The 57,671-nt window shown below is 34.2% G+C and carries 50 protein-coding genes (2 of these 50 only partly in view); 35 read left to right on the top strand and 15 right to left on the bottom strand.

Annotation, left to right across the window (positions count from 1 at the left end):
* Positions 1 to 1,349, top strand: partial view of a peptide chain release factor 3 gene (gene prfC / locus H3U96_RS02735; protein ID WP_086357175.1) — the 3' portion only. 244 nt of this gene lie to the left of the window's left edge; 1,349 of the gene's 1,593 nt are visible here — the last part of the coding sequence; its start codon lies beyond the left edge, outside the window; it ends in the stop codon at positions 1,347 to 1,349.
* Positions 1,350 to 1,427: 78 nt separating this feature from the next.
* On the opposite strand, the gene H3U96_RS02730 is transcribed toward prfC, so the two are convergent.
* From H3U96_RS02730 to H3U96_RS02715, 4 genes are all read right to left on the bottom strand, one after another.
* Positions 1,428 to 2,612 (bottom strand): hypothetical protein, encoded by a 1,185-nt coding sequence (locus tag H3U96_RS02730; RefSeq protein ID WP_198195485.1) that lies wholly within the window; start codon positions 2,610 to 2,612, stop codon positions 1,428 to 1,430.
* A gap of 106 nt (positions 2,613 to 2,718) precedes the next feature.
* Complete coding sequence (locus tag H3U96_RS02725) at positions 2,719 to 4,146, bottom strand: glycosyltransferase (RefSeq protein WP_198195483.1); 1,428 nt, start codon at positions 4,144 to 4,146, stop codon at positions 2,719 to 2,721.
* Complete coding sequence (locus H3U96_RS02720; RefSeq protein WP_086360433.1) at positions 4,143 to 5,084, bottom strand: hypothetical protein; 942 nt, start codon at positions 5,082 to 5,084, stop codon at positions 4,143 to 4,145. The genes H3U96_RS02725 and H3U96_RS02720 overlap by 4 nt, the downstream gene beginning before the upstream one ends.
* Positions 5,072 to 6,262 (bottom strand): YaiO family outer membrane beta-barrel protein, encoded by a 1,191-nt coding sequence (locus H3U96_RS02715; protein ID WP_086360434.1) that lies wholly within the window; start codon positions 6,260 to 6,262, stop codon positions 5,072 to 5,074. The genes H3U96_RS02720 and H3U96_RS02715 overlap by 13 nt, the downstream gene beginning before the upstream one ends.
* Positions 6,263 to 6,746: 484 nt before the next feature.
* Here H3U96_RS02715 and ptrA point away from each other — a divergent pair, with 484 nt between their 5' ends.
* From ptrA to H3U96_RS02660, 11 genes are all read left to right on the top strand, one after another.
* On the top strand, positions 6,747 to 9,620 hold the full coding sequence (gene ptrA / locus H3U96_RS02710) for a pitrilysin (protein WP_165755063.1): 2,874 nt from the start codon (positions 6,747 to 6,749) through the stop codon (positions 9,618 to 9,620).
* 100 nt (positions 9,621 to 9,720) lie between these two features.
* A complete protein-coding gene (locus H3U96_RS02705; protein WP_086360436.1) occupies positions 9,721 to 10,593 on the top strand; it encodes a helix-turn-helix domain-containing protein in 873 nt (290 codons plus the stop codon).
* A gap of 27 nt (positions 10,594 to 10,620) precedes the next feature.
* Positions 10,621 to 11,904 (top strand): 3-phosphoshikimate 1-carboxyvinyltransferase, encoded by a 1,284-nt coding sequence (aroA, locus tag H3U96_RS02700; RefSeq protein WP_086360437.1) that lies wholly within the window; start codon positions 10,621 to 10,623, stop codon positions 11,902 to 11,904.
* Between the two features lies 1 nt (position 11,905).
* The gene (cmk, locus tag H3U96_RS02695; RefSeq protein ID WP_034901979.1) at positions 11,906 to 12,586 is read left to right on the top strand and encodes a (d)CMP kinase; all 681 of its coding nucleotides are present in this window, start codon (positions 11,906 to 11,908) and stop codon (positions 12,584 to 12,586) included.
* 127 nt (positions 12,587 to 12,713) lie between these two features.
* Positions 12,714 to 14,396, top strand: a complete 1,683-nt coding sequence (rpsA, locus tag H3U96_RS02690; RefSeq protein WP_034901981.1) for a 30S ribosomal protein S1 — start codon at positions 12,714 to 12,716, stop codon at positions 14,394 to 14,396.
* 99 nt (positions 14,397 to 14,495) lie between these two features.
* Positions 14,496 to 14,786, top strand: coding sequence for an integration host factor subunit beta (gene ihfB / locus H3U96_RS02685; protein ID WP_034901983.1), 291 nt, complete (start codon positions 14,496 to 14,498; stop codon positions 14,784 to 14,786).
* 226 nt (positions 14,787 to 15,012) lie between these two features.
* The gene (locus H3U96_RS02680; protein ID WP_165755064.1) at positions 15,013 to 17,298 is read left to right on the top strand and encodes a DNA internalization-related competence protein ComEC/Rec2; all 2,286 of its coding nucleotides are present in this window, start codon (positions 15,013 to 15,015) and stop codon (positions 17,296 to 17,298) included.
* A gap of 90 nt (positions 17,299 to 17,388) precedes the next feature.
* On the top strand, positions 17,389 to 18,402 hold the full coding sequence (gene lpxK, locus H3U96_RS02675; protein WP_086360444.1) for a tetraacyldisaccharide 4'-kinase: 1,014 nt from the start codon (positions 17,389 to 17,391) through the stop codon (positions 18,400 to 18,402).
* Complete coding sequence (locus H3U96_RS02670) at positions 18,399 to 18,584, top strand: Trm112 family protein (protein WP_086360439.1); 186 nt, start codon at positions 18,399 to 18,401, stop codon at positions 18,582 to 18,584. The genes lpxK and H3U96_RS02670 overlap by 4 nt, the downstream gene beginning before the upstream one ends.
* Before the next feature lie 21 nt (positions 18,585 to 18,605).
* Positions 18,606 to 19,364 (top strand): 3-deoxy-manno-octulosonate cytidylyltransferase, encoded by a 759-nt coding sequence (kdsB, locus tag H3U96_RS02665; RefSeq protein ID WP_086360440.1) that lies wholly within the window; start codon positions 18,606 to 18,608, stop codon positions 19,362 to 19,364.
* 9 nt (positions 19,365 to 19,373) lie between these two features.
* Positions 19,374 to 20,066, top strand: a complete 693-nt coding sequence (locus H3U96_RS02660) for a DUF2461 domain-containing protein (RefSeq protein WP_065613315.1) — start codon at positions 19,374 to 19,376, stop codon at positions 20,064 to 20,066.
* Positions 20,067 to 20,109: 43 nt separating this feature from the next.
* On the opposite strand, the gene H3U96_RS02655 is transcribed toward H3U96_RS02660, so the two are convergent.
* Together H3U96_RS02655 and H3U96_RS02650 are read right to left on the bottom strand one after the other, a co-directional pair.
* Positions 20,110 to 20,772 carry a MarC family NAAT transporter gene (locus H3U96_RS02655; RefSeq protein WP_065579264.1) on the bottom strand — a complete coding sequence of 221 codons (663 nt, stop codon included), beginning with the start codon at positions 20,770 to 20,772 and terminating at the stop codon, positions 20,110 to 20,112.
* Between the two features lie 111 nt (positions 20,773 to 20,883).
* A complete protein-coding gene (locus H3U96_RS02650) occupies positions 20,884 to 21,780 on the bottom strand; it encodes a DMT family transporter (protein ID WP_086360441.1) in 897 nt (298 codons plus the stop codon).
* A gap of 175 nt (positions 21,781 to 21,955) precedes the next feature.
* On the opposite strand from H3U96_RS02650, the gene H3U96_RS02640 reads away from it, so the two are divergent.
* Complete coding sequence (locus H3U96_RS02640; protein WP_086360442.1) at positions 21,956 to 22,690, top strand: AraC family transcriptional regulator; 735 nt, start codon at positions 21,956 to 21,958, stop codon at positions 22,688 to 22,690.
* Between the two features lie 101 nt (positions 22,691 to 22,791).
* Here H3U96_RS02640 and H3U96_RS02635 read toward each other — a convergent pair whose 3' ends face one another.
* The gene (locus tag H3U96_RS02635; RefSeq protein WP_065579262.1) at positions 22,792 to 23,307 is read right to left on the bottom strand and encodes a single-stranded DNA-binding protein; all 516 of its coding nucleotides are present in this window, start codon (positions 23,305 to 23,307) and stop codon (positions 22,792 to 22,794) included.
* A gap of 216 nt (positions 23,308 to 23,523) precedes the next feature.
* On the opposite strand from H3U96_RS02635, the gene corA reads away from it, so the two are divergent.
* The 4 genes from corA to H3U96_RS02615 all read left to right on the top strand — a co-directional run bounded on the left by corA (position 23,524) and on the right by H3U96_RS02615 (position 26,313).
* Entirely contained in the window at positions 23,524 to 24,465 is a 942-nt protein-coding gene (gene corA, locus H3U96_RS02630; RefSeq protein WP_065613307.1) for a magnesium/cobalt transporter CorA, read from the top strand.
* Positions 24,466 to 24,664: 199 nt separating this feature from the next.
* Complete coding sequence (locus H3U96_RS02625) at positions 24,665 to 25,624, top strand: glucokinase (RefSeq protein WP_198195479.1); 960 nt, start codon at positions 24,665 to 24,667, stop codon at positions 25,622 to 25,624.
* A gap of 21 nt (positions 25,625 to 25,645) precedes the next feature.
* Entirely contained in the window at positions 25,646 to 25,894 is a 249-nt protein-coding gene (locus tag H3U96_RS02620; RefSeq protein ID WP_081298923.1) for a YcgL domain-containing protein, read from the top strand.
* Positions 25,891 to 26,313, top strand: coding sequence for a YcgN family cysteine cluster protein (locus H3U96_RS02615; RefSeq protein ID WP_086354248.1), 423 nt, complete (start codon positions 25,891 to 25,893; stop codon positions 26,311 to 26,313). The genes H3U96_RS02620 and H3U96_RS02615 overlap by 4 nt, the downstream gene beginning before the upstream one ends.
* Positions 26,314 to 26,340: 27 nt before the next feature.
* Here H3U96_RS02615 and H3U96_RS02610 read toward each other — a convergent pair whose 3' ends face one another.
* A complete protein-coding gene (locus tag H3U96_RS02610; RefSeq protein ID WP_065613304.1) occupies positions 26,341 to 26,898 on the bottom strand; it encodes a YggT family protein in 558 nt (185 codons plus the stop codon).
* 36 nt (positions 26,899 to 26,934) lie between these two features.
* Positions 26,935 to 27,636: a YggS family pyridoxal phosphate-dependent enzyme gene (locus H3U96_RS02605; RefSeq protein ID WP_065613303.1), complete on the bottom strand. Its 702-nt coding sequence runs from the start codon at positions 27,634 to 27,636 to the stop codon at positions 26,935 to 26,937.
* 36 nt (positions 27,637 to 27,672) lie between these two features.
* Between H3U96_RS02605 and H3U96_RS02600 the strand changes: the two genes are divergently transcribed.
* The 3 genes from H3U96_RS02600 to H3U96_RS02590 all read left to right on the top strand — a co-directional run bounded on the left by H3U96_RS02600 (position 27,673) and on the right by H3U96_RS02590 (position 30,040).
* Complete coding sequence (locus H3U96_RS02600; RefSeq protein WP_198191729.1) at positions 27,673 to 28,620, top strand: type IV pilus twitching motility protein PilT; 948 nt, start codon at positions 27,673 to 27,675, stop codon at positions 28,618 to 28,620.
* A gap of 109 nt (positions 28,621 to 28,729) precedes the next feature.
* Positions 28,730 to 29,539 carry a pyrroline-5-carboxylate reductase gene (gene proC / locus H3U96_RS02595; protein ID WP_086357161.1) on the top strand — a complete coding sequence of 270 codons (810 nt, stop codon included), beginning with the start codon at positions 28,730 to 28,732 and terminating at the stop codon, positions 29,537 to 29,539.
* Positions 29,540 to 29,830: 291 nt separating this feature from the next.
* Positions 29,831 to 30,040 (top strand): cold shock domain-containing protein, encoded by a 210-nt coding sequence (locus H3U96_RS02590; protein ID WP_065579252.1) that lies wholly within the window; start codon positions 29,831 to 29,833, stop codon positions 30,038 to 30,040.
* 427 nt (positions 30,041 to 30,467) lie between these two features.
* Here the strand turns inward: H3U96_RS02590 and H3U96_RS02585 are convergent, their stop codons facing one another.
* The 3 genes from H3U96_RS02585 to H3U96_RS02575 all read right to left on the bottom strand — a co-directional run bounded on the left by H3U96_RS02585 (position 30,468) and on the right by H3U96_RS02575 (position 33,478).
* On the bottom strand, positions 30,468 to 30,950 hold the full coding sequence (locus H3U96_RS02585; protein WP_086361106.1) for a thermonuclease family protein: 483 nt from the start codon (positions 30,948 to 30,950) through the stop codon (positions 30,468 to 30,470).
* Positions 30,951 to 31,043: 93 nt separating this feature from the next.
* Positions 31,044 to 31,565: a bifunctional 3-hydroxydecanoyl-ACP dehydratase/trans-2-decenoyl-ACP isomerase gene (gene fabA / locus H3U96_RS02580; protein WP_065579250.1), complete on the bottom strand. Its 522-nt coding sequence runs from the start codon at positions 31,563 to 31,565 to the stop codon at positions 31,044 to 31,046.
* 137 nt (positions 31,566 to 31,702) lie between these two features.
* Positions 31,703 to 33,478, bottom strand: coding sequence for a Lon protease family protein (locus H3U96_RS02575; protein WP_198195477.1), 1,776 nt, complete (start codon positions 33,476 to 33,478; stop codon positions 31,703 to 31,705).
* 190 nt (positions 33,479 to 33,668) lie between these two features.
* Between H3U96_RS02575 and H3U96_RS02570 the strand changes: the two genes are divergently transcribed.
* The gene (locus H3U96_RS02570) at positions 33,669 to 35,441 is read left to right on the top strand and encodes a DUF3413 domain-containing protein (protein ID WP_198195475.1); all 1,773 of its coding nucleotides are present in this window, start codon (positions 33,669 to 33,671) and stop codon (positions 35,439 to 35,441) included.
* A gap of 25 nt (positions 35,442 to 35,466) precedes the next feature.
* On the opposite strand, the gene lipA is transcribed toward H3U96_RS02570, so the two are convergent.
* Complete coding sequence (lipA, locus tag H3U96_RS02565; protein ID WP_065579248.1) at positions 35,467 to 36,426, bottom strand: lipoyl synthase; 960 nt, start codon at positions 36,424 to 36,426, stop codon at positions 35,467 to 35,469.
* Between the two features lie 10 nt (positions 36,427 to 36,436).
* A complete protein-coding gene (gene lipB, locus H3U96_RS02560) occupies positions 36,437 to 37,057 on the bottom strand; it encodes a lipoyl(octanoyl) transferase LipB (RefSeq protein WP_198195473.1) in 621 nt (206 codons plus the stop codon).
* 377 nt (positions 37,058 to 37,434) lie between these two features.
* Between lipB and aceE the strand changes: the two genes are divergently transcribed.
* The 8 genes from aceE (at position 37,435) to H3U96_RS02520 (ending at position 50,905) form a co-directional block, all read left to right on the top strand.
* Complete coding sequence (aceE, locus tag H3U96_RS02555) at positions 37,435 to 40,101, top strand: pyruvate dehydrogenase (acetyl-transferring), homodimeric type (RefSeq protein ID WP_198195471.1); 2,667 nt, start codon at positions 37,435 to 37,437, stop codon at positions 40,099 to 40,101.
* A gap of 13 nt (positions 40,102 to 40,114) precedes the next feature.
* Complete coding sequence (aceF, locus tag H3U96_RS02550; protein ID WP_086361111.1) at positions 40,115 to 41,707, top strand: pyruvate dehydrogenase complex dihydrolipoyllysine-residue acetyltransferase; 1,593 nt, start codon at positions 40,115 to 40,117, stop codon at positions 41,705 to 41,707.
* Between the two features lie 15 nt (positions 41,708 to 41,722).
* A complete protein-coding gene (gene lpdA / locus H3U96_RS02545) occupies positions 41,723 to 43,147 on the top strand; it encodes a dihydrolipoyl dehydrogenase (protein WP_086361112.1) in 1,425 nt (474 codons plus the stop codon).
* A 431-nt stretch (positions 43,148 to 43,578) separates the two neighbouring features.
* Complete coding sequence (prfA, locus tag H3U96_RS02540) at positions 43,579 to 44,664, top strand: peptide chain release factor 1 (RefSeq protein WP_065579244.1); 1,086 nt, start codon at positions 43,579 to 43,581, stop codon at positions 44,662 to 44,664.
* Entirely contained in the window at positions 44,661 to 45,497 is an 837-nt protein-coding gene (gene prmC / locus H3U96_RS02535) for a peptide chain release factor N(5)-glutamine methyltransferase (RefSeq protein WP_065579243.1), read from the top strand. The genes prfA and prmC overlap by 4 nt, the downstream gene beginning before the upstream one ends.
* A gap of 17 nt (positions 45,498 to 45,514) precedes the next feature.
* Positions 45,515 to 46,369 carry a 3-deoxy-8-phosphooctulonate synthase gene (gene kdsA / locus H3U96_RS02530; RefSeq protein ID WP_086320205.1) on the top strand — a complete coding sequence of 285 codons (855 nt, stop codon included), beginning with the start codon at positions 45,515 to 45,517 and terminating at the stop codon, positions 46,367 to 46,369.
* A 432-nt stretch (positions 46,370 to 46,801) separates the two neighbouring features.
* Positions 46,802 to 48,217 carry an OprD family outer membrane porin gene (locus H3U96_RS02525; protein WP_086360863.1) on the top strand — a complete coding sequence of 472 codons (1,416 nt, stop codon included), beginning with the start codon at positions 46,802 to 46,804 and terminating at the stop codon, positions 48,215 to 48,217.
* Between the two features lie 9 nt (positions 48,218 to 48,226).
* The gene (locus H3U96_RS02520) at positions 48,227 to 50,905 is read left to right on the top strand and encodes a beta-N-acetylhexosaminidase (RefSeq protein ID WP_086360862.1); all 2,679 of its coding nucleotides are present in this window, start codon (positions 48,227 to 48,229) and stop codon (positions 50,903 to 50,905) included.
* A 67-nt stretch (positions 50,906 to 50,972) separates the two neighbouring features.
* Here H3U96_RS02520 and rraB read toward each other — a convergent pair whose 3' ends face one another.
* Positions 50,973 to 51,368, bottom strand: a complete 396-nt coding sequence (gene rraB / locus H3U96_RS02515; RefSeq protein ID WP_086360861.1) for a ribonuclease E inhibitor RraB — start codon at positions 51,366 to 51,368, stop codon at positions 50,973 to 50,975.
* 70 nt (positions 51,369 to 51,438) lie between these two features.
* Here rraB and H3U96_RS02510 point away from each other — a divergent pair, with 70 nt between their 5' ends.
* The 6 genes from H3U96_RS02510 to H3U96_RS02485 form a co-directional block, all read left to right on the top strand.
* Positions 51,439 to 52,269: a PHP domain-containing protein gene (locus H3U96_RS02510; protein WP_198195469.1), complete on the top strand. Its 831-nt coding sequence runs from the start codon at positions 51,439 to 51,441 to the stop codon at positions 52,267 to 52,269.
* 102 nt (positions 52,270 to 52,371) lie between these two features.
* A complete protein-coding gene (locus tag H3U96_RS02505) occupies positions 52,372 to 52,992 on the top strand; it encodes an L-threonylcarbamoyladenylate synthase (RefSeq protein WP_086320192.1) in 621 nt (206 codons plus the stop codon).
* Positions 52,993 to 53,063: 71 nt separating this feature from the next.
* Entirely contained in the window at positions 53,064 to 54,068 is a 1,005-nt protein-coding gene (gene rluB, locus H3U96_RS02500; RefSeq protein WP_086360860.1) for a 23S rRNA pseudouridine(2605) synthase RluB, read from the top strand.
* 284 nt (positions 54,069 to 54,352) lie between these two features.
* Positions 54,353 to 55,738: a hypothetical protein gene (locus H3U96_RS02495; protein WP_198195467.1), complete on the top strand. Its 1,386-nt coding sequence runs from the start codon at positions 54,353 to 54,355 to the stop codon at positions 55,736 to 55,738.
* A 28-nt stretch (positions 55,739 to 55,766) separates the two neighbouring features.
* The gene (locus H3U96_RS02490; RefSeq protein ID WP_198195465.1) at positions 55,767 to 56,930 is read left to right on the top strand and encodes a hypothetical protein; all 1,164 of its coding nucleotides are present in this window, start codon (positions 55,767 to 55,769) and stop codon (positions 56,928 to 56,930) included.
* 25 nt (positions 56,931 to 56,955) lie between these two features.
* Positions 56,956 to 57,671, top strand: the 5' portion of a protein-coding gene (locus H3U96_RS02485) for a hypothetical protein (protein WP_198195463.1). The gene runs 679 nt beyond the window's last position; 716 of the gene's 1,395 nt are visible here — the first part of the coding sequence; the start codon lies at positions 56,956 to 56,958; its stop codon lies off the right edge, out of view.

Here is a 57,671-nt window from a genome sequence, read left to right as displayed (position 1 = left end):
ATTGTTTAGTTAACTTACTTGATACTCCTGGGCATGAGGACTTTTCGGAAGATACTTATCGAACATTAACGGCTGTTGATAGCTGTTTAATGGTTATTGATGCGGCAAAAGGTGTCGAAGATAGAACACGTAAATTGATGGAAGTAACACGTTTACGCAATACGCCAATTTTGACTTTTATGAATAAACTTGATCGTGATATACGTGATCCAATGGAGTTGCTTGATGAAGTTGAAAACGAACTTAACATCATGTGCGCACCAATTACCTGGCCAATTGGTTGTGGTAAATTATTTAAAGGCGTCTATCATTTAGCGAAAGATGAGACTTATCTTTATCAAACAGGTAAAGGTCATACTATTCAGGAAGTTCGTATTATCAAAGGTTTAGATAATCCAGATCTCGATAACACAATTGGTGACGATTTAGCACAGCAACTTCGTGATGAGCTTGAATTAGTACAAGGTGCATCAAATGAGTTCGATCTGGAAGCATTTTTATCTGGTGATTTAACCCCAGTATTTTTTGGTACAGCGCTTGGGAATTTTGGTGTTGATCATATGCTTGATGGTTTGACAGCTTGGGCTCCGACGCCTCAACCTCGCCAGACCGATAAACGTGAAGTTGCCGCTACTGAAGAAAAATTTACTGGTTTTGTATTTAAGATCCAAGCCAACATGGATCCTAAACATCGAGACCGAGTTGCTTTTATGCGTATTGTATCGGGTAAATACGAGAAAGGCATGAAGTTGCGTCATGTTCGTATCGCAAAAGATGTGAACATTTCTGATGCGTTAACCTTTATGGCTGGTGATCGAGATCATGTTGAACAAGCTTATGCTGGTGATATTATTGGTTTACATAATCATGGCACTATACAGATTGGTGATACTTTCACTCAGGGTGAAGATCTTAAATTTACCGGTATACCTAATTTTGCCCCTGAGCTGTTTCGTCGTATTCGTTTAAAAGATCCTCTTAAACAGAAACAATTATTAAAAGGTTTAGTTCAGCTTTCAGAAGAAGGTGCTGTACAAGTATTCCGTCCAATTGCCAACAATGATTTAATTGTTGGAGCGGTAGGGGTGTTGCAATTTGACGTAGTTGTTGCGCGTTTAAAATCTGAATACAACGTAGAAGCGATTTATGAGCCAGTAAATGTAACAACGGCTCGTTGGGTTGAATGTAGTGATGGTAAGAAACTTGAAGATTTTAAACGAAAATGTGAGCAAAATTTAGCACTAGATGGTGGTGATAATCTATCTTATATTGCGCCGAGTATGGTTAATCTAAATCTAACACAAGAACGTTATCCAGATGTGGAATTTAGAAAAACACGTGAGCATTAATCATTTTTTGAGCATGTATACTGATAATTAAAGAGCTGGTTTGCCAGCTCTTTTGCTTTATTTAAAAGGCGTTTATCGTTATAAAGCAAGACCATGTAGAGCAATGCCGTCAAAAGATCGCCATTGAGCTAAGTCATTTTCCAGTAACCTTACCGTTTCAAATAACTTTTCTTCATCCCCCATAAAACTAATTTCATTATTTCCTATTCTTGCTGATAAGTGCGAGGAGTCAGTATAAACATCATTATCACCACAAGGGTTATCTTTTTGGCGTAAAATAACATTGCTATCATTGGATGCGAGTTTTTCAATCTCGTTATTAGTTATAATCGGAATGTAAATACTCTGAACTTCTTCATAAAGTAGATTATTTTCGAGCGCAATAATAATTTTTTTTTCGTTTTGAACACCCCAAGTTAACCAATCCTTACTAATATTATAAATATCTGTGTAATTAGTACGGTAAGCCATAATAATATATTTTGAGATATAGGAGGATTGAATGTTTTTTACAATTCGTTCGTCAATATCTTTATTGAGTAACCAGAAAGGGATGACAACATCGATTTTATCACCCCATGACTGACTGAGCATTTCTATGGCATTATTCCAAAGTTGCCAAAAATGGTTGGCATCTTGATTGTATTCTTTTAACACATAAGGTTCGATATCATACTGAATACCAGCAAGACAAGGCTTATTTTCACGCATAGAACAAAACTGTTTAATTATTTTATTACGCCTGATGGCATTTTTTAAGCCAGAGTCTATGACCATATAGGGTGAACCTTCTACCGCAATGATTTTTATTTGATTTTCATAGGCAATATCAAGGAGTTGATTTAACTGTTCTTTAAATTTTATTGTTTCATTTTCAATTGCTAATTGTAGATATATCTGATTGATCCCTTTCGACTTAATTTTTGTTATAAATTGTTCTGGAGAAGTATCCCAAGTACGAGTTTCCCAGTTCCACATTCCAAGATTAATTGATTTCTTTGTAACTTGTTGATTATTAGTGACAGGAGGTTGGGTAGTAATTGTTTGATTCTCAGAGAGAGTATTATTATTTTGTATCGAATCAAACATTTCAGTCGCAGTGGTGGATTTAACTTTATCGTTGTCAACGTAGCTAGATGAAATTAAATTGTTATTTTGTTCTTTTTGCGAGGAAATTGAGGTAAAGATCAGGTTTTGGGTTTTACTTGAAAATGCTATTTTTTTATACTGATATGAATCTTCATTTGATTGCTCCTCTAACACATTATAAGTACCGTTTGGAGTTTTACATAAAAAAAGATCGACAGCAAAAGAAGGAGTTATATTAAAAGCTACTATAAGTAATAGGATAGATCTTATTGTAATTACATTATTTGTCAAATTTGACTCTCTCCATTTTTCCCCAAGATATTTTACCTTTTTTTAATCGAAGAAAACCTTTAAGTTTCCAGTACAAACAAATTTGCCGATAACCAAAATTTTCCAACAAAGATATTAAAAAAAGTGATAATAAATATTTTACTTTATCAAGTCCCTTTAGCAATAATCCATCTATGGCAATGGCTACTGAAGTAATTAATATATTGTAACAAATGACTAGCAAAAAGTAGGATAAGACTAGATTACCATTTACAACCTCAAGATACCAAAAGAGCGGTAGTAATATGTAACCTAAAAATTCAGATAATGGCCCTATAATATCGGTTAATATTGAAAAGGGTAAAATTAAAAAACTAATTCTGCGGTATTTTATATCAAAAGTTAAATTTTGGAAATGAAAAAATGTTTGTAATGCGCCAATATGCCAACGAATACGTTGATTCCGTAAAACACTCCATTTTTCAGGAACTTGTGTCCAGCAAATGGCTGTTGGGACATATTTAATTTTATAATCAACCTTTGAATCATAAATATATTTATGTAATTTAACTGTAAAGTCATAATCTTCACCTACCGAACCAACGGAAAATCCACCAATGCGAATAGCAAAATCACGACGAAACAAGCCAAAAGCCCCTGATATAATTGGTAACGCGCTAATATGATTCCAAGCAACTTTTGCCATTAAAAAAGACCGCATATATTCGACTATTTGTAATTGAACAATGTATTTTTTAGATAACTTGATTTTTTTCACTACCCCATTTTTGATCAAACAACTATTGGCAACACGTACTGTTCCGCCAACTGCAATCGTTTTTGGATCGTCAATGAAGGGAACCATAGCATTTGTAAGAGCATCGGGCGCTAAAATTGAATCAGCATCTAAAAGACAAATAATCGGTGAACGACTTAAATTAATCGCAGCGTTATGTGCATCTGCTTTGCCACCATTCACTTTATCGATAACACGTAATCGGCTATCTTTACGCGAAACATAAACCCCTTTTATTTGAGCGTGTGAAAGATGATTTGGATTATTAGTATTGAGATTGTGTAAAGTTTTTTCTAAATTAAAAAATTGATTAATTAACTCAAAAGTATCATCAGTTGAGCCATCATTGACAACTATCACATCTGCATTAGGATATTCAGTAGCAAGTATAGACTTGATACTTTCAATTATGGTTACACTTTCATTATAAGCAGGTATAATAATTGTAATTGGGTGTAACATACCGTCATTTTTTTGTATACTTTGTATTTTTCTTTCCTTATGTGGATTATCAAAAAACACATATAACGCTATGATAAGTTGTATAAAGTAAATGAAAAGTTGTAACAGTCCAATAAACATAATAATAAAAACTGTTGCTTGCATTGAAACAACTAAAGAGTTGTATATATAACTATTCATAATGTTGCCCATACTTTATTTTTATAAAAACCGTTATTAATATCATCCCAATAAACAAATAATTTAGTATCAAAATTAAAATTTTTTGTTATAAGTTCTTGAATATTACATATCCTATCTTGATAACAAAGTTCATTAATGAAATTTAAAATATAACAACTGTGAATGATTCCTGAGGCTTTACATTGCAAACCAAGTAAAGTTTCAAATAATTGTTGCATGTAATCTCGTTGATCTTCTCTGGCAAACATAACATAAGGCGTTATGTAGTTATTGGAAATTTCTCTTAACATGGTAAGTAACGTACTATTGAAATTACTTGATTCTTCGTCAATTACTTGTGATTCAAATTGTAATAAGTTATACGATGGAATAAGACGTAAAAAACAAAATAACCCTTTTTGTGGTATTGAATTGAACAGCTTAGTAATGAGTTCGACTAAGGATACATCGGGATTACTGATTACCAAACTTAATGCAGCAGCGATAGCAACTTCTTGCCTAGGGTCTGAACAAGCTTTTTCTAAAGCAATAAATGATTTTTGGCATGGGTAATAAGACAACATATTAGCAGCGTCAACTCGTTGTTGAACAGTTCCTTTATGTAAGAGTGCACGTAATTTTGTTTGGAATGTTTCTTCTGCAAAAAAAGGTAGAAATTCTTGCACTTCATAGCGTTGCTTTTTAGCAAAAAAAGCGACAATCAGTATTAGTGATCCCGATGATAATGTTTTATCAATGGCATTTTTAAAAATAATTTTATTGTTTTGTTTAATGCTTTGGTTGTAGGCCGTAATTAAGGTTACTTTTAATTTATTGAAGTGTCGCCGTTGGTTTCTTCTTTTAAAGTAAATTATCGAAGTTATGATTATTACAATGAAACCAAACAGCACAAAACTACCATTATAGATATTGATATAACGTATTAGAATTTCCATTTTATTCCGCACCCTATAGTATTTTTGTTATACAACTTACGGTTATGGGTTGTTTCTTTACGATCTTCGTTCGTATAGTTGATATTTATGGTAACGATTTCAGATATGTCATAAGAAAAGCCAACAAAAAGAGCAGACACTTTAATTAATGAACGGGTAAAATTACTTGACCGATCCGATGTTTCTTGAGAATTAGAATAACCAGCAAATAAGTGTAGTTTTTCGGTAGGCGAACCGGTTATTTTAACTAAAAAACCGCTCATATGTTTATTATCTTGATCAAAGGTATTATTCCATTTTCCTGATAAAGACAGTCGTTCACCAAAAAAATATTGGATTATACCTGGATCGATACTTTTAATGTTCCCATCATCGTAATGATCTAACTTCATATCCAAAGTAACATGAAAAGAGTTAACATTCTGATTTATTGAGTTAAATAGGGCGTAATCGATTCCATTAATTAGCGTATATTTGGCAAATAATTTATTTGAGGAAGAGATAAATCCTGTTAAATAACCATACGCTCTGTCGTTAAAAGTGTGCCAAAGTGTTCCCCCATATTTTTGATCGTTCATATGAAAACGGTGTGATTGTGCAAAATATCCCGTAATCGTATCTGTTTTAGATAATTTATAAGATAGAGCCATTTCCATTTCGTTCCAATCGGCATAAGACTTTGATAAATGGCTATGGGTACCTCCTAAATTAAAATCCCAATTATGAATAGAATTTTTTATGGCTTCGATGGTTTTGCTAATTGTTAACAATTGAACATCATTAGGTGATTGTTCTATATATTGATTTAGCAATTTTTCCGCTTCATCTGGATTATCAGGATTTTGCGCTAAAATAACGCTCACTAGACCATATTGTGCATCAACATAGTTAGGTGAAATGGATAAAGCCTTTTGAAATGATTGTTTGGCTTGGTCTAATTTGCCTAATGCATAATAATTGAAACCCAATTGAACTAAGACATCAGAATTAGTTGGTGATAGTTGATTTGCAATTTGCAGTTTTGACAATGCGAGTTCAAAATTCTGAAACTTTTTAGCCTCTATACTCTCTTTAAGCAGTTGATCGGCTTTAATAGCGTTATCAAAATCGTTGTTGTCGGCTATAGCGGTGGAGCTATAAGTTAAGATACTAATAATTAAGACGATTCTATAGAACATATAAATCCTTAATCCATTATATTTTTGTTTGGTATTTTTTATGTACTTAATTTACCAATCACAAAGCTGCTATTCCGACCATAATATTGGCGGAATCAATATAGGGAGTGCTAGAAATATAGTCGAACGAAGTACTCCCTTCCTTTTTAAATCAATGCATTTTCGATAAAAATCTAAACTACTTTAAATCAATTGGAGCTACTGCATAATTGTGTTAATTTGTATTGATTTTGATGCTGATAAGATAGCATCATTTTTGTGACATAAAATTGTAAACAATTTATAAAGTTACTAAACAGACCGTATAATTGTAAGACAGCTTCTTTAACGGTAGTGATTGAATTATAGTGCAATTTTTATGCAAAAGATATTTATGATCAGTTATTTTTTGTAAAGAAATTTTAGCATTCAAACAATGTTTGTTTTTCTCCCTAATTTATCAAAAAAAGACTATAATATTATCTTTTTACTAGGCGAAGAATATATGGATAAGATAAAAATTATTTTTTTTATAGTATCAGTGTTTTTTATTTTTAATTCATCTTTTGCAATTGAAAACAAAATTTCCTTCCCTGTGCTTTTGAAAAAGATACAACAAAGTGATCGCGATAATCGCCAATATGAGGTAATTGAATTGGCAAATCAAATGCGCGTACTATTGGTTTCTGATCCTAAAGCGGCAAAATCGTTAGGATCATTAGCATTACCTGTAGGTTCACTTCAAGATCCCAAAGATCAGCAAGGATTAGCTCACTACACAGAACATATGGTACTGATGGGATCGAAAAAGTATCCTCAACCGTCAAGTTTTACAGAATTTTTGGCGCGACATGCTGGTAACTATAACGCGTCTACTAGCGGTAATCGCACCGCATTTTTCTTTGAAGTTGAAAATGGTGTAATTAATACTGCGTTAGATTATTTAGCTGATGCGATTGCTGAGCCAATTTTTGATCCTAAATTTGCAGATAAAGAACGAAATGCCGTCAATGCAGAAATGACGATGTATCGCTCAAGTGATGGTTTTCGTATTCAGCAAGTTGATTCTGAAACAATTAACCCTGATCACCCAGCAGCACAATTTTCGGGAGGAAATTTAGAAACTTTAAGTGATAAAGATAATAGTAAATTACAAGATGAACTAGTTAACTTTCATGATAAATACTATTCAGCTAATATTATGGTGGGGGTTATTTACAGTAATCAATCCATTGAAAAATTGGAAACTTTAGCTGAATCTACTTACGGTCAAATTCCTAATAAAAATATAGTCGTTCCGCCAATTACCAAACCAGCGATTACTCAGGAGTTTACTGGTAAAGAAATTACCATGTTACCGGCTCAACCTAGAAAAATGTTGTCTTTAAAATTTCCGATTGAAAATGATATCGATAAATTTACTGATAAAACCAATGAGTACCTTATCTATTTAATTAGTAATAATAGTAAAAATACCTTAGCTGATCAGCTACAAAAACAAGGTTTGATTGAAGCTATTCAAGCAACTTGTGATAGTAAATATTATGGTAATAGTGGAACATTTAATATTAATGTCATTTTAACTGATGAAGGCTTGGCGCAAAAAGACAAGGTGATTGCAGCTATATTCAATTATTTACAATTAATTGAAAAACAGGGCGTTTCAGAAGCTTATTATGATGAGATAAAAAAAGTTTTTGCTTTATCCTTTAAGTATAAAGATGTTAACCGTGATATGTCTTATGTCGAATGGTTATCAGATCAGATGCTACTTTATCCGGTTAAAAATGTATTAGATGCGGATTATGTTGCGGAACATTTGAATAAAGAAGCTATCATCAATCGAATCAAAAATTTTACTCCTGACAATGCTAGAGTGTGGTTGATTGCCCCAAATCAAACTACCGATAAAACTGCATATTTTCTCAATGCGCCTTATAAAGTAGATAATATCAGTGATGAATTAAAAACAACGTGGACTAATTTAGCTAAAGATTTTTCGTTTACTTTGCCGGAATTAAATCCTTATATCCCAGATAATTTTAATATAATTCGTCAAAATAGCGATCAAATTCAACCAGCTACATTTAGTAAACGTGGTAATCATATTCATTTTGTTAGTCGTCATTTTAATAATGATCCTAAGGCTGTGATTGCAGTTTCTTTACGTAATAATCAGGCTTTTAAAGACGCAAAAACGTCGATTGCTTTTGAGTTACTTGATTACATCGTTAGTCGTGATTTAACGCAATTACAATTTCAAGCAGGTAATGCCGGAATGTCATTATCCACTGGTTCTGATAATGGTTTAATGATAACTGCTGCTGGTTTTAATCAACATTTACCAGAAATGGTATTGGCTATTCTTAATAGCTATCGTCAAGTGGCTATTGATGAACAAAGTTTAGCATTAGCTAAATCATGGTATCTGCAACGACTTGATGGGGCAGATCATTTTGAAAGTATTCGATTAGCGTCAGAGCCAGTTCTTGCATTATCTAAGTTGCCACACTATTTTGAACGAGATGAAAGACGACAAATTACAAATACTATCACTATTAGTGATGTTGAAGCTTATCGTGATAACTTGATGACTCAATCGATACCTTATATGATTAGTTTAGGTAATATTTCAAATGAAGATTCTTTGGATCTTTATCATGCAGTGCAAAAGACATTAAAACGCGATGTTGAATTTACTCCTTTGGATGATATAGCAATTAAAACTTCGTTTACAGCGAGAATCACCCAACAAGCGAAAAGTACCGATAGCGCGTTGTTAATGACTTATTTCCCAACTAATTATGATCCGACTAAAAGTCAAATGGTTGGCTATACATTAACTAGTATTATGTCACCATGGTTTTTTGATCAATTGCGGAGTCATGAACAATTGGGTTATCTTGTAGGTATTTTTCCATTTTTCATCGGTGAATCAGTCGGGCTGGGTTTTGCTGTGCAAACTAATCAGTGGGATCCTGCTTATCTATTACAACGTTATCAAGCTTTTTACCCAACAATGTTAAATAAATTAGATGCGTTAACTGATAAGGATATTGAAGAGTATAAAAGAAGCATCATTGATGAACAGACAATGCCGCCTCAATCATTAGATGAAGAGTTTGAACGTTTAATTTCAGATTATCGTTTATCACGTTTCCAATTTGATTCGCGTGATAAAAAAATAGAACTTCTTAAGAAAATCACTAAACAAGATTTAATTGATTTTTATAAAAGTACTGTTATTGACCAAAAAGGTTTAGTAATAGCATCACAAGTGATAGGAAAAACGGAAAAAGGAGAAAAAGAACCTGAAGCTATCACTGACTATACTGAATTTAAAAATGCATCATCATTACAAAATGAATTATTAAAATAAAAGACTCAAACACGCATTTAGTCTGAAATATCATTACATTAAATTGGCATTGTACCTACCATATGGTACACTGCCAAAATCCCAATAGTTTGAGTGTATTATGATTACTGGATCGATTGATTATTGTGCTATCGGACAGCGATTGCGGGCTTACCGTATCGCTGCTTCTCTCAGAGCTGAAGATGTTGCAGAAAGTCTTAAAATCTCTAGAGCTGCGGTTTACCGTTTAGAAAAAGGCGAAATTGTTAAAATAGAAACACTTGAACGGTTAGCCTCATTATTAGATACTTCATTTGCTAGTTTGCTAGGTATTGATACCGAATACTATTCTAGTGGTGATGGTTTTTTTGAACGTATGCGTCAATTAGAAGAACAATCTACGCACATCTATTCTCATTTTGATCCTTTTTCTTTTCTATTAACTTCACCCGATTACCTTTCCCATTTAGGTATGATGTTAAATGAGTCGAGTGAATCCATTGCCGCGCAACGATATGCAACATCATTATCGATTTTAAATGAGCGTAAGACACAATTTTATCAATCTCTACCAAAAGTGATTAATCTAATCAGTTTGCGTAATGTTGAGCGATTTTTGCATATTGGTTTGGTTGGTAATTTAACCATTTCCCCAGGTAAAAAGTCTGAAAGAATGTTGTTGGCTCGTAAAGAAATTTATCATTTGATCAAATTGATAGAAGACCAAGCTTATGCACCAACAATTGCGATTACAGAACAAGCTATCCCATCCATCGCTTTTCAAATATTTTATCAAAATGAAGAGGCCTTAGCATTGGCAATGAGTCCTTTTCGATTGGGTGAACTACCTAATATAACCACAGGGATTGCCTCAATAACATCTTCAGAAGATGCAATTAAGCGTTATCGCCACTTATTTGATAAGTTATGGCAAAATAGTGCGAAAGATTATAAAGCAATCGATCTATTAAAAACCACCTTAGAAAATTTTTAAAGAATATTAAAATTACTAAAGAGAGTCATTATGTTATCTTTGACATTACAACCGATAAAAAAATTTAGTGGTACCATTAATTTACCAGGTTCTAAAAGTGTATCAAATCGTGCATTATTATTATCTGCACTTAGTCAAGGCAAAACAAGATTAACTAATTTACTTGATAGTGATGATGTTCGCTATATGCTTGACGCTTTAAAAGCGTTGAATATCAAATATCATCTGTCAGATGACCGAACAATTTGTGATATAGAAGGGGTTGGCGGTAAATTACATTCTGCTCATCCATTAGAATTATTTTTAGGAAATGCAGGGACAGCTATGCGTCCTTTAGCAGCAGCACTTTGTTTAGCCGATAATAATATTGTATTAACAGGTGAACCTCGTATGAAAGAGCGTCCAATTGGTCATTTGGTCGATGCATTACGTCAAGGTGGCGCTAAAATTGATTATCTTGAAAATGAAGGTTATCCGCCACTTCATATCCATGGTGGTTTTACTGGAGGTAAGATTGCTGTAAATGGCTCAGTATCAAGTCAATTCTTAACTGCACTATTGATGGCAGCCCCTTTAGCTAGCAATGATACTGAAATTACTATTATTGGCGATCTAGTTTCTAAACCATATATTGATATTACAATAAAAATGATGGCAATATTTGGTGTATCGGTTATCAATAATCAATATCAGACATTTGTCATTAAAGCTAATCAAACTTATCAATCTCCTGGTAGCTATTTGGTAGAAGGTGATGCCTCTTCAGCATCTTATTTCTTAGCGGCAGCAGCAATTAAAGGCGGCACTGTTCGTGTTACTGGAGTTGGTAAAAAAAGTTTACAAGGTGATACTCAATTTGCTCATGTGCTGGAAAAAATGGGTGCCAAAATAACTTGGGCTGATGATTATATTGAGTGTTCTCGCGGTGAATTAAATGGTGTGGATATGGATATGAACCATATCCCTGATGCAGCGATGACAATTGCAACAACTGCACTCTTTGCTGATGGAACAACGACAATTCGAAATATTTACAATTGGCGAGTAAAAGAGACCGATCGCTTATCGGCTATGGCTAACGAATTGCGTAAAGTTGGTGCTACTGTTGAAGAAGGAGAGGATTATATTTCTATAACTCCTACTGCAAAACTCAACCATGCAGAAATCAAAACTTATAATGATCATCGTATGGCTATGTGTTTCTCATTAGTTGCACTTTCTGATACGCCGGTAACTATTTTAGATCCGAAGTGTACAATGAAAACATTCCCTGATTATTTTGAACAATTTAAACGATTAAGTGAAATATAACATGACAAAAAATATTCCTGTTATTGCTGTTGATGGGCCAAGTGGTGTAGGTAAGGGTACATTATGTCAAGCGTTAGCAAATCACTTCAACTGGCATCTTTTGGATTCAGGTGCTATCTATCGAGTGTTAGCGCTAGCAGCTTTAAAGAAAAATATTGCTTTAGATGATATTAATCAGCTAACTGAGCTCGCATTGAATTTGCCGTTAACATTTGATAGCAGTCATGATGAAGTCAAAGCATTGTTGGCAGGGGTTGATGTTTCAAAAGAGATTCGTACCGAACAAACTGGTGGAGCAGCTTCAAAAGTAGCTGCAATAAATGAAGTAAGAACAGCTTTATTACAGCGTCAACGTGATTTTCGACAATTGCCTGGATTAATTGCCGATGGCCGTGATATGGGTACAGTCGTGTTTAGCGATGCTCCCGTTAAAATATTTCTTGATGCTAGCGCTCAATCAAGAGCAGAAAGAAGAATGAAACAGTTGCAAGATAAACAAATTCATGCTAAATTCCCCGAAATTTTGCAGGAGATAACTGCGCGTGATGAGCGAGATCGAAATCGAGCGGTTGCGCCCTTAAAGCCTGCAGTTGACGCATTAATAATTGATACCACATCTCTCTCTATCGAAGATGTTTTTAATCAAGCTATTATGTATATAAAAGAAAAACTTGCGCTATAAGTTTATATTGTAAGTAAACTTATTGTGTGAACGAAGCTCCATTATAAGGATATAAGTGGAGTAACATAAACAACCCCACAAGACAGGATGTAATGTGGACGTTAATATTAATTTAAGTATATAAAATATGACTGAATCTTTTGCTCAACTCTTTGAAGAGTCTTTAAATCAACTAGACACTCGTTCTGGTAATATGATCCGTGGTACTGTCGTTGCAATCGACAAAGATGTTGTTTTAGTTGATGCTGGTTTAAAATCTGAATCAGCAATTCCAGTAGAGCAGTTTAAAAATGCCCAAGGTGAATTAGAAGTTCAAGTTGGCGACGTTGTTGACGTTGTTCTTGATTCTATTGAAGATGGCTTTGGCGAAACAATCTTATCTCGTGAAAAAGCTAAACGTCATGAAGCGTGGCTAACATTAGAAAAAGCAGTTGAAGATGCTGCAACAGTTTTAGGTGTTATCAATGGTAAAGTTAAAGGTGGCTTTACGGTTGATCTTAATGGCGTTCGTGCGTTCCTACCAGGTTCGCTTGTTGATGTTCGTCCATTACGCGATACTTCTCATATTGAAAATAGAGAGATCGAATTAAAAGTTATTAAATTAGATCAAAAACGCAACAACGTAGTTGTTTCACGTCGTGCAGTAATTGAATCTGAAAATAGCGCAGAAAGAGAACAACTTCTTGAAAATCTACAAGAAGGTTCTGAAGTTAAAGGTATTATCAAAAATCTTACTGATTACGGTGCATTCGTTGATCTTGGTGGGGTTGATGGTTTACTACATATCACTGATATGGCTTGGAAACGTGTTAAACACCCAAGTGAAGTGGTTGAAGTTGGTCAAGAACTACTTGTTAAAGTTCTTAAATTCGATAAAGACCGTTCACGCGTTTCTCTTGGCTTAAAACAATTAGGCGAAGATCCTTGGGTTTCAATTGCTAAACGTTACCCAGAAGGTACTAAAGTAACTGGTAAAGTAACTAACTTAACTGATTACGGTTGTTTCGTTGAAATCGAAACTGGTGTTGAAGGTTTAGTACACGTTTCTGAAATGGATTGGACTAACAAAAACATTCATCCATCTAAAGTAGTTAGCTTAGGTGATGAAGTTGAAGTTGTAGTTCTTGAAATTGATGAAGAACGTCGTCGTATTTCTCTTGGTCTTAAACAATGTAAACCAAATCCATGGTTACAATTTGCTGAATCACACAATAAAGGTGATAAAGTTAGCGGTAAGATCAAATCAATTACTGATTTCGGTATCTTCATCGGCTTAGATGGTGGTATTGATGGTCTAGTACATCTTTCTGATATTTCTTGGAATATGCCAGGTGAAGAAGCTGTTAAAGCTTATAAGAAAGGTGACGATATTGAAGCTGTTGTTCTACAAGTTGATGCTGACCGTGAACGTATCTCATTAGGTATCAAACAACTTGAAGACGATCCATTCAGCAGCTTTGCATCTAACTTCAAAAAAGGCGCAATTGTTAAAGGTAAAGTTACTGCAGTTGATGCTAAGGGTGCAACAGTTGAAATCGCTGACGGTATCGAAGGTTACTTAAAAGCACAAGATATTGCTCGTGAACGTGTTGAAGATGCAACTACTGCATTAAATGTTGGTGATGAAGTAGAAGCGAAAATCGTAAATATCGATCGTAAAACTCGTGCAATTTCACTATCTGTACGTGCTAAAGATGAAGCTGATGAAAAAGAAGCATTAGCAGCTGTAAATAATACTGCAACTCAAGAAGATGCATCATTTACTAACGCAATGGCTGAAGCATTTAAAGCAGCATCAAAAACTGAGTAAAAAATATTTATTCAAAGAGTAAAGAGGGCTTGCCCTCTTTTTCTTTTGTGGTATAAAATGAATAAAATATATACCACATAAAATAAATTAGGAGTGACCATGAACAGATCCGATTTAGCAGAAAGAATAGTCAACTGGCGGGCACACCTTCCTGTGCAACTTGTTGATGATGCTGTTAGAGACATTATTGAACAAATTGCTTTAGCGATGGAAAGTAATGATCGCGTTGAAATACGCGGTTTTGGTAGTTTTAGTCTTAACTACCGTGCACCACGTAAAGCTAGAAACCCTAGAACAGGAGGAAATGTTGAGGTTAAACACAAATATATTCCTCACTTTAAACCTGGGAAAGAGTTACGTGAACGTGTAAATAATGCAGCTAAAGCATAATTCCAATATAATTAATAAAATAGCCTTTGAGTAGAATCAAAGGCTTTTTTATTTGTTAATTAGATGAATGATTCTCAATAGAAACAGAAATAGTAATCTTTAAACTGGGATGTAGCTCTAAAATTAAAGATAAAATAATTCGTAGAAAGTTCGAACATATTAGATTGATTATTTAAACAATATTAATATGTAGAAATTGATGCGGCACTACGGTTCAATAGATTTAATGGCAATTGTGTTTACCTTAGGATGTGTGCCATTAATGTTTTTGTCATCATTGCCATCTGAAACGAGTTGGTTTGTTCTGGTTGGAGTATTGATTGTTATTATTTTAGTATGGTCAATACGACGTCATTACTATTTTTGTTTGATTGTTGTGTTTATATTAAGCTTTCTCTGGTCTACAGCAAATGCAAAACAATATTTAAGTCTAATTGAACCATATATTGACCAGACATTAGTCGTTACTGCAAAAGTTGAAACTATTAATACTCAAATTCACTCCCAAAAACAAACCAATCCATATTATGCAAAATTTTCCATTTTAAAAATTTCAGATCAGATTTTATCATCACCAGTACCTGTTATTATTTATTGGCAACAATCAGATTTAATTAAAGCAGGGCAAATTTGGCAATTAACCATAAAAACCAAAGTGACGCATAGTAATTTAAATGAAGGATCATTTGATAAACAACGTTTTGCGATTGCTAATCATACTTTGTTAAAAGCTAAAGTTATTAAATCAGTTCTACTCGAAAAAAAGTTTAATATTCGACAAAGTATTGCTGATAAATGTCTAGCTTATATTAATTTGTTTAGTTATCGAGGAATTTTATTAGCATTAGGATTTGGTGACCGTTCACAGATTTCTGATCATAATCGTTTAACTATGATGCAAACCGGTGTTGCTCATTTAATGGCAATTTCAGGAATGCATATTCTGTTAGTATTCTATATTAGTTATTTTTTGCTAAAAGGATTAGTGTTTTTTTTACCTCAACGCTATAGCCCTTTATTGTTACCCATATTAATTGGTTGGTTAATGACGTTATGTTATACATGGTTGATTGGTTTTAATCCTCCAGCATTACGTGCTATTTTAGCTTTATCAATTTGGATATATTTGCGCTATAAAAATAATCACATTAGCGCATGGCAGAAAATTAACCGTATTATAGCGTTATTATTAATTTTTGACCCACTAATGATACTATCTGAAAGTTTTTGGATGTCCTGTTATGCTGTGGTTAGCTTGATTTTTTTATTTGAATGGTTGCCACTAGCCAGCACGTTAAAAAATAAAAAACGATGGTATTTTATTAGATTATTACATTTACAATTTGGTTTAACATTATTATTGCTTCCTATCCAATTATTTATTTTTCATGGTATAAGTGTTGTTGCGTTGTTAACTAACTTAATTGCAATTCCCATTGTTTCGTTAATCACCTTTCCTGCGATTTTATTGGCATTATTATTTAGTTTAATGGACTGTTTCTACCTTGCTTTATGGTTATGGTTTGTTGCGCAAACTTCACTAGAATGGCTTTTTTATTGCTTAGAATATTTAAATATTTTATGGCTAAATATACCGGTCGATTTTTATTTGTTTAGTGGTATTGGTTGGATAACTATAATCATTATTCGGATAGAATTTTGGCGTCGTTTTAGCTTTACTATTGTGATTGTTATAACAATATTAGTTTCACCAATTTATAAACAACCCGATTATCTATGGAGAGTTGATATGTTGGATGTTGGGCATGGATTGGCGATTGTAATTCACAATGCTAAATCAGCTATTTTGTATGATACTGGCGCAAAATGGGAAGATAGTTCAGCTGCAGAGCAAGTAATTATCCCTTTTTTACAATGGAATAATCTGAACGTTGAAGGAATTATTATTAGCCACATTCATAATGATCATATCGGAGGCTTAAGCTATTTACAACAACGTTATCCTAATGCATGGTTAATGAGTTCATCTACTAGTTTGAGTAATGATTATAACTGTTTAGCTGATCATAATTTTTATTGGAAACATTTACGCTTTAATGTATTATGGCCGACCCAATTAGTGAGCGATCCGAATAACGGCGATTCATGTGTAATACAAATTACTGATGGTCAATTTTCAGTATTATTGACTGGCGATTTAGAACGTAAACAAGAATATGATTTAGTGGTTAAATATAAACGCAATCTACACTCAACCATTCTACAAACTCCGCATCATGGTAGTACTACTTCATCAAGTTATCCATTTTTAAATTATGTTAATCCCTCTAATGCACTAACTTCAGCATCACGTTATAACCCATGGCGATTGCCTTCCAATAAGATAACTAATCGTTATAAAGCGCTAAATATTAATTATTATATTACAGGCAAGGAAGGGCAGATTAGTCTATTTTTTTATCCAACATCATGGCAACAGAAAACTATGCGACAAGATATCAATCCAAGATGGTATCATGATTGGTTTGGTAGTTTATCATTTTATGAGTAAAATAGAATTATTGTTAATATGGTGTACAAATTATATATTCATTCACTATATAAAAATAAAATTATTGGAACTAGCGAGCATAATAAAGTTATGATTGAGAAATTATGGTATGGTAAAAATAAATCATTTTGGTTGTTGTTGCCATTTTCATTATTGTATGGATGTATTAGCTTTATTCGTCGTCAATTATACAAGTTTGGTATATTCAAAGCATGGCAATCTCCAATTCCCATTATTGTCATTGGTAATTTATCAGCAGGAGGTAATGGTAAAACACCTCTGGCAATTAGTTTAATTGAAGCTTTAAAGGCTAAAGGTCTGAAGGTTGGATTAGTCTCTCGTGGTTATGGTGGAAAATCCGACCATTATCCATTAATTTTAGATGAAAATACTACCACTGCGCAGGCTGGTGACGAACCAATTTTAATTTATCAACGAACTCAAGTACCAATTGCGGTCGCACCTAAGCGAGTCGAGGCAGTTAAAGAATTATTAAAATCATATCAATTAGATGTTGTTTTAACTGATGATGGTTTACAGCATTATGCATTAGCTCGTGATATTGAGATCGTAGTCGTTGATGGTAAGAGACTATTCGGAAACGGTTGGTGGATCCCAGCTGGCCCGATGAGAGAGCGAACAAATCGGTTGAAATCAGTAGACTTAATTATGATAAATGGTGACAGTTTAGGCGATATATCAAATCAGTATCCAGATAAAACTTATACTATGCAACTAACCCCTAGTTACGCGGTAAATCTACTGACTAATGAAAAAAGCCAGTTATCGGCATTACACCATATTTGTGCTATTGCTGGTATTAGTAATCCAAAGCGATTCTTCGATATGTTAATTAAAATGAATGCAGATTTGTTACATACTGAATCTTTTGCCGATCATCAAAATTTTAGCTTGCCATTATTAGAGAAAGTTGCTGCAAGTAATCAAACACTTTTAATGACCGAAAAAGATGCAGTGAAATGTCGACAATTTGCATTACCTAATTGGTGGTATTTACCAATTGATGCTACGATACCCAATCAGGCTATTGAAAAGATTTACTCACTATTTGTAGAAAGAAAATTACAAAGAGAAAAAAAATGAAACAACTGTTATTAAGTGCTATTGCTTGTCCTAAATGCCATGGACAATTGGAATATGATAAGCAACACCAACAATTAAATTGTCAAAAGGATCAGTTGGCTTACCCGATTAAAGATGGTATTCCGGTGTTATTAGCCAGTGAGGCAAAACCATTAAATCAATCTAATTGTGATAAAGAATAATTAAAGTTTTGAGGTAATTTTATGAGTTTTACAGTAATTATTCCTGCTAGATATGCTTCCAGCCGTTTACCAGGAAAACCACTTGCTGATATTCATGGCAAACCGATGATAATTCGAGTGATGGAACAAGCACAAAAATCATCGGCTAGTCGAGTCATCATTGCGACTGATAACCAACAAGTTTTTGATGTAGTGCAAAGTTATGGTGGTGAGGTCGTTTTAACGAGTGATAAGCATAACTCAGGAACTGAACGTTTAGCTGAAGTCATTAATACATTTCAACTGGCTGACGATGAAGTTATTGTAAACGTTCAAGGTGATGAACCATTAATTCCACCGATTATTATTGATCAAGTTGCTGATAATTTAGTGAAATACAAGACAGGAATGGCAACTTTAGCTGTGCCGATTGATTCTGTTGAAGAAGCATTTAATCCAGGTGCTGTAAAAGTGGTTATGGATAAAGATGGTTATGCACTCTATTTTTCACGGGCGACTATTCCGTGGGAGCGTGATCGTTTTGCTAAATTGAATGAACAAAATAAACTTGATTCGATTGGTGATTTTTACCTACGTCACATTGGTATTTATGCATATCGTGCGGGTTTTATTCGTCAATATATTCAATGGGCACCTTCTGCTTTAGAACAGATAGAAATGTTAGAACAATTAAGAGTTCTTTGGTATGGTGAGAAAATACATGTAGCGGTGGCCAAACAAGCTCCGGCTATAGGGGTTGATACCCAAGAGGATTTAGATAAAGTTAGAGCATTATTTTAGGAGTAAAATATGGCAAATTTTACTGGCTTTACTCAAGAAGGGTTAAATTTTTTACAAGATGCTTGGATTAACAATAGTAGAGTTTGGTTTGAAGAGAATAGATCAATTTATGACAATGATTTGATCAAACCTTTTCGATTATTGGTTGAGCAACTAACACCAACCATGCTTAAAATTGATGAATGGTTTGAAACACGTCCAGCTATAGGTAAAACAATTTCACGAATTCATCGTGATACGCGATTTTCTAAAGATAAGTCATTATACCGTAGTCGTTTATGGTTGACGTTTAAACGCCCTAATCGTGATTGGAAAGAAGCTCCAGCCTATTTTTTTGAAATTGGTCCAGATAGCTATAGATATGGTTTAGGTTATTATTGTGCTTCAAAACCTACTATGGATATCTTTAGAGAAGAAATATTAAATGACCCCTCTAAATTTTTGGCGGTAGTTAATTGTGTAAAGAAACCATTTGAATTAGTAGGGGAAATGTATAAAAGACCATTAATTAAAGATCAAGATGAAAAATTATCGACATGGTACAATCGAAAGAATATTGCTGTAATGGTAACCAATAATCATATAGAAGATGTCCTAAATGGTGATTTACCGAATAAACTTGCTAAAGGTTTTAAACAGCTTTTACCTCTATATGATTATTTGATGCGAGTAGAAATGATAAAAAATATCCCAAATCTATAGTTAATCAATACGCTAAAAATTTGTAATAAAAAAATAGCCTTCCTCAAATATTTGGGAAGTTTAATATTAATTCTTTAACACCATTTATAATAAATTGTGTACCAACACAGACCAGTAAAAAGCCCATTATTCTTGATGTGGCTTCTATACCACTTTTACCCATAAAGCGCATTATATTACCAGCACTACGCATACATAACCATAAAATAATACATAATAATAAAGGTACAAGTATTGACGAAGTATAAACAACCCAAGTCGATACATTATATCCACCACTTTTTACAGTGGAAGCCATACTGATTATCATAGCAATGGTTCCCGGCCCAGCAGTACTTGGCATTGCAAGTGGTACAAAAGCGATATTATTGGAAACTTCTTTCTTTTTTGCATCTGCTTCTAATGTTTTATGCGAGGGTTGTTGAGGAAAAAGCATTCTAAAACCGATAATGCCAACAATCATGCCTCCAGCGATACGTAAACCAGGGATAGATATACCGAATGTGCTCATGACCAATTGTCCACAATAAAATGAAACAATCATGATGATGAAAACATAAATACAAGTCATTTTTGACTGGTAATTACGTTCCTCATTGGTCATATCGCCAGATAGACCTAATAGCAGTACAACGGTAGTTAACGGATTAGTTAATGGAATAAACAGAATTAAACCAAAACCGACTGTTTGTATAAGTTCCAACATAACTTCAATCCAAATTGTAATAAAAGTTCTAATTAAGTATAGATGAAATATATAAAAAAGATACATTAAGTTAGGTGAAAACTAAATAAATATTAGCGCAGTACTGGTTAGTTATGAATCTTTATCTGAAGCCTTTATTTTAAACAATGGCGCTTTTAAGTTTTGTGCTAATAGAATGCCGATAAATGACATACCGCCACCAATTAAATGGTAACTACACAGTGTTTCATGCAAAAATAGTATTGAGATTATTGCAGTGATAACCGGTGTTAAATTTAAGAAAAGGGCGGTTTTATTTGCACCTAATTTTTTTATAGCTATAATCCAAACAAATGGTGCAATAATTGAAGCCGGTACACCTGCATAAATAACAAGCCAAACATTGTCAGAATTTACAGTTAAATTGTTACTCATTAAAAAGCCAGGTAATAACATTAATGTACCAAACAAAATTTGAACATAGACTGAGTGCCAATTTGTGATTTTCATTGTCCATTTTTTGGTTAATACCCCATAAAGCGCATAAGACAGGGCAGCCATTAACATTAAAATTTCACCTTGACCAATCCCAAGTTCGAGAAGCCTAGTTGGATCACCACCACTAATCAGCCAGATTAATCCAATAAAAGATAAAATACTGCCAATTAGCACCCCTTGAGTTGGTGGTGTTTTTAAAATGAATATGCTTAATAGGATAGTTAACAAAGGAATAATAGACATAATGATCCCCATCGTTAACACACTAATTGTTGCCGCGGCATAATAAGCAAGGCATTGATATAAAGCCATACCTAATAAACTAAGCACCATTAATTTAAGAGCTTGAGGATAGATTTGCGGTAAATTCTTAATAATTCCTCTTATAAAAAATAGGGTTAATAGAATAAGTGCTAAAAGCCAACGGTAGAAAGAGATAACCTCAGGTTCAATTGTGCCGACAGATAATTTATTGACAACTTGATTGCCAGCCCAAATAAATACTGCCATCAATGGATATAAATAAGCCATATATTTCTTATGTAAACAATAGTAAAAGTTATTCGATGTAGTTTAACTTGTCTTAATTTATAAATATCACTAAAATCAGACAAAAAGAGCTATTATAAGACAATATTTATATTATTTAATTACCATGAATTTAATTTTTTAAACTAATTTAAATGATAAGGAATCTAAAAGATTTATGTTTTTTCATGATGAAGCATTTAATGCAGAGACTGAATATTCTTCTCATCAGCATAATTGGGGGCAAATTATATGTGTTAAGTCAGGTATTTTTGTCTTGAAAGTTCAAGGGCAAAGATATTTGGCTCCGTCAGGATTTGCATTATGGATTCCGCCATATACCGAACACGCATGTCACAACAAAGAATTAACATGGTTTCGTACAATTAATATAACTAATTGCCAAATTATGCCTGATTACACTTGTTTGTTTGGTTTAAATAAAATCAGCCATGCTATTATTGATTCATTCTTTGAGCGAAATATTCTGGAGCCAGAAAATGAACAGGATCTTCGTTTAGGACAAGTGTTAATCGATCAGCTCTTAATGGAATCTAACCTCACATTCTATTTGCCAAGTTCGAACGATAAATATTTAGCTCCTATTTTAAAAGAGTTAGAATTAGATCCAGCTAATAATAAGACTCTTGAACAGTGGGCTCAAACAGTATTTACAACTGAACGAACCCTTGCAAGACGTTGCCAACAAAAATTAGGTATGTCATTTAGAATGTGGCGGCAACGGTTAAGATTTTTGTATAGTATCTCGCTTTTAAAACAAGATAAATCGATTCAAGATATCGCATTTTCTGTTGGTTATAGTTCAGTATCCGCTTTTATTACTATGTTTAAAAATATCGCAGGAGTTACACCTGATCTTTACCGTTCTAACACAGGTTTTAAGAAAAGTTAAACATAATAAGTTGTCATTATTTGCGAAAAGTATGAATGAATATGGATTGAAAAAAGGCGTAATTTATACGCCTATATAATATAGAATTGAATAAATAACCATTAAAATGGAATATCGTCATCGAAATCCATTGGTGGTTCAGGCATAGTTGGTTGACTTGCTGCTGGTTCATTTGTTGTTGAAGGACGTGATGTACTAGGAGCAGACGAAGTATTATTAGCACTTTGTCCCCAGTTTTGTGAGCCATCATTAAAACTATCTCCTGAACGAGAGCCTAAAATTTGTAATGTTCCACCTACAGCATTGATCACTACTTCAGTAGAATAACGATCATTACCCGCTTGGTCTTGCCATTTACGAGTTTGTAATTGTCCTTCTAAATAAACTTGAGTACCTTTTTTAACATATTCGCCAGCAATTTCAGCTAATTTACCAAATACAACAACGCGATGCCATTCGGTACGATCTCGGTTTTCACCAGTTTGTTTATCTTTCCAAGTTTCTGATGTAGCAACACTAAAATTTGCGACAGCGTTACCGTTTGGCATGTACCGAACTTCTGGATCTTGACCTAAATTCCCTACTAAAATGACTTTATTAATACCTCTATTTGCCATTATACACTCCTAACAATTACATAAATATTTGATATGTATTATTGTATCATGAGACTTAATTAACATCACCGAATTTAATTTAAATTTGGAATTAAGTATCCAAAATTTTAAAATACAGAAAGATTCGCTTTATCATAGGAATTTTTTACTATAACGAGTATAATGCCTGCCATTTGTAGATATTATATCTTAAACATTTTTTCTCCTGGAGGCCTTATGATTAATGCGTTTGGATTAAAAAACAAACAATTAGTAAAAATTAATGAAGGCGATATTAAAAATGCGATCTGGATTGACTTAATTGAACCAGAAGAAGCCGATCGTGAAGTCATTTTGACCAATTTAGGTCAAAATCTAGCAACAAGTATTGAACTTGATGATATTGAGGCATCAGCCCGTTTTTTCGAAGATAATGAAGGACTACATGTTCACTCATTCTTCTTTTATGAAGATGCGGAAGACCGAGCCGGTAACTCAACAGTAGCATTTACGATACACAATGGTCGCTTATTTACATTGCGTGAGCGTGATTTACCTGCTTTCCGTCTATACCGAATGCGTTCACGTTATCAAGGCATGAATGATGGCAATCCATACGAAGTATTATTGGATTTATTTGAAGTTAAAGTTGAGCAATTAGCTGATCAGATCGAAAATATTTATAGCGAGCTTGAAGAGTTAAGCTTAATTATTATGGATCGTTCATCTCAGGAACACTATGATGAGGCAATTACATCTTTAGCTGAATTAGAAGATACTGCTTGGAAAGTACGTCTTTGTTTGATGGATAGTCAACGTGCGGTTAATTATTTAGTGCGCCGAGCAAAAATGCCTACAGATCAGTTAGAACAAGCACGAGAAGTAATACGAGATATTGAATCATTAGTACCACATAATGAATCTTTGTTCCAAAAAGTAAACTTTTTGATGCAAGCGGCTACCAGTTTTATCAATATTGAACAAAGCCGAATAATTAAAATTTTCTCAGTTGTTTCGGTCGTATTCTTACCACCAACAGTGGTTGCATCGGCTTATGGAATGAACTTTGAAAACATGCCTGAATTGAAGTGGGAGTATGGCTATCCTTTATCCTTACTATTGATGTTACTAGCAGGCATTGCCCCTTACATTTACTTTAAAGTTAAAAAGTGGTTATAGTAGGTTATTTCCTTCAAATTACAAATATTAGCCGCTAATGTTTTGTTAGCGGCAATAATTCCATTAGTGAATTCAGTTAAAGCAACCTAGTTAAATTAATCTAAATAGTCCATAATATTACTCATTATGTTATAGCATTAATTGAATTGATTAAATTAGTGTTTATCTAGAAAGATTTTATTTTTTAAAAGGGAATAACATGAGTAAATATGCACTAGTTACTGATATTGGTGGAACCAATGCCCGATTTGCAATTTATAATTTAGATAGTAATGAATTATCAGCGATAACTAAAATCCTCATTTCAAAAGATGATGTATTGCTTAATTTGATTAAGACTTATTTAACATCACAATCTGTAACTATTGAGATGGCTTGTATTGCTATAGCATGTCCAATTAATGAAGGTGATTTAATTGAAATGACGAATAATAATTTGTCATTTTCTCGTTCTGAATTGATTAGAGAATTGAATTTAACTAAGCTTGAAGTTATCAATGATTTCACTGCAGTATCGTATTCCATCCCTCGATTATCATCAGATGATGTGGTAAAAGTTGGTGGTGGGGAAGCTAATCTTAATTATCCAATAGCAATTTATGGTGCAGGAACGGGCTTAGGCGTTTCACATTTAATTAAATTAAACGAACATTGGCTTAGTTTATCTGGTGAAGGTGGACATACTGAATTACCAATGATTAATGAAGAAGAAGATCGAATTTTACAACAGTTACGTAACAAATTTGGTCGGGTATCTTCAGAAAGATTTCTATCTGGTAATGGTATTGTTAATATCTATCAAGCATTATTACAAATCAATAATCAACCGATTGAAGATATCACGCCAGATATAATCGTTAATAAAGCATTGTCGAATAGTTGTCCGATTTGCTTAGCTACTTTAAATTATTTCTGTACTTTTATGGGACGATTTGGGGGCAATTTGGCTTTAACACTTAATACCCAAGGCGGTGTGTATATTGCGGGCGGTATTGTTCCTCGATTCATCGAATTTTTTAAGTCATCACCATTTAGAGAAGCATTTGAGCACAAAGGTCGTATGTCTTTTTTAGTTAAAAAAATTCCTGTTTATGTCATAACGCATAAAGATCCAGGATTATTTGGTGCTGGAGTTTATTTACAAAATAGCCTGAAATAATTGAGAGGTAAGATGTAATTTATGATGTGGTGTTATATCTATAGAAGTAGCAAAAAAGAAAACTGTTATTTATATATGGAATGTGAAAATGATTTTTCACATATACCGGAAAAGATAATGTCAATTTTTGGTGCGCCAGTCTTTGTTATGAAAGTATTGCTTGATGGTAAAAGGCGATTTGTTGTTGGAACAGCAAATGAAATTGAAGAAAAGATCAAAGAGGATGGATTTTTTTTACAAATGTTAAATGAAGATGATTTTAAAGTATGATTGAACCTTTTTGGGAACATAAAACCTTAGATCAGATGAGTGATGATGAATGGGAACAACTTTGTGATGGTTGTGGTCAGTGCTGTCTAAATAAATTAATGGACGAAGAAACTGACGAAATCCTATATACGAATGTTGCCTGTAATTTGCTTGATTCAAATACTTGTCAATGTAAGCATTATCATACCCGTTTTGATTATGAACCTGATTGCATAAAATTAACACGGGAAAATTTACTGACTATCGAATGGTTACCAAAAACTTGTGCTTATCGTTATTTTTCCGAAACAGGAGTATTACCAGAATGGCATCCGCTGATTGTCGGTAATAAAAAATTAATGCATAAGTTAAAAATATCGGTTAAAAATAGAATTGTTTATGAAAAGGATGTTATTTTCTGGGAAGATCATATTATTTAAAAGAGAGCATAGGCTCTCTTTTAATTTTTAGAATGCCAGCCACAAATTACCGAGAAGATCGATTGCCAATAAATTCAAAAACATCAATATAAAAACAACTACCATAAATGAAAGATCAATCATGCCAATTGGTGGGATAATTCGGCGAATTGGTGCAATTAAAGGTTCGGTTAGCTGAGCAAGCAATTCATCTGCGACTGATTGGCCTCGACTAACCCAACTTAAGATAGCCCTAAAGAATAATAACCAAAATAATAAATGTCCAAAAGCATGTACCATGGCAGCTAAAGCAAATAAAAGATAATAAGGGCTCCAAATAGGTGCATCAATGCCTTCAAACCGGTAGATAAACATAACTTTAAGTAATGCAATCAGATAAAAAACGAGCCAAGTTGCTGTATCAATACGCCCGATAGATGGAATTAATCTTCGTAACGGACCAATTACCGGTTGGGTAATACGCACAATAAACTGGGTAAATGGATTATAAAAATTGACTCTTGCCTGTTGCATCCATAACCGTAGAATAACGACGTATAAGCAAAGAATTAAAATAGCTCTTCCTAAGAAGATTAACGATATCATTGATTACTCCTAAAATATAACTTACTCGGCAATATATCATACATATTGTCTGGCGCCAAAAATTGCGCTACCAATACGAACCATTGTACTTCCTGCCTCAATAGCAGCTTGCATATCACCAGACATCCCCATAGATAATGTATCTAAAAATGGATAATCAGTTTTTAAAGATTCCAAAAGCTGATTCATCTGTTTAAAAACAGCAAATTGTTTAGCAAAATCATTTTCAATCTCAGGGATAGCCATTAAACCGCGTAGTCTTAAATTCGGTAATGTAATAATCTGTTTTATCAAATCAGCTACTTCATCTATTGCAACGCCAGATTTGGTCTGTTCATTGCTGATATTTACCTGAATAAGAACATTTAATTTATCCATTTCTGTCGGGCGCTGTGAATCAAGACGTTGGGCAATTTTGAAACGATCAATGGTATGCATCCAATCAAAATTTTCAGCTACTAATTTAGTCTTGTTCGATTGTAATGGACCGATAAAATGCCAAACAATAGGGGAATCAGGCATACTTTGTTTAAAGTGTGCAATCTTCTCAACACCTTCTTGAACATAATTTTCCCCAAATGATAATTGACCAGCATTTATCGCTTGTGATATTAATTCTACAGGTTTGGTTTTACTAACTGCAATAAGTTCGATTGATTTGGGATCTCGGCCGCAATCTAGAGCAATTTTGTTAATTTTGTTTTTAATTGTTATTAAATTGTCATGTACTGTGTTCATTTGAATTCCCAATTAAAGAGTGGTTAGTTAAAAATAATGTTAAATTCAATGTTGGCCTTTAGTGTAACGCAAAAAGCCTCTGATTTGCATCTTTCTAGTGGTGAAGTACCGTGCATTCGCATTAATGGAAAATTGAAATTTATCTCAAGTGATAAATTATCACCAGTTAAGCTAAAAATTGAGTTATTACATTTACTCGATGATGATCAAAAAGTAACTTTACAACAACATCAACAGATTGATTTTGCTTATTATCTTGAGAATGTGGGAAGATTTAGGGTAAATATTTTCTATCAACAACGTGGAATTTCGGCTGTATTTAGAATTATTAACCAACAAATCCCAACTTTATGTGAAATTGAGGCACCGGAAATATTGAAAAAACTGGTAAATGTAGAATCAGGAATTATTTTAGTTACTGGTGCAACTGGTAGTGGGAAATCAACAACATTAGCGGCTTTGATTCAATATATTAATCAGATTGCCGCTAAACATATTATTACATTAGAAGATCCCATTGAGTTTATTTATCAAAATGAAAAGTCTCTAATCCAGCAAAGAGAAATCTCACATTTTGGTGAAGCAATTGATAGTTTATTAAGACAAGACCCAGATATTATTATGTTCGGTGAATTACGTAATAAAACCACGATTCAAGCCGCATTAATTGCTGCTGAAACTGGGCATTTAGTTTTTGCTACTCTACATACTAATTCAGCAATTGAAACTATTAATCGTATAATTGATGTATTTGAATACGGATCACGTGAGTTAATACGAACTCAATTATCTAGTAGTTTACAAGCAATTATCTGTCAAAAACTAATCCTATATAATGATACTCGCAAAGCGATATTCGAAGTGCTTATTAATACACCTGCAGTGAGTAATTTAATTAGTGAAGGTAAAATAAAACAAATATTGTCGTTAATACAGACAGGACAACAGTATGGCATGCAATTAATGTCTAATGAAACTATTTAGTTACAATAACAACGATATACTTGATGCTGTTCTACATAAATTTTTAAGTTTTATTTAAAAATTTATTTTATAATCATTATAGTTTTTCACTCATAGAAGGTAGAAATAAATGGAACAGCGCATAGGTTTTATCGGTATAGGTAACATGGGGAATGCTATTTTACAAGGTATTTTGGTAAGTAATATTGTACCTGGCTCGCAAATTTATGTTTATGACCCTCACCTTGAAAAAGGCCAAGCTTTAAATCAGTCTTACTCAATTAATAATTTGGCTTCGGCAAGGGATGTGGCACGAGAATCTGATATTGTTTTTGTTGCCGTTAAACCTAACATTATTGCTGATGTATTAAGTGATATTCAAAAAGAATTAAAAAAGAATACTATTGTTATTTCCATTGCCGCTGGTGTAACAATTAAAACTATTGCTAAATGCGTAGGTTATGAGCAAAAAATAGTGAGGGTGATGCCAAATACTCCAGCATTAGTCAATGCCGCTATGTGTTCAATAACACCTAATACAGAAGTTACTGATGAAGAATTAGCTATTATGCAGAAATTATTAAATTGTATCGGTGAAACAGAAGTCGTACCTGAATATTTAATTGATGCCGTAGTAGGAGCAAGTGGTTCCTCTCCCGCTTTTGTGTTTATGTTTATTGAAGCGCTTGCTGATGGAGCAGTTAAAGGTGGTTTATCTAGAAAACAAGCGTATAAATTTGCCGCACAGGCAGTATTGGGCTCGGCAAAATTACTACTTGAAACAGGTAAGCATCCTGGCGAGTTAAAAGATATGGTTTGTTCACCCGCTGGTACGACAATTGAAGGTGTACAAATGTTAGAGGCAAATGGATTTAGGGCTGCCATAATTGAGGCTGTAGATGCAGCTATTAAAAAATCTAAAGAATTAGCAGAAAAATAAAAAAATTAACATGATTAATAACAATTGGTTACTAATGATGTTAGGAAAATTTACAAATTAAAAAAAACTTTGCTTGTATTGTTCATCTTTTTATGAGTTAATAGTCGCCAGCATATTACATGCAGATTTATTTTGTAACATTTAGATTTATGCAGTTTGTAGTTTACTTTAATCACATTTGTATTAGTTTTCTTCAGTCTTGTCTTCTCTTTGTTAATAAGTAGTCTAGGTTTTATGTTTTCAAGTATTGCCTTTTATGGTAGAGATTAATTTATTTATAGGAAGATTATTATGTCTAAAAAAACTGGTCAAGTTAAATGGTTCAATGAAAGTAAAGGTTTTGGTTTTATTTCTCCTTCAGACGGAAGTAAAGATGTGTTTGTTCACTTCTCTGCGATTTCTGGTGATGGTTTTAAAACTCTAGGCGAAGGTCAACAAGTAGAATTTTCTATCCAAGATAGTGCTCGTGGTCCAGCTGCTGCTGATGTTACAATCATCTAACTGATTGTTTAATCTTGCCAGTAATTTTTTACTGGTAAGATTCTCTTCTATTATAGAACTTACCTTATTCCATTCTTCATTCTTATATTATCCCGATAACATCAATAAAATTTTAATTTCATAAAATTAGTAATTTAGAAATAAAGATTCAAAAAAATAAGTCCTATTTTTAACTTCATTTGGTTTATCTTCGGTCTGTATGGCTGAATTAATTGAAAATTGTAAAACTTATTTTGATAAAGTGGATAGTATCTGATGATGAACTTAATTAACGACAAACGGCTTTGATTAAGCAAAATTTAGAATTATCCAAATAACTGATTTCGGCGATTCCAGCTGAAAAACAGGGGGAAGGTTATAAACAAACAAAAGAAACATTACAACCATTTGAAGCTATGTTATCTAGTAAAAAATAAAAAATTTAAAATCATTTATTACGATAACGAAATTCCCACGGCGCTATAGGATGTTTATCTTTCCATAGTCCTTTTTTATTTTGTTTAGCTTTTGACTCAAGTTTCAACATATTGTTATTTTTTACGACGCCTTTATAGCGATAAGCCCATGCAAAACCATTTGCTACCATTTTTGCATTAATATTGATTTTTGCTAGGTATATGGTTCCTAGTGTACGCTGATAGATATCTTTATTGCTTTCTTGAACAAAAACATTTTTTCCGGCAATTAATGAAGCTAAGTATTTTCTTGACGCATTACCATATGCTTGTCGGCTTTCTGGTGCATCAATATCAAGCAAACGAACGCGAATTTTTTGTTTTTTTTGCGTGAGTATATCTACGGTATCACCATCAATAACTTTAACCACTTTACCAGTAAAATCAGCTTGAACTTGACTAATTACAATTAAGGATAATACAAGTGAGAGTAAAAATTTTCGAAAAAAGTACATTATAGGCCAGCTTTAGAATAGCAAATAAAAAAATACTCCCTGCCAATATTCAGTTAATCACTGACACTAAACAAGGAGTTATATTTTCAGGAATTAAAATTCAGAAGTATCTTTAAATAAACCTACTTTAAGATCAGTTGCTTCGTAAATTAATTTACCATCAACATAAACTTCACCATCACCGATACCCATAATTAATTTACGGTTAATAACGCGTTTAAAATTAATTTTATAAGTAACTTTTTTATTATGAGGTAATATTTGGCCTTTTAATTTTAATTCACCAACACCAAGTGCCCGACCTTTACCTTTACCACCAATCCAGCCTAAATAAAATCCGACTAATTGCCATAATGCATCAAGCCCAAGACAACCAGGCATTACTGGATCATTTTTGAAATGACATTTAAAAAACCATAAATCAGGATTAATATCTAATTCAGCTTCAACATAGCCTTTACCAAAACTACCACCGTCTTCGTTCATTTCGATAACACGATCCATCATTAGCATTAAATCAGAAGGTAATGGAGGTCCATCATGACCAAATAATTCACTATTGCCTGATTTAATCAAATCTGCTTTATCATACGAAGATTTACGTTCAAATGTCATAAAAAAACCTTTTATTTTGTTGTCATTACATGATTGCATATAAAATAATTATTAAATATAAAACAAATAATTATTATAATCTGTAAAATTTTATATTAATATTTGATTGATTCCATCAATGGAATTTGGGTTTCAGTTTATTGTGTATTGTTACTTTTTGCAATTTTTTTCCAGCGACTGAGCCAACCATCGTGTTTTCTATCTTGAACTAACATTGATTGCATGCGCGCATGAATCAATTTATAAAGACTAATTTGGTTTTCATCCTTAAAAGGAATACCGGTTAATAAATAGAGTGCCTCAGCGACATGTTCGACAGCCCAAATTGAAAATTTATCATTGTTAATAGCCTCAATAACCTCATCACTTAAACTCAAATGACGTTGATTACTAGCAGGAATAATTACACCCTGTTGACCAGTTAAACCTTGATGCTGACAAACAGCAAAAAAACCTTCGATTTTTTCATTTACGCCACCAATTGATTGAACATGACCAAATTGGTCAACCGACCCTGTGACCGCTAATTGCTGATCGATAGGTTGATTGGACAGTGCACTAATAAGGGCGCAAAGACCGGCAAGAGAGGCGCTATCGCCATCAATCTCACTATATGATTGTTCAAACACCAAAGATGTAGAAAATGGCAGTTGATGATTAATGGCAAACTCCGACATAACAAATGCTTGCATAATCATCATTCCTTTCGAATGAATATTACCTGCAAGATCGGTTTTACGTTCGATATCAATCAATTCACCGTCACCAAAATGAACTAAACAGCTTAAACGTGTTGGTTCGCCGATGGCTTTAGGATAGCCCGGGTACTCAATAACCGATAAGCCATTAATCTGGCCAACTACTTGCGATTTAGTATCAATCATGATTTGATTGGTAAAGAATTCATCATGGAATCGTTCGGTTAAATAATTTTCTCGCCATGTTTGCTGTTCTAAAGCTTTGCTGACTGCTAATGTATCAATATTCTCATTTTGCACAAAATAAGATGAATTTAGTAATAATGATTGAATCCACTCAATGCTGAGCGGTAGATAATATTGATCACCGGTATATCTTGTTGCATGCTTGTAAATTTTAGCAAAAGCTGTTTTTTCAATTTTTGGTAATGCTAGTTGGCGACTAATAAATTGTAAGTAATTCATCCAATCATTGATTTGCCGAGGTTCAGTTACTTTTAATTCACTTTCAAATTCAGCATAAATAGAAGATGAATAAAATTCAGGTTCAAATTCCTGTAATTCAGCTAAAGATAATCTATCACCAACTAAGATGATGCGTAGATCTAACGGCATGGCTGGAATCGATAATGGTAATGGGTGCGAATCATCTGCTGAAAACCATTCAAAGGTTTGCGACATAACCATTTGTTTTAATTTAGACCAAACATGTGGTTGAGCAAGCAGAGAACGTAAGCCTAAAATTAAAACGCCACCATTAGCTTGGTGAACTAATCCCGCTTGTAATTTAACTGGACTGTTTTCTGGTTGGCGAACACAACCAAAAAGTTTTTCAATATCAACTACTGTTGCCGTTAAACAATCATCTTGAACTGCAAAATTATCTTGTTTACTTTTCGCTTGCGTTAGTGTGATTTTATTTTCACTAAAATAATAACTATAACCTAGAGTTGTAGTAGTTAAACTTGGTTTTACGGATTGTTTAAGGAGATCGAAAAAAAGTTCGTTTTCAGAGGCTTTTAGTAACATAAAACGCGAACGATAATGTGCATTATTATTTTTACATAATAGTGACACGGCAGCAGCAACGCGAGGTTGCCATGATAGTACATTTGTTAATCCTTCACTGAATAAATCGGTTTTAATATCGTTATTATTTAAAATGTAATTTATATCAGGTTGGACTTCTTGAGAGTTGAGTTGTTTGATTGCCAAAGTATTGTCTTTTCTATTAGCTATATTATTAAATTAAATTATAACAAGTATCGATTATAACGCCAACAAATAACCAATCCCTTTGTGCTAACAAATAAAAAAATTACAGAAAGATTTTTAAAAATCAGTTAAACTGTGGGGTAAATTTAGTTTAGTTTTTCTTGATTACTACCACTAACAACAATTAAATATGCTCAAACTCAAAAATAATCATATCAAAGACGACCAAACCTCGCAGATAGTCAGTTGGGGGCATTGGTTTACCCTATTTAATATTTTTGTTGTTATTGTCCTTGGTAGTCAATATTTGTTAATTGCTGACTGGCCTCGAACTTTTATGGGTCGTTTTTATGCAATCATTAGTGCTATAGGACATTTTAGTTTTCTCACCTTTATAGCCTATTTAATTTTACTGTTTCCATTAAGCTTTTTTATTCACTCTTCCCGTTGGCAACGAATCATTGCTACAGTCGTCGCTACAATAGGAATTAGTTTACTTCTGATTGATATTGAAGTGTTTTCTCATTTTAGAATGCACCTTAATCTATCTATATGGCAATTATTTACTTCGGACAAAACCTCTTTTTTAAATAGTGCTTTTATTCTTATTCCTTTTATTCTTTTAATTGAGATATTATTTGCCATTTGGAGTTGGAAAAAGTTACGTAGCTTAAGTAAACGGAAACGTTATGCTAGACCAGTTGTTATCGGTTTTATTCTTTGTTTTGTTTCATCACATTTAATTCATATTTGGGCTGATGCTAATTTCTATCGCCCAATAACTATGCAACGTTCAAGTTTACCACTCTCTTATCCATTAACTGCCCGTCATCTTTTGGAGCGTTATGGATTTATTGCAGAAAATGATTACCGAAATAGAACTATTCAGGAAGGTAATCCATTTGCAATTGCTATTGAGTATCCATTGGATCGAATTAGTTTTGATGAAAAGCAAAATAAGCAGAATGTTTTAATAATCAATATTGATGGTTGGAATAATCAATTATTAGCGAACAATATGCCTTGGCTTAAGGAATTTGCTAATCAGAATATTAATTTTATTAATCATTATGCTGCCAGTAGTCAGGCTTATTTAAATAATTTCTCACTATTTTATGGTTTAGATCCTAATTACTATAATAGTATCCTTGCTGGTCATAAGACATCGGTTTTATTCGATACAGTAACCAAACAGCATTATAACCTCGGTTTATTCTCTGCTGACGGCTTTTCTGAGCCTCTTTACCGTTATGCGTTATTGTCTAACTTCTCAATCCCTGATGGTAAAAAACAAAACAATAAGCTTACTACTGATTATTGGATGGCTTGGCATGACGAACAAAACAAACTTGAGAATCATGCGCCTTTATTTTCAGTCATACAATATTCTCTTGTTACTAAAAATAAAAAAATACCAGTAATGGAATTAGAATCAGAAGCTAAAAAACTCGATCAATATTTAGAATCTTTGATTGCTTATTTAAAATTATCCAATGCATATGAGGACACAATAATAATTATTACTGGTTCAAATGATCTAAAAATAGATGAAGCCAAAAAATTAGTATCGCATAATACTGAAAATAGCTTTAATCGTGAGGCATTGAAAGTGCCATTGATTATTTCATGGCCAGGTAGGGAAATAAAACAAATTAGTACTATTACCTCACAAACAGATATCTTAAGAACATTAATGCAAGATGCATTTAATGTTACCACCCCAGCGCAGCAGTACAGTCAGGGTCGAAATTTATTTAATCAGTCTAATCGGGAATGGATTTTAGCTGGTAGTGAAAATCAAATTGCTGCGCTTTATGATCATAATACTGTGGTTATTGATGCATTTGGGCGGTCTAAAATTTATGATTTAAACGGTAAACAATTGAAAGGCGAAAAAATTAGCTTACCAATCTTCTTACAAATTGTTACCGAAAATCGTCGCTTTATTGTTGTTGATAATTAATTGCTAAATTTGTAAGAGGTGATATTTATTTCACCTCTTTTCCCATTGCTTGCAAATCGGCATGATAAGAAGAACGGACAAACGGACCACAAGCAGCATGGGTGAATCCCATTGCTAAAGCAGTCTGTTTTAATTCTTCAAATTCTTGAGGTGAAACATAACGCTCCACTGGTAAATGATATTTACTCGGTTGTAGATACTGACCTAAAGTTAACATAGTCACGCCATTACTGCGTAAATCTTTTAGTACTTGAATGAGTTCTTCATTTGTTTCACCTAATCCAACCATTAAACCTGATTTTGTTGGAATATCTGGATGTCTTTCTTTAAAAGAAGCAAGTAATTTTAGCGATCCTTCATAATTAGCTCCAGGACGAATTTTTTTGTATAAACGAGGAATGTTCTCCAAATTATGGTTAAACACATCTGGTGGATTTTCGCTTAAAACCTCTACCGCTTCATCAATACACCCTCTGAAATCAGGTGTTAATGTTTCGACTTTAATATTCGGACTTAATGCTCGAATTTCTTGAGTACAAGATGCAAAATGGCTAGCCCCTCCATCTTTTAAATCGTCTCGGTCAACAGATGTTATAACTACATAACGTAATTTCATCTCTTGAATCGTTAATGCAAGTTTATTTGGTTCTTCACGGTCAGGTGGTAATGGACGCCCATGAGCAACATCACAGAAAGGACAACGGCGAGTACAAATATCGCCTAATATCATAAAAGTTGCTGTACCGTGATTAAAACACTCCGCCAAGTTAGGGCACGATGCTTCTTCACACACTGAATGTAATCCATGCTTACGCATAGTGTTTTTAATATGGGCAATATTATCGTTATGTGCAGATAATTTAATTCTCATCCAATCAGGTTTTTTTAATGGAGCGACTTCCTCAACCGTAATGGTTGGGATGAGACGCGTTTTATCAGCGTCACGATATTTGGAACTACGGATTTGATTTTCAGTATTTTGCATATTTAATATCTTAGTTGTTTGGTAACTGATTAATAAAATTATCAGTTAATAACCGGTTAATCTCTTGACGATCAATTTGTGCAATATGATGCTTCATATGAGTCATTTTTAAACCTGCATAACCACACGGATTAATATAATTAAACGGTGTTAAATCCATATCAATATTCAACGCTAAACCATGTAAAGTGCATCCATGTTTAATATGCAATCCTAGTGAGCAGATTTTTTGTTGATTGATATAGACACCAGGCGCATCTGATTTTGAATAGGCGGTAATACCAAAGTGTTTTAATGTTTGAACAACACTATTTTCTAGATAATTGACGACATCACGAATACCTATTTTACGCCTTTTTAAATCAAGTAAGATATACATAATTTGCTGTCCGGGGCCATGATAGGTAATTTGACCGCCACGATCAGTTTGTACCACTGGAATGTCAGTAGCGGTTAGTAAATGTTCAGGTTTACCTACTTTACCTTGAGTAAAAACCGGTAAATGTTCAACAAGCCAGATTTCGTCAATAGTTTGCGCATTACGCTGATTAGTAAAATTGTGCATAGCTTGATAAGTTGACAAATAGGGCATCGTTCCCAACTGTTTAATTATCACGTTGTTATTTGGCATAGTTTGCGTTTATTCAGTCTTCATTTATCAATAAATTAACAACTATATAGCAGATTTTACTATAACTTGACAACCATCATATATTCAATGTATAACTCTTAACAAGAGATTCTTACTATACCCACAAATTAAATTTGATTTTTATCAAATAATTATCATTTTTATCAAATTAATAATTGAAATAGTTGATTGTTTTAATAGGAATTAACATTCTTTTCTAGACGGTGGTTTGCTTTACTTTTTAATGGAAAATGGCAGACTTATATAATTAAAGCATCCGTAATGCGAAAGTTGGAGCTTGTAATTTTAGTTATGGCGTCTGTTATAGCTAAGGATAGCAAAAACTGCATTTTTTAAAACAAAAAAGAGGTTTTTATATGTCGGACATGCAAATGAATGATATCGATCCAGTTGAAACAAAAGATTGGCTGGAAAGTTTAGATTCTATTATTCGTGAAGAAGGCGTCGAACGTGCCCAATATATTATTGAGCAAATTGTCAATAAAGCTAGAGATGGAGGCGTTCCCTTACTCTTCGGTTCTTCAACCAGTAACTATATAAACACTATCCCGGTAGAAGATCAGCCTGCTTATCCCGGCGATTGGGAAATTGAAAGACGCATCCGTTCCATTGTTCGTTGGAATGCAATGATGATGGTTCTTCGAGCTTCTAAAAAAGATTTAGAACTGGGTGGTCACATGGCATCATTCCAATCTGCAGCGACATTTTATGAAGTCTGTTTTAACCATTTTTTCCGTGCTCGCAATGAAAAAGATAGTGGTGACTTAATTTATTTCCAAGGTCATATCTCTCCAGGTATTTATTCTCGCGCATTTATTGAAGGCCGATTAACCGAAGAACAATTAGATAATTTCCGTCAAGAAGTGCATGGTAAAGGATTATCATCTTATCCTCATCCAAAATTAATGCCTGAGTTTTGGCAATTTCCAACTGTTTCAATGGGATTAGGCCCAGTTAGTGCTATTTACCAAGCTCGCTTTTTAAAATATCTGAATCATCGTGGATTGAAAGATACCACTGAACAAACCGTTTACGCATTTTTAGGTGATGGTGAGATGGATGAGCCAGAATCAAAAGGTGCAATTACAATTGCTACACGTGAAAAATTGGATAACTTAGTATTTGTAATTAACTGTAATTTACAACGCCTTGATGGCCCGGTAACCGGTAATGGCAAAATAGTTAATGAACTTGAAGGGGTATTTGCCGGTGCGGGTTGGAATGTAATTAAAGTGCTTTGGGGTGATCGCTGGGATAAATTATTACAAAAAGATAAATCAGGAAAATTAATTCGCTTAATGAATGAAACGCTTGATGGTGATTACCAAACCTTTAAATCTAAAGATGGTGCTTATGTTCGTGAGCATTTCTTTGGAAAATACCCAGAAACTGCAGAATTAGTAAAAGATATGTCTGATGAAGAAATTTTCAGACTTAATCGTGGTGGTCAAGATCCAGAAAAAATGTTTGCTGCATTTGCTAGAGCAAAAGAAACCAAAGATCGTCCAACAGTGATTTTAGCACATACTATTAAAGGTTATGGTATGGGTGCAGCAGCAGAAGCTAAGAACATTGCGCACCAAGTGAAAAAAATGAATATGGATGGTGTTCGTCATGTTCGCGATTTCTTCAATATTCCTGTTACCGATGATGCTTTAGAAAAATTACCATATATTAAATTTGAAGAACATACTCCTGAATACAAATATATTCATGAACGTCGTCAAGCCCTACATGGTTATGTGCCGTCAAGATTGACTAAATTCTCAGGAACTGTATCAATTCCTCCTTTAACTGAATTTGCACCATTACTTGAAGCGCAATCGAAAGAAATTTCAACCACAATTGCCTTTGTTCGTGCACTTAACATTATGTTAAAAGATAAAGAATTAGCGCCTCGTTTAGTGCCGATTCTTGCTGACGAAGCTCGTACTTTTGGTATGGAAGGTCTATTCCGCCAAATCGGTATTTATAATCCGCATGGTCAACAATATACGCCACAAGATAGAGAACAAGTGGCTTATTATCGTGAAGATGAAAAAGGCCAAATCCTTCAAGAAGGCATTAATGAATGTGGCGCAACTGCATCATGGATTGCCGCGGCAACATCGTACAGCACTAATGATTACCCAATGATTCCATTTTACATCTATTACTCAATGTTTGGTTTCCAACGTATTGGTGATTTGATGTGGGCAGCTGGTGATCAACAAGCGCGTGGCTTTATGATCGGCGGTACTTCTGGCCGAACAACCTTAAATGGTGAAGGCTTACAACATCAAGATGGGCATAGTCATATTCAAGCGTTAACTATCCCTAACTGTGTATCTTATGATCCGGCTTATGCATATGAAGTTGCTGTTATTATGCAAGATGGTTTACGTCGCATGTATGGTGAACAAGAAAACGTTTACTATTATATTACTACACTTAATGAAAACTATGCTCAACCTGCAATGCCAGAAGGGGCAGAAGAGGGTATCCGTCGTGGTATTTATAAGTTAGATACTGTTGAAGGACAACAAGGTAAGCCTACTGTTCAATTATTAGGTTCTGGTTCAATATTACGTCATGTTCGTGAAGCTGCAGATATTCTAGCTAAAAATTACGGTATTAGCTCAGAAGTGTATAGTGTAACTTCATTTACCGAATTAGCTAGAGATGGACAAGATTGTGAACGTTACAATATGTTACATCCGAGTGAACCAGCGAAAGTTCCTTATGTTGCTCAAATAATGAATAATAATCCAGCAGTTGTTTCAACTGATTATATGAAACTTTATGCAGAACAAATTCGTGGATTTGTACCCGCAGAAAGCTACAGAGTATTAGGTACTGATGGATTTGGTCGCAGTGACAGCCGAGAAAATTTACGTCATCATTTTGAAGTCGATGCATCTTATGTTGTGATTGCCGCATTAGGAGAACTAGCTAAACGTGGTGATATTCAAACAAGTGTTGTTGAAGACGCGATTAAAAAGTTCGACATCAATGCTGATAAGCTCAATCCACGTAATGCATAAGAGGTAAAAAATAATGACTATTGAAATAAAATTACCCGATATCGGAAGTGATGAAGTTGAAGTAACAGAGATTTTAGTTAAAGTTGGCGACAAAGTTGAAGCTGATCAATCGTTATTAACGGTTGAGGGCGATAAAGCATCGATGGAAATACCGGCACCACAAGCCGGGATTGTAAAGTCGATCATCGTAAAAGTTGGCGATAAAGTTACCACTGGTGTAAGTATTATGGAATTTGATGACAGCGGAACAGAGGCTGCAGCAGATAAACAAGAAACGACTGCACCAGTTGCCGCACGATCAGCAGCCCCAAGCGCAAGCCAAGTGGTTGATGTTAATGTACCTGATATTGGTGGTGATGAAGTTGAGGTCACTGAAATTTTAGTTAAAGTTGGTGATTCAGTTTCCGTTGATGATTCACTTATAACAGTAGAAGGCGATAAAGCCTCAATGGAAGTGCCTGCTACTATTGCTGGTGTGGTGAAAAGCATTTCAGTAAAAATTGGTGATAAAGTTAAAACTGGCTCAAAAATTATGGAATTTGAGACAGTAGCTAGCAGTGCACCAGTAAAAACTGATGTCGCACCTGTGGCAGCAGAAAAACCAGCTACTGCAGCTCCAGTTGTGAATACCAACAATAATTCTGCTGCGCCTGTTGCACCTGCAAATACCAATGAATTTGTAGAAAATGATGCTTATGCACATGCAACTCCTTCTGTTCGTCGTTTAGCTCGCGAGTTTGGTATTAACCTTGCTAAGGTACAACCGACTGGCCCTAAACATCGTATTTTACGTGAAGATATTCAAGCTTACGTAAAAAATACTGTCAAACAGGTTGAAAATGGTGGCGCTGGCGGTGCATTACCTGGCTTATTACCATGGCCTAAAGTTGATTTTAGTAAATTTGGTGAAGTTGAATCATTGCCATTAACTAAAATTCAAAAAGTATCAGGTGCCAACTTACATCGTAATTGGGTAATGATTCCACATGTTACTGAGTTTGATGAAACAGATATCACTGAATTAGAAGCTTTCCGTAAACAACAAAATGCCGAAGCTGAAAAGAAAAAACTGGATCTGAAAATTACGCCACTAGTGTTTATTATGAAAGCAGTAGCCAGCGCTTTAACCGCTTATCCTCGTTTTAATAGTTCGTTGTCTGAAGATGCTCAAACTCTTATTATCAAAAAATACATTAATATCGGTGTAGCCGTTGATACGCCTAATGGTTTAGTTGTGCCGGTATTTAAAGATGTGAATAAAAAAGGCATTATTGAACTTTCTCGTGAACTTGCAGAAATTTCCAAAAAAGCTCGTGATGGCAAACTAACCGGTAGTGATATGCAAGGCGGCTGTTTCACCATTTCTAGCCTAGGTGGTATCGGAACGACTTCATTTACACCAATTGTAAATGCACCTGAAGTAGGTATTTTAGGTGTATCTCGTTCTAGTATGAAACCAATTTGGAATGGTAAAGAATTTACACCACGTCTAATGTTACCTTTATCATTATCATTCGATCACCGAGTAATTGACGGGGCTGATGGTGCACGCTTCTTAAGCCATATTGTTAATGTTTTATCCGACTTACGTCGATTAGTGATGTAGTGGGGGAAATTATTTATGAGTCAAGAAGTTAAAACACAAGTTGTTGTCTTAGGAGCTGGTCCAGCGGGTTATTCCGCTGCCTTCCGAGCTGCCGATCTTGGATTAGATGTTACCTTAGTAGAACGTTATTCAACTTTAGGTGGTGTTTGTTTAAATGTTGGTTGTATTCCATCTAAAGCATTACTCCATGTTGCCAAAGTAATGGATGAAGCAAAATCATTGACTGAACATGGTATTCATTTTGGTACGCCTAAACTTGAATTAGATAAAGTTCGTGGTTGGAAAGAAAAAGTTATAAACCAACTAACTAATGGACTTGCAGGCATGGCTAAAATGCGTAAAGTCAATGTTATTCAAGGTGAAGCACAATTCACTGGTAGTCATACCATGGATGTTACTTCGTCAAAAGGTATAACTAAAATTACTTTTGATAATGCCATCATTGCTGCTGGTTCAAGACCGATAACTTTACCTTTTATCCCACATGAAGATCCTCGCATTTGGGATTCGACAGATGCATTAGCATTAACTACTATTCCTAAAAAACTACTTTTAATGGGTGGCGGTATTATCGGTTTAGAAATGGGGACGGTTTATCATGCATTAGGCTCAGAGGTAGATGTGGTTGAAATGCTTGATCAGGTCATTCCAGCAGCCGATAAAGATGTGGTGAAAATCTTTACTAAACAAATTCAAAAGAAATTTACTTTAAGATTAGAAACTAAAGTAAGTACTGTTGAAGCAAAACATGATGCAATTTATGTCACCATGGAGAAAAAAGACGGAACCATTGAAACTCATACTTATGATGCGGTACTAGTGGCAATAGGTCGTACTCCAAATGGTAAACTGATCAACGCTGAAAAAGCCGGTGTAAATGTGACTGATCGTGGCTTTATCGAAGTCGATAAACAGATGAGAACAAATGTGCCTCATATTTATGCTATTGGTGATATTGTTGGTCAACCGATGCTAGCGCATAAAGGTGTTCATGAAGGTCATGTGGCAGCAGAAGTTATTGCTGGTAAAAAACATTATTTTGATCCAAAAACTATACCATCAATTGCTTATACTGAACCTGAAGTTGCTTGGGTAGGTTTAACTGAAAAAGAAGCAAAAGCAAAAGGTTTAGATTATGAGGTTGCTATATTCCCATGGGCGGCATCAGGTCGAGCGATTGCTTCTGATTGTTCAGAAGGGATGACTAAATTAATCTTTAATAAAGCTGACAATCGTCTTCTTGGTGGTGCTGTAGTTGGGGCAAATGGTGGTGAATTACTTGGTGAAATTACACTAGCAGTTGAAATGGGTTGTGATGCTGAAGATATTGCATTAACTATCCATGCTCACCCAACGTTACATGAATCAATAGGTTTAGCGTCTGAGATTTATGAAGGATCGATAACTGATTTGCCGAATGCGAAAGCAGTTAAAAAATAGAGACTTTTTATTTTATTGTTATCATTGAAGTAATGCCGTTAGTTTGCTAACGGCATTTTATTTTTCTAATCAAGATTTTCAAAAATTAAAAATATTTAATAAAATTAATATATTGGATTATAGATTAAAAAGTATCCAAATCAATAATATAATCAATCATAATATGTTCATCATAGGGATAAACATTGAAACCAAATTGAATACAACAGAGGTCTACGAAATTATCTGTACCAAACTCATTTAATCTTAATAGAAAATTTTGAGGAAAGGGGTTTTTTAATCAAAAATAACCGACTAATTTTAAAATAAATATAAAAAATAACCTTATATTAATGATTATTTCGCCATTATAAGTAGGAACTGTATTTTAAAGGCAATTAAGTATATAATGCCGGGCTAATTCATTTAATCATTAGCCAAAATACAGAGTTATGAAACCTTCAATTATCAGTAAGTTGGAAACGCTACAAGAGCGTTACGAAGAGGTTCAAGCATTACTATCTGATGCAGCGGTTATAGCCGATCAAAACCGATTTCGTACCCTTTCAAAAGAATATGCGCAGTTAACCGATGTGGTTAAATGCTTCGCTAATTGGAAGCAGACACAAGAAGATATTGAAACTGCCAAAATGATGCTTTCTGATCCGGAAATGAGTGAAATGGCTCAAGAAGAGTTAAACGAAGCATTAAGCCAAGTAGAGCAGCAAGAAAAACAGTTACAAGTTCTATTGTTACCTAAAGATCCAAACGATGATTACAACTGTTTTGTTGAAGTCCGAGCTGGTACTGGTGGTGATGAAGCGGCTATTTTTGCTGGTGATTTAGCCAGAATGTATACTCGCTATGCTGAATCTCGCAATTGGCGTGTCGAAATCATGAGTTCAAATGATGGAGAACATGGCGGATATAAAGAAGTTATTATGTTAGTAAGTGGTGATGGTGTATATGGCCAGTTAAAATTTGAATCTGGTGGTCACCGAGTTCAACGTGTACCAGAGACTGAATCACAAGGACGAATACACACATCGGCCTGTACTGTTGCTGTTTTACCAGAAATTCCAGAAGCTGAAATGCCAGAAATCAATCCTGCAGATTTGAAAATTGATACTTATCGATCATCAGGTGCCGGTGGTCAGCATGTTAATACTACTGATTCAGCAATTCGTATTACCCATATTCCAACTGGCATTGTAGTTGAATGTCAGGATGAACGTTCACAGCACAAAAATAAAGCTAAGGCGATGTCAGTATTGGCTGCCCGTATTCAAGATGCTGAAATGCGTAAACGTCAACAAGAGGAAGCGTCAACCAGACGTAATTTACTTGGTTCAGGTGATCGTTCAGATCGTATTCGAACTTATAACTATCCTCAAGGTCGAGTTACCGACCATCGTATCAATCTTACTATTTATCGTCTAGATGAGGTCATGGAAGGTAAATTGGATATGTTGATTGAACCAATTGTACAAGAATATCAAGCAGATCAACTTGCAGCGTTAGCGGAACAGGATGAATGACCTATTTACAATGGCTTAAATCTGCATCACAAACTTTAACCGATAGCGAAAGTCCAAAACGTGATGCTGAAATTTTATTAAGTTTTGTCACACATAAAACACGTACCTTTTTGATGGCTTTTAGTGAAACATTATTAACTGATGATGAACTAATTGCTTTAGATGGCTATTTAAAAAGACGTCAAGAAGGGGAACCGATTGCCTATATCACTGGAGAAAAGGAATTTTGGTCATTGAAGTTTAATGTTTCAAATTCGACCTTAATTCCAAGACCAGATACGGAAAAAGTTGTTGAATTAGGTTTAGAGTATTTGCCGAAAGTCCCTTGTGAAGTTTTAGATTTGGGAACAGGAACTGGTGCTATTGCTATTGCTATGGCTACTGAGCGACCAGATTGTTTATTTACTGCGATTGAGAAAAATAAAGATGCTTTGATTTTAGCCCAAAAAAATGCCAATCAAATAGGCGTGAACAATGTTTATTTTTTGCAAGGTGATTGGTATAAACCAATTAAAAATCGTAAATTCTCAATGATAACCAGTAATCCTCCATATATCGAGCCAACTGATATTCACCTATCTCAAGGCGATGTTCGCTATGAACCAAGAAGTGCCTTAGTTTCAGAGGATGATGGCCTTGCTGATATTAAAGTAATAATTCAAGGGGCTACCAAGCATTTAAATCAATATGGTTGGCTGCTTATCGAACATGGCTGGAAGCAGGGCTTAGCGGTACAAACTATCTTTAAACAACATGGATTTCAATTAGTTGAAACCATAACCGACTATAGTGGCAATGACAGAGTCACCCTAGGTCGTTGGTTTAAACCTTAACTAGGAATAAATTTATGATTAAACAAAAAAGAGTAAAAGTCGGTAATATTACGGTAGCTAATGATTTACCATTTGTATTATTTGGTGGTATGAATGTGCTTGAATCTCGCGATTTAGCGATGAGAATATGTGAGCACTACGTAACAGTAACCGATAAATTAAATATTCCTTATATCTTTAAGGCTTCTTTTGATAAAGCGAATCGTTCATCGGTTCACTCTTATCGAGGACCAGGATTAGAAGAAGGAATGAAAATATTCCAAGAATTAAAACAGCAGTTAGGGGTTAAAATTATTACTGACGTGCACACTGAAGAACAGTGTCAACCTGTGGCTGATGTTGTTGATGTTATTCAATTACCGGCTTTTTTAGCAAGACAAACCGATTTAGTTGTAGCAATGGCGAAAACTGGTGCAGTAATTAATGTAAAAAAACCGCAATTTGTTAGCCCAGGCCAAATGGGTAATATTGTCGAAAAATTTGAAGAAGCAGGTAATGACCAAGTGATTCTTTGTGATCGTGGTAGCTGCTTTGGTTATGATAACTTAGTGGTTGATATGCTTGGCTTTAATGTCATGAAGAAAGTCAGCCATGGATCGCCAGTGATTTTCGATGTTACCCATGCTCTACAATGTCGTGATCCAATGGGTGCAGCATCAGGTGGTCGTCGTGGTCAAGTTACTGAGCTTGCTCGTTCGGGGATGGCCGTTGGTATTGCAGGACTATTTTTAGAGTCTCATCCAGACCCGAGTAGTGCAAAATGTGATGGACCTTCCGCATTACCATTAGCAAAACTCGAACCTTTCTTAAAACAGATGAAAGCCATTGATGAACTCGTTAAAAGCTTTGCAGAGCTTGATACTGAAAACTAATTTAAGTTCTAAATGACTAATTATTAAGAGAAATGCTATGCATTTCTCTTTTTTATTGCCTGTTTTTTATCAACGACTTGTTTTTAATTATTACTCTTTGCTAATACCTTTCTTAATGTCATCTCCGCAAAATTTAGAAAAAATAATTAATTTATTCGGTAAAAAAAGTGTGGAGAATTTCACAAAAAAAAGCCAAATTTTTATTTTTTTGGTGATTCAGATCACGAATTTAGATTAATTAATTTGCGAACTAAAATATGTTTATGCATTATAAAAATACATATTTATCCTATTTCTACCTTAAATATGTTTCAAAAATGTTGTTTAGATAGCAATTCAATGTAGTAATAAATTCAGTTTGACTTATAAAAACCAATTAGTTATTAGGGAATTTAGTGGTCAGTTACACAGTATAATTTTAGGGAAGCAACTATGAATCATAATAATTTACCGGTTTTACCCTGTCGTTTTAATCTTTTTACTAAACTTTTTTTATCTATAACTGTTTTAACCAGTATATGCCCAGCACAAGCTGAGTATGTCAGTAATTTTGTCGATGATGCATCATTAACTGGAAACATATTTTTCTGGAATCGTGATCGGGAAAGAAAAAACCTTGACGAACATAAATACGAAAAAAACCTCAGACATTCATCATTTAATACCAATTTAGACTTTAGGTCAGGTTATATTGCCGATCGGCTGGCTGTTGAGTTAGGTGGTTATGGCGCTTGGGAAGTCAGTAATGGCGGTAACGGGCATCCAAATGAGATTGGTTTTAGTGGTGCTAATACTCGTTGGAATGAAGATTGGAAAAAAGATGTTAGTGGCTTAAGTTTTTATAAAGCACAACTTAATTTTAAACTTGATGAGTTGTTTTGGATCAAGGCCGGTTATATTCAACCTTCTGGACAAACTTTATTAGCTCCGCATTGGAGTTTATTACCAGGTACTTATCGTGGAGCAGAAGTTGGCACCGTACTTGATTTTGATGCTGCTGGTGCTTTATCCATGTCCTATATGTGGACAGATAAATACAAAGCGCCTTGGTATAAACGCCTCTATGAATTCAAACGCTGGGGAAAAGGCAAAAAAATCGATTTTTTACACTCAGCCGGTATGAAATATGATTTTAAGAATGATCTTGTACTTGAAAGCGCCTTTGGCCAAGCTCAGAATTATATGAATCAATTTTTTGCAAAAGCTTCTTATAAAACGGATGTGTTAAATAATCCACTAACAATGAGTTATCAGTTTTATGGTGCTAAAGACCAATCTCATAAAGGCGCCAATGTTTATGATGGTTTAGCGTGGTTACAAGCAGCTACTTTAGGTTACCAAGTTGGTCCTGTTGGTTTACGACTTGAAGGTGTGTCTGTAAAAGCAGAAGGGGAGCAAGGATTCTTCTTACAACGTATGACGCCCGATTATGCATCATCTAATGGACGATTAGATGTTTGGTGGAATTCTCGTTCTGACTTTAATGCCAATGGCGAAAAAGCGGCATTTTTTGAGGTCACCTATGATCTAGGCCATTTAAACCATTATTTAACAGGTTGGAAAACCGGTGCATCTTATGCTTATGGTTGGGATGCCAAACCAGATTCAAAAGCAAAAAATCAAAAAAATCGTTTAGTAGAATCGGCTTATAATTTTGATTTAGGTTATACCATTCAAGATACATGGGCTAAGGATACTTCATTCCAATTACACTATACCAAATATAACAACCATGAAAATCATATCAACAGCTGGGGCGGTGGTTATGGCAACATTTTCCAAGATGAACGTGATATTAAATTTATTGTTACTTTCCCTTTCACCATTTTCAATGCTAAACAAAAATAGGTAACCGATATGAAAAAGTTTAAATCAGCTGTACTTGCTACTTCGATCACATCATTATTAACTCTAGGAGCCAGTCAATCGGTTAATGCATCACAACAAATAGTTGATACGATGAGTTCACAGCTCCGCTTAAATTATCAAATAGTCGATAACAACGCCGTAAACGCAGGGGTAGATTGTGCAGCATTGGGCGCAGATTGGGCTTCTTGTAACAAAGTGACCCTAACGCTTAAAAACAACGGTCCAGCAATAACCAGTAAAGATTGGGCTATTTACTTTCATAATATTCGTATGATTTTAGCGGTAAATAATGACCAGTATAAAATTACCCACGTAACCGGTGATTTGCATAAATTAGAACCAACAGAAAAATTTACCAATATTCCTGCTAACTCACAGGTAACTATCCCAGTTATTGGTGAATATTGGCAAATAAGTGAAAGTGATGTGATGCCTCGCTGGTATGTAACTTCAACGAATGCTAAACCTAAAATAATTGCCAACACCAATACTGATTCTGATAATTTGTCGGCATTTGTGGCTCCATTAGGTGAACAATGGAAGATATCACCTAATGACCATAATATACTGATGACTCCCGAAAACCGCTATCAACGTAATAATGATATTCAAAAAATTGATGCTGATTTATTAAAAGGTCAAATTTTACCAACACCAATTAAATTAACGGTTGGTAAAGAATCTATTACCCTAAATCAAAGTGGTGTTAATCTCATACTTAATGGCTTAGCAAAACCAAGCCAATTAGTGTTAGAAAATCACTTCAAACAATTAAATATTGCTGTGACAAAGCAAGGGTTTAAAGTCAATGCATCAATTGATAAAACTGCATTTGAAAAAGGTGTAAATGGCAGTTATAAACTAGATATAACCCCACAAGGTGCAACTATCGTAGCATTTGATGAAAGTGGAATTTTTTATGCTGTAGAATCGATATTATCGTCAATAACAGTTAGTAAACCGCAAATTATTAACACACTTTCAGTTGAAGATGCCCCTCGTTTTGATTATCGAGGTATGATGCTAGATATCGGTCGAAATTTCAAAAGCAAAAAAGCGGTATTACAGTTACTTGATATGATGTCGAAATATAAAATGAATAAATTTCATTTTCATTTAAGTGATGATGAAGGTTGGCGAATTGAGATCCCCGGCCTACCAGAACTCACTGATTTTGGTAGTAAACGTTGTCATGATTTAACTGAAAAACAGTGTCTATTACCGCAACTTGGATCTGGGCCAAACAGTGACAATAATGGCAGTGGCTACTTTACTCGCGCAGATTATATCGAAATCGTTAAATATGCCAATGCGCGATTTATTGAAGTTATTCCAGAAATCGACATGCCAGCCCATGCCAGAGCAGCTATTTTGTCAATGGAAGTGAGATATCAACACTTAATGAAGCAAGGAAAAACCGAAGCTGCGAATGAATATCGATTACTTGATCCTACTGATACTTCGAATACTACTACGGTGCAATTCTACAATCGCCAAAGTTATCTAAATCCATGTTTAGATTCTTCGAAAAAATTTGCTGATAAAGTAATTAGCGAAATAGCCAAAATGCACGTTGAAGCTGGACAACCGATTTCAACATGGCATTTTGGTGGTGATGAGGCTAAAAATATTCACTTCGGCAACGGTTACCAAGATATTCACGCCGCGCAAAAAGAGGCGGGTAAAGGTTTAATCGATCAAAGTGTCGAAGATCATCCATGGGCAAAATCACCAGCGTGCCAAACTTTTGTTAGTAAAGGTGTTGTAGAAAATATCGAGCATTTGCCAAGTTATTTTGCTATTCAAGTAAGTAAAATCATCAAAAATAATGGTATTAATCGCATGCAAGCTTGGCAAGATGGCGTAAAATTTGCTTCCAACGCCAAAGCTTTTGCTACCGATGAAGTGGTGGTCAATTTCTGGGATAACTTATATTGGGGAGGATACGATTCAGTCAATGAGTTTGCTAATAAAGGCTACAAAGTGATAGTTTCAAATCCTGATTATGTCTATTTAGATATGCCTTATGAAGTTAATCCAAAAGAAAGTGGTTACTATTGGGCTTCACGCTTTAATGATGAACGCAAAATATTCAGTTTTGCACCGAATAATTTACCGCAAAATGCGGAAACCTCATTCGATCGCAACGGTGACGCCTTTGCCGCTAAAGGTACCATGGATTGGCCAGGCGCCTATGGCTTATCAGCACAAATCTGGACGGAAAATATTCGCACCGATAATAAATTGGCCTACATGGCTTATCCTCGACTATTGAGTGTTGCCGAGCGGGCATGGCATAAAGCTGATTGGGAAACTAATTATCAAAAAGATCGCGAATTTGAAAAAGGTAAAACACAATATGTTGATCAGCAAAAACTGCTAAATGATTGGAATCAATTTGCTAATTTAATTGGCCAACGAGAATTAGCTAAATTAGATCTTGCTTCAATTAACTATCGCCTTCCTGTTCCTGGAGCGAAGATTGAAGATGGCAAATTAGTTGCTAATGTTGTTTTTCCTGGCTTAACTATCGAATATTCAACCGATAAAGGCGAAAATTGGCAGGCTTACAATGGCCCTGTAGCGATAAATAACAACGCTTCGGTTTCGCTTCGTACAGTAACGGCTGATCATAAACGAACTAGCCGTGTTGAACAATTAAATTAAATGTTAACACTGTTCTTATCCGTCTGGTGGCGGATAAGAATAGTCATAATTAACCGCGGATTATTTATTAATGAATGGTCTCGCTAACGTCATCTTCATCGAATTGGTCATCACTACCATCTTCAAAATAGGTTCCCCAACCGTCATAATTAACGTTAAATTGGTTTGCCAGTGTAATGATTTCGGCGATTTGCGCATTTATTAACTCAGCATCTAATGGACTTTCAGTAATAATATCAAAACCAATTACCACATTACCTGCATCATCAACATCTTCATCAGGATCGGTTGCCTCATAGCCTAATTTATAAGCTTCAACAGCGACTTTTTCTAGTTTATCAAAGTTTTGTGATGAAATATGATGTTCAATAATATACAGCGCATGTGGATCACTTCCATCTTCTAAAAGTTCTTGAATAATAGCTAGCGTATCTTGCTGAGCAAGCTGAATTTGATCTTTCATAATATACCTTTTAGTGGTCGTGCAAATTGTGTGGTATATTACACGTTTAAAAATAATTTTCGAGAAAAAAGTGATCGTTGACTTACATTCGCACACAACTGCATCAGATGGAATTTTAACGCCAAGTGAACTGGTCAAAAGAGCTGTTGATAATCAAATCAATATGCTAGCGATTACCGATCACGATACTATCAAAGGCTTGATAGAAGCGAAAGCGACCATAGAACGAGATAATTTGCCAGTTAAATTAGTCTATGGTGTTGAAGTGTCAACAATGTGGAAGAATAATGAAATTCATATTGTTGGTTTGAATATCGACATAGAAAATTCTCACTTGCTTGAATTATTAACTGCACAAGAACAAAGTCGTATTGATAGAGCAATCAGTATTAGTGAAAAATTAGCTAAAGTGAGCATAGACAATGCTTATGAGCAAGCCCAACAATTTTCTAAAGGTGATATTGTATCTCGAGCTCATTTTGCGCGCTTTTTAGTCGCTAATAATTATGTTAAAGATATTAAACGAGCATTTAAAAAATATCTGGGTAAAAGTGGTTATGCCTACGTTCCTGCCAAATGGTGTAGTATTGCTGATGCGGTTAATGCGATACATGCAGCAGGTGGACAAGCGGTGTTAGCACACCCGACACGCTATGATTTAACCTTAACTAAACTAAAATTATTAATTAGCGAATTTAAATCATATGGTGGTGATGGTATTGAAGTTTCTCAGAGCCGCCAAACTCAAGATGATTTACAACGATTAGCAAAATTGGCTAATGAATTTGAATTACTTGCGTCACAAGGTTCGGATTTCCACGATTTGCTTAATTACCTTGATCTTGGTAAAACTACACCATTGCCTGGTAGTGTTACACCTATTTGGCATAACTGGATATAATAAATATATTAAACTAAAATAGTATCAATTAGCGCTATAAACCGTGATGAAAAAGCCCTTTCCTCACATTTTTTTAACCTGCTATCAATAAAGAAGAATATTATGAGCCAAACTTTTTATATTCATCCTGATAACCCACAAACAAGGTTATTAGATCAAGTCGTCAAAATATTAAATGATGGTGGCGTCATTGCATTTCCTACTGATTCAGGTTATTCGCTAGGTTGTTTACTTGATAATAAATATGGTGTAGATCGTATTTGTCAAATCCGTAATCTGGATAAACACCATAACTTTACCTTAATGTGCCGTGATTTATCTGAGCTTTCTTCTTATGCTTTTGTTGATAACACTACTTTTCGATTATTAAAAAATAATACCCCAGGTAAATATGTTTTTATCTTACAAGCGAGCAAAGAAGTACCACGACGTTTGATGAATGAAAAACGCAAAACGATTGGACTGCGTATTCCTGATAATAAAATTGATTTAGCGCTTCTTGAATTATTAGGACAACCTTTAATGACAACTACGCTTATTTTACCTAATGAAAATGAAGCTCAGTCTGATCCCGAAGAAATTGAAGATAAAATTGGTCACCAACTAGATGCTATCGTTCATGGTGGTTATATTAGTGAACAGCCAACAACAGTAATTGATTTAACTAACGATTATCCAGATATTATTCGTCAAGGTAGTGGTGATATCAAACCATTCGAGTAAACAAATTAATAATATATCAATGAGTTATTGAGTTAATAAATGATACCTGAGAAGGTAACAGTGAGGATTATATGAAACAAAATAGATCTGCATTTTCCAAAAAACAACGTGGAGCAGATAAACTAATTGAGCAAGAAAGTGATATCGCTCGTAAAAAAAATACCAAATTAAGCCAAACGTCAAATCGTAAAAGTTCACAACCAGATAATACTGAAAAATTACAAAAAGTATTAGCCAATTTAGGTAATGGTTCACGTCGTGAAATTGAAGCTATGATTGTGGCCGGAAAAATTAGTGTTGATGGCAAAATCGCGACTTTAGGTGATCGCGTAGATGTCAATGCCAGTCCAAAAATTCGTATCAATGGTCATTTAGTTCAGTTAAGAAGTAAAGAAAAAGAGGTTTGTCGTGTTCTAGCTTATTATAAACCTGAAGGCGAAATCTGTTCTCGAAATGATCCGCAAGGGCGAGCAACAGTGTTTGAGCGATTACCTCGCTTAAAAAATGCCCGCTGGATTAACATTGGTCGACTTGATATAAATACATCGGGTTTATTGCTATTTACAACGGATGGCGAATTGGCAAATCGCCTTATGCATCCAAGGCATGAAATTGAACGTGAGTATGCAGTTCGAGTATTTGGTAATATTACCGATCAACAACTTAACCAACTTCGCAAAGGTGTTCAGCTTGAAGATGGTCCAGCTGCATTTAACTCCATCAAACCACAAGGTGGTGATGGACTAAATCAATGGTTTAATGTGGTTATTACTGAAGGTCGTAATCGAGAAGTCCGTCGTATGTGGGAAGCAATTGATGTTCAAGTTAGCCGCTTACTACGTATTCGTTACGGTAATATTACTTTACCGAAAGGCTTATCTCGTGGCACATGGATGGAATTAGGTATTGATTCTGTTAATTACCTACGTGAGTTAGTTGGCTTACCAGCTGAAATGAAAAGTTTTACAACAAAATCATCGTTTGACAAACGTATTGTTAGACCAAAGCGTATCAAACTCAATCAGTCTAGTCGAACTACTCGTCAAAAAGCGAATAAAAAACCAACACGAATATAAAATTTTGTTAACCCTTAAATAAAAATGATTATTTTATTTAAGGGTAACATCATCCCGCCAATTAATTTTAAACATTTACCAAAATCACTAATAGCATTTATTGTTAATAATTAATAACAAAACGTAAAAAAAGTAGCAATAAAAGTTAATAATTAGCTAAAAGTTTAGCATAAACTCAACCAACAGTTTTTTAATAAACTGATAAAAATAGCCATTTTTATATAAACATCAAAAAATGGATATGAAATAACTAGTAATAAAAAAGAAGTAAAGAAAGGAAGTTTATGCGCACGATTATTGCTATTTTTTGTATATTTTTATTAACGGCATGCCATACGCGAACAGCCGAAGATGCATTTAAGGAAGGTCGCTATATAGAAAGTATCAATCTTTTAGCTGCCAGTTTGGATGAAAAAGGGCCAGCAAAGTTTGATCAACAGGATGCTAAGCGCCTACAAACTATTGTTAGTAGTGTAATGCAGTTTTACGAAAAAGACCTAAATTACTTCCATCAATATGATTATCCACAAAAAATAGATGCATATAAGCATTTATTAACTATGAAAGAGATATTAAGTAATCGCTTTTATTCTGAGCACATCAGTTTTTTCAATGATAAATATGACACTAGGCAATTAAAGCAAACTCTTGCTAAAGAGTATTATGATTATGGTAATTACATCACTGGCACTGACAGTGAAAGTTATCGAACAAAAGCCGAATTATATAAAAATAGTTTGTCATACGACAATTATAAAAATGCCGCTATTTTATATAAAAATGCCAATACTAAATATATGCAAATGGCAGCCAAAAATTACTATGACCAAGGTAAACAATTCGAACAACAGGGAAATTATAAAGCTGCTGCTCAAGCCTTTAGTCAGGCTTCATCGATATACAAACCACTAGGTAAATATAAAGATAGTGACAAACTTGCGAAAGATAATGACAAAAAATATGCTACCCAGCAGGCTCAAGAGGCTTATCAACAAGCTAAACAACTGGCAATGAATGCGACAAAGCGTTATGAATATCGAGAAGTTGCCAAGTATTATGCGCAAGCAGCATCTATATATCAGCCATATGGACAATATTTTGACGCCAGTTCATTAGCTGATACTTATGCTAAAAAAGGCATAATTAAAGTTTATTACTATGGTTCAAGTTTCACTGATGAAATAAGAGATAAATTAAGTGCAAATTATATTCAATTTGCCAATTACTCGAGTGGTGCAGAGATAGATATCCGAATTGACTTTAAAAGTGATTTTGTCGATCTAGATAAATCAGAAACAAATGAAACTAAGATTGAGCAAGTCTTTGATAAATATATTGAAGCAAAAGATAAAAACGGTAATACAACTCAAATCAAAACTTACAAAGATCAACGATATAATTTACAAACAGTAACTCATAGTAACAAATTAACCCTAACGGCTAGCATTGAGGTTCACGGTATCTATAGTTATAGCAAATCGTTTAAAATTGAAGAAACCTCAGTTAAACATGACTATATTTATAGTGGTAATGTACCTGCCAAATTTCATAATCACAGTGATGGTCGCTTAAAATCGAAAGATGATTTATATACTCAAGCCAAAAGAGATTTATTATCCGAGCTAAACTCAAGATTAGACGATATAGCCAAAGATCTTTCATACCTATAATGGACAATTTTTAATAAGGAAAAATAAAATGAGAATTATTATTGCAAGTTTATTAATGTTTTTATTAGTGAGTTGTACTCACGAACGCACATCTCAAAATGCTTATGCTGAAGGGAACTATCTTGAAAGCATCAATCTATTAGCGGCAAAAATAGAGGAAAAAAGTGAAGCAAACTTTAAGCAAACTGATGCCGAAAAACTCAGTAAGCTGGTTAATGATGTGATGAACAAATATGAGGATGAATTAGCTAGCACCACTAATACTGATTATAAAAAACGCATTGAAATCTATGAAAAACTGTTAGAGATGAATAAGCGCTTAACTAACCGTTTTTATAGTACGGAATTAGTAAACATTTTAGATAAATATCCTGCTGAAAGTTTGAGGCAAAACATTGCTAAAGATTTGTATGACCAAGGGGTAAATTTCGAAACCCAAAACGACTATAAAGCTGCAGCTGAGGCATTTAGTCAAGCATCATCAGTATATCAACCTCTAGGTAAATATAAAGACAGTGACAAACGTGCGTATAATAATGGTAAAAAACAGGCTACTTTAATGGCAGAAGAGGCTTATCAGCAGGCAAAAATGCTTTCAGAAATTGCAATGCAACGCCTAGAATTTCGTCAAGTTGCCAAATATTATGAGCAAGCCGTGGATGCTTATCGTCATTATGGACGTTATAAAGATGCTACTTCTTTAGCTAACACCTATAAACGCAAAGGGATAATAAAAGTTTATTGCTATGCTTCCGAATACTGCTCTGAGGTAAAATTGTTACTAAATAAGGATTATGTCACCTTTGTTTCTTCTCCAGTTGGTGCTGATCTCAAAATTAAAATAACTGTTGATAAAGAATATAACAGTACAAGATCACAGATTGACATACCAAACACCCGAAAAGTATTTGATAAATACATAGAACATATCGATGCTCAAGGGAATAGGATTCAAATCCCAACGTTAAAAGATGAAACTTACTATACGAAATTGGATACTAATAACAATAGTTTAAGTCTAGAGACAGTAGTAAGGATGGAAGGAATTATTGACTTTTCTGACACTATCTATGCAAGAGCTTCAAGCTATTATGAAAATGATGATGATTTACTACCAGTAGCAAAAAGAGAACTGATCACTAAATTAAGATCATTGCTAGAAAGTACTGCTCAAGATCTTTGTTCCCTTTAATGGACAATTTTCAACAAGGAAAAACATGATAAGAATTATTATTGCCGGTTTATTAATGTTTTTATTAATGAGTTGTACTCACGAACGCACATCTCAAGATGCTTATGCTGAAGGGTACTATCTTGAAAGCATCAATCTATTAGCGGCAAAAATAGAGGAAAAAAGTGAAGAAAACTTTAAGCAAACTGATGCAGCCCAGCTGTGTCAGTTAGTCACTGATGTAATGAATAAATATGAGGATGAATTAGCCAGCACCAATAATACTGATTATAAAAAACGCATTGAAATCTATGAAAGACTGTTAGAGATGAATAAGCGCTTAACTAATCGTTTTTACAGTGCGGAATTAGTGAACTTTTTTGATAAATATCCTGCTGAAAGTTTGAGGCAAATTATTGCTAAAGATTTTTATGATTATGGTAATTCAATCACAGGTACTGATTCTGATAGCTATCATACAAAAGCTGAGTTATATAAAAGTGGTTTGTCTTACTACAGTTATAAAAATATTGCTACTTTATATAAAAATGCTAATAGCAAATATATGCAGATTGCCGCTAAAGATTTCTATGATCAAGGTAGAAATTTCGAAAAACAGAAAGATTATAACGCTGCGTCTGAGGCATTTAGTCAAGTATCATCAGTATATCAACCACTAGGTAAATATAAAGACAGTGATAAACGCGCTTATGATAATGCTAAAAAACACGCTACTTTAATGGCCGAAGAGGCTTATCAAAA

Origin of the sequence: Gilliamella sp. M0364, from assembly GCF_016100565.1 — a bacterium.
Lineage (GTDB): Bacteria > Pseudomonadota > Gammaproteobacteria > Enterobacterales > Orbaceae > Gilliamella > Gilliamella apis.
This window is presented reverse-complemented; position numbering and strand designations above follow the sequence as displayed.

Bases quoted from the DNA above. Each gene is read 5' to 3' on its own strand.
- H3U96_RS02725 (WP_198195483.1), bottom strand. From the start codon at position 4,146: ATGAATAGTTATATATACAACTCTTTAGTTGTTTCAATGCAAGCAACA.
- H3U96_RS02720 (WP_086360433.1), bottom strand. From the start codon at position 5,084: ATGGAAATTCTAATACGTTATATCAATATCTATAATGGTAGTTTTGTG.
- H3U96_RS02715 (WP_086360434.1), bottom strand. From the start codon at position 6,262: ATGTTCTATAGAATCGTCTTAATTATTAGTATCTTAACTTATAGCTCC.
- ptrA (WP_165755063.1), top strand. From the start codon at position 6,747: ATGGATAAGATAAAAATTATTTTTTTTATAGTATCAGTGTTTTTTATT.
- H3U96_RS02705 (WP_086360436.1), top strand. From the start codon at position 9,721: ATGATTACTGGATCGATTGATTATTGTGCTATCGGACAGCGATTGCGG.
- cmk (WP_034901979.1), top strand. From the start codon at position 11,906: ATGACAAAAAATATTCCTGTTATTGCTGTTGATGGGCCAAGTGGTGTA.
- rpsA (WP_034901981.1), top strand. From the start codon at position 12,714: ATGACTGAATCTTTTGCTCAACTCTTTGAAGAGTCTTTAAATCAACTA.
- ihfB (WP_034901983.1), top strand. From the start codon at position 14,496: ATGAACAGATCCGATTTAGCAGAAAGAATAGTCAACTGGCGGGCACAC.
- H3U96_RS02680 (WP_165755064.1), top strand. From the start codon at position 15,013: ATGGCAATTGTGTTTACCTTAGGATGTGTGCCATTAATGTTTTTGTCA.
- lpxK (WP_086360444.1), top strand. From the start codon at position 17,389: ATGATTGAGAAATTATGGTATGGTAAAAATAAATCATTTTGGTTGTTG.
- H3U96_RS02670 (WP_086360439.1), top strand. From the start codon at position 18,399: ATGAAACAACTGTTATTAAGTGCTATTGCTTGTCCTAAATGCCATGGA.
- kdsB (WP_086360440.1), top strand. From the start codon at position 18,606: ATGAGTTTTACAGTAATTATTCCTGCTAGATATGCTTCCAGCCGTTTA.
- H3U96_RS02660 (WP_065613315.1), top strand. From the start codon at position 19,374: ATGGCAAATTTTACTGGCTTTACTCAAGAAGGGTTAAATTTTTTACAA.
- H3U96_RS02655 (WP_065579264.1), bottom strand. From the start codon at position 20,772: ATGTTGGAACTTATACAAACAGTCGGTTTTGGTTTAATTCTGTTTATT.
- H3U96_RS02650 (WP_086360441.1), bottom strand. From the start codon at position 21,780: ATGGCTTATTTATATCCATTGATGGCAGTATTTATTTGGGCTGGCAAT.
- H3U96_RS02640 (WP_086360442.1), top strand. From the start codon at position 21,956: ATGTTTTTTCATGATGAAGCATTTAATGCAGAGACTGAATATTCTTCT.
- H3U96_RS02635 (WP_065579262.1), bottom strand. From the start codon at position 23,307: ATGGCAAATAGAGGTATTAATAAAGTCATTTTAGTAGGGAATTTAGGT.
- corA (WP_065613307.1), top strand. From the start codon at position 23,524: ATGATTAATGCGTTTGGATTAAAAAACAAACAATTAGTAAAAATTAAT.
- H3U96_RS02625 (WP_198195479.1), top strand. From the start codon at position 24,665: ATGAGTAAATATGCACTAGTTACTGATATTGGTGGAACCAATGCCCGA.
- H3U96_RS02620 (WP_081298923.1), top strand. From the start codon at position 25,646: ATGATGTGGTGTTATATCTATAGAAGTAGCAAAAAAGAAAACTGTTAT.
- H3U96_RS02615 (WP_086354248.1), top strand. From the start codon at position 25,891: ATGATTGAACCTTTTTGGGAACATAAAACCTTAGATCAGATGAGTGAT.
- H3U96_RS02610 (WP_065613304.1), bottom strand. From the start codon at position 26,898: ATGATATCGTTAATCTTCTTAGGAAGAGCTATTTTAATTCTTTGCTTA.
- H3U96_RS02605 (WP_065613303.1), bottom strand. From the start codon at position 27,636: ATGAACACAGTACATGACAATTTAATAACAATTAAAAACAAAATTAAC.
- H3U96_RS02600 (WP_198191729.1), top strand. From the start codon at position 27,673: ATGTTAAATTCAATGTTGGCCTTTAGTGTAACGCAAAAAGCCTCTGAT.
- proC (WP_086357161.1), top strand. From the start codon at position 28,730: ATGGAACAGCGCATAGGTTTTATCGGTATAGGTAACATGGGGAATGCT.
- H3U96_RS02590 (WP_065579252.1), top strand. From the start codon at position 29,831: ATGTCTAAAAAAACTGGTCAAGTTAAATGGTTCAATGAAAGTAAAGGT.
- H3U96_RS02585 (WP_086361106.1), bottom strand. From the start codon at position 30,950: ATGTACTTTTTTCGAAAATTTTTACTCTCACTTGTATTATCCTTAATT.
- fabA (WP_065579250.1), bottom strand. From the start codon at position 31,565: ATGACATTTGAACGTAAATCTTCGTATGATAAAGCAGATTTGATTAAA.
- H3U96_RS02570 (WP_198195475.1), top strand. From the start codon at position 33,669: ATGCTCAAACTCAAAAATAATCATATCAAAGACGACCAAACCTCGCAG.
- lipA (WP_065579248.1), bottom strand. From the start codon at position 36,426: ATGCAAAATACTGAAAATCAAATCCGTAGTTCCAAATATCGTGACGCT.
- lipB (WP_198195473.1), bottom strand. From the start codon at position 37,057: ATGCCAAATAACAACGTGATAATTAAACAGTTGGGAACGATGCCCTAT.
- aceE (WP_198195471.1), top strand. From the start codon at position 37,435: ATGTCGGACATGCAAATGAATGATATCGATCCAGTTGAAACAAAAGAT.
- aceF (WP_086361111.1), top strand. From the start codon at position 40,115: ATGACTATTGAAATAAAATTACCCGATATCGGAAGTGATGAAGTTGAA.
- lpdA (WP_086361112.1), top strand. From the start codon at position 41,723: ATGAGTCAAGAAGTTAAAACACAAGTTGTTGTCTTAGGAGCTGGTCCA.
- prfA (WP_065579244.1), top strand. From the start codon at position 43,579: ATGAAACCTTCAATTATCAGTAAGTTGGAAACGCTACAAGAGCGTTAC.
- prmC (WP_065579243.1), top strand. From the start codon at position 44,661: ATGACCTATTTACAATGGCTTAAATCTGCATCACAAACTTTAACCGAT.
- H3U96_RS02525 (WP_086360863.1), top strand. From the start codon at position 46,802: ATGAATCATAATAATTTACCGGTTTTACCCTGTCGTTTTAATCTTTTT.
- H3U96_RS02520 (WP_086360862.1), top strand. From the start codon at position 48,227: ATGAAAAAGTTTAAATCAGCTGTACTTGCTACTTCGATCACATCATTA.
- rraB (WP_086360861.1), bottom strand. From the start codon at position 51,368: ATGAAAGATCAAATTCAGCTTGCTCAGCAAGATACGCTAGCTATTATT.
- H3U96_RS02505 (WP_086320192.1), top strand. From the start codon at position 52,372: ATGAGCCAAACTTTTTATATTCATCCTGATAACCCACAAACAAGGTTA.
- rluB (WP_086360860.1), top strand. From the start codon at position 53,064: ATGAAACAAAATAGATCTGCATTTTCCAAAAAACAACGTGGAGCAGAT.
- H3U96_RS02495 (WP_198195467.1), top strand. From the start codon at position 54,353: ATGCGCACGATTATTGCTATTTTTTGTATATTTTTATTAACGGCATGC.
- H3U96_RS02490 (WP_198195465.1), top strand. From the start codon at position 55,767: ATGAGAATTATTATTGCAAGTTTATTAATGTTTTTATTAGTGAGTTGT.